Source organism: Rhodococcus sp. BH5 (assembly GCF_027583855.1).
Classification (GTDB): domain Bacteria; phylum Actinomycetota; class Actinomycetes; order Mycobacteriales; family Mycobacteriaceae; genus Rhodococcus_F; species Rhodococcus_F qingshengii.
In genome coordinates this window covers 458,559-514,970 of sequence record NZ_JAJHVW010000001.1, presented here as the reverse complement: position 1 = coordinate 514,970, position 56,412 = coordinate 458,559, and the positions used below count along the sequence as shown (strand labels likewise).

General features: G+C 63.4%; 55 protein-coding genes (2 of these 55 running past the window's edge). 26 read left to right on the top strand and 29 right to left on the bottom strand.

What is annotated here, in order from left to right; all coding sequences use genetic code 11:
* Positions 1–2,400, bottom strand: partial view of an ATP-dependent RNA helicase HrpA gene (hrpA, locus tag RhoBH5_RS02275; protein WP_050655801.1) — the 5' portion only. Its footprint begins 1,506 nt before the window's first position; only the first 2,400 of its 3,906 coding nucleotides appear in the window; it begins with the start codon at positions 2,398–2,400; its stop codon lies off the left edge, out of view.
* Positions 2,401–2,501: 101 nt separating this feature from the next.
* On the opposite strand from hrpA, the gene RhoBH5_RS02270 reads away from it, so the two are divergent.
* Positions 2,502–3,131: a Pr6Pr family membrane protein gene (locus RhoBH5_RS02270; RefSeq protein ID WP_054188523.1), complete on the top strand. Its 630-nt coding sequence runs from the start codon at positions 2,502–2,504 to the stop codon at positions 3,129–3,131.
* Here the strand turns inward: RhoBH5_RS02270 and RhoBH5_RS02265 are convergent.
* Entirely contained in the window at positions 3,102–3,419 is a 318-nt protein-coding gene (locus RhoBH5_RS02265) for a DUF2322 family protein (RefSeq protein WP_030535540.1), read from the bottom strand. The two genes, RhoBH5_RS02270 and RhoBH5_RS02265, sit on opposite strands and share 30 nt — an antisense overlap.
* 132 nt (positions 3,420–3,551) lie before the next feature.
* On the opposite strand from RhoBH5_RS02265, the gene RhoBH5_RS02260 reads away from it, so the two are divergent.
* Positions 3,552–4,775: an aminotransferase family protein gene (locus RhoBH5_RS02260; RefSeq protein WP_270007907.1), complete on the top strand. Its 1,224-nt coding sequence runs from the start codon at positions 3,552–3,554 to the stop codon at positions 4,773–4,775.
* A gap of 2 nt (positions 4,776–4,777) precedes the next feature.
* Here the strand turns inward: RhoBH5_RS02260 and RhoBH5_RS02255 are convergent, their stop codons facing one another.
* Positions 4,778–5,044, bottom strand: coding sequence for a hypothetical protein (locus RhoBH5_RS02255; protein ID WP_003942156.1), 267 nt, complete (start codon positions 5,042–5,044; stop codon positions 4,778–4,780).
* 17 nt (positions 5,045–5,061) lie between these two features.
* Between RhoBH5_RS02255 and RhoBH5_RS02250 the strand changes: the two genes are divergently transcribed.
* Entirely contained in the window at positions 5,062–5,760 is a 699-nt protein-coding gene (locus tag RhoBH5_RS02250; protein ID WP_003942163.1) for a hypothetical protein, read from the top strand.
* Here RhoBH5_RS02250 and RhoBH5_RS02245 read toward each other — a convergent pair.
* The 3 genes from RhoBH5_RS02245 to RhoBH5_RS02235 form a co-directional block, all read right to left on the bottom strand.
* Positions 5,746–6,426, bottom strand: a complete 681-nt coding sequence (locus RhoBH5_RS02245; protein ID WP_003942237.1) for a PhzF family phenazine biosynthesis protein — start codon at positions 6,424–6,426, stop codon at positions 5,746–5,748. The two genes, RhoBH5_RS02250 and RhoBH5_RS02245, sit on opposite strands and share 15 nt — an antisense overlap.
* A gap of 80 nt (positions 6,427–6,506) precedes the next feature.
* Entirely contained in the window at positions 6,507–7,046 is a 540-nt protein-coding gene (locus RhoBH5_RS02240; protein WP_003942122.1) for a carboxymuconolactone decarboxylase family protein, read from the bottom strand.
* 2 nt (positions 7,047–7,048) lie between these two features.
* Positions 7,049–7,636, bottom strand: coding sequence for a peroxiredoxin (locus tag RhoBH5_RS02235; RefSeq protein WP_003942119.1), 588 nt, complete (start codon positions 7,634–7,636; stop codon positions 7,049–7,051).
* 229 nt (positions 7,637–7,865) lie between these two features.
* Between RhoBH5_RS02235 and RhoBH5_RS02230 the strand changes: the two genes are divergently transcribed.
* Positions 7,866–8,786 (top strand): hydrogen peroxide-inducible genes activator, encoded by a 921-nt coding sequence (locus RhoBH5_RS02230; protein ID WP_020907545.1) that lies wholly within the window; start codon positions 7,866–7,868, stop codon positions 8,784–8,786.
* Between the two features lie 28 nt (positions 8,787–8,814).
* Here RhoBH5_RS02230 and RhoBH5_RS02225 read toward each other — a convergent pair whose 3' ends face one another.
* On the bottom strand, positions 8,815–10,215 hold the full coding sequence (locus RhoBH5_RS02225; RefSeq protein ID WP_064688807.1) for an FAD-binding oxidoreductase: 1,401 nt from the start codon (positions 10,213–10,215) through the stop codon (positions 8,815–8,817).
* Positions 10,216–10,337: 122 nt separating this feature from the next.
* The gene (locus RhoBH5_RS02220; RefSeq protein WP_003942255.1) at positions 10,338–11,186 is read right to left on the bottom strand and encodes a LysR substrate-binding domain-containing protein; all 849 of its coding nucleotides are present in this window, start codon (positions 11,184–11,186) and stop codon (positions 10,338–10,340) included.
* A gap of 56 nt (positions 11,187–11,242) precedes the next feature.
* On the opposite strand from RhoBH5_RS02220, the gene RhoBH5_RS02215 reads away from it, so the two are divergent.
* Entirely contained in the window at positions 11,243–11,650 is a 408-nt protein-coding gene (locus RhoBH5_RS02215; protein ID WP_007732807.1) for a DUF5997 family protein, read from the top strand.
* A gap of 53 nt (positions 11,651–11,703) precedes the next feature.
* Here RhoBH5_RS02215 and RhoBH5_RS02210 read toward each other — a convergent pair whose 3' ends face one another.
* The 3 genes from RhoBH5_RS02210 to RhoBH5_RS02200 form a co-directional block, all read right to left on the bottom strand.
* The gene (locus RhoBH5_RS02210) at positions 11,704–14,208 is read right to left on the bottom strand and encodes a DEAD/DEAH box helicase (RefSeq protein WP_003942173.1); all 2,505 of its coding nucleotides are present in this window, start codon (positions 14,206–14,208) and stop codon (positions 11,704–11,706) included.
* Positions 14,209–14,234: 26 nt separating this feature from the next.
* Positions 14,235–15,272, bottom strand: coding sequence for an alpha/beta fold hydrolase (locus RhoBH5_RS02205; RefSeq protein WP_007732813.1), 1,038 nt, complete (start codon positions 15,270–15,272; stop codon positions 14,235–14,237).
* Positions 15,273–15,453: 181 nt separating this feature from the next.
* Complete coding sequence (locus RhoBH5_RS02200) at positions 15,454–16,413, bottom strand: proteasome assembly chaperone family protein (RefSeq protein ID WP_003942198.1); 960 nt, start codon at positions 16,411–16,413, stop codon at positions 15,454–15,456.
* A 325-nt stretch (positions 16,414–16,738) separates the two neighbouring features.
* Here RhoBH5_RS02200 and RhoBH5_RS02195 point away from each other — a divergent pair, with 325 nt between their 5' ends.
* Together RhoBH5_RS02195 and RhoBH5_RS02190 are read left to right on the top strand one after the other, a co-directional pair.
* Complete coding sequence (locus tag RhoBH5_RS02195) at positions 16,739–17,524, top strand: sensor domain-containing protein (protein WP_256261726.1); 786 nt, start codon at positions 16,739–16,741, stop codon at positions 17,522–17,524.
* A 155-nt stretch (positions 17,525–17,679) separates the two neighbouring features.
* Positions 17,680–18,813 carry a DUF4192 domain-containing protein gene (locus tag RhoBH5_RS02190; RefSeq protein WP_037126687.1) on the top strand — a complete coding sequence of 378 codons (1,134 nt, stop codon included), beginning with the start codon at positions 17,680–17,682 and terminating at the stop codon, positions 18,811–18,813.
* On the opposite strand, the gene galE is transcribed toward RhoBH5_RS02190, so the two are convergent.
* Together galE and RhoBH5_RS02180 are read right to left on the bottom strand one after the other, a co-directional pair.
* Entirely contained in the window at positions 18,810–19,799 is a 990-nt protein-coding gene (galE, locus tag RhoBH5_RS02185; RefSeq protein ID WP_215515881.1) for a UDP-glucose 4-epimerase GalE, read from the bottom strand. The genes RhoBH5_RS02190 and galE overlap by 4 nt on opposite strands.
* 8 nt (positions 19,800–19,807) lie before the next feature.
* Positions 19,808–20,494 carry a metal-dependent transcriptional regulator gene (locus RhoBH5_RS02180; protein WP_003942150.1) on the bottom strand — a complete coding sequence of 229 codons (687 nt, stop codon included), beginning with the start codon at positions 20,492–20,494 and terminating at the stop codon, positions 19,808–19,810.
* 176 nt (positions 20,495–20,670) lie between these two features.
* On the opposite strand from RhoBH5_RS02180, the gene RhoBH5_RS02175 reads away from it, so the two are divergent.
* A complete protein-coding gene (locus tag RhoBH5_RS02175; protein ID WP_003942159.1) occupies positions 20,671–21,942 on the top strand; it encodes an acetoin utilization protein AcuC in 1,272 nt (423 codons plus the stop codon).
* Complete coding sequence (locus RhoBH5_RS02170) at positions 21,935–24,646, top strand: bifunctional acetate--CoA ligase family protein/GNAT family N-acetyltransferase (protein WP_030536893.1); 2,712 nt, start codon at positions 21,935–21,937, stop codon at positions 24,644–24,646. The genes RhoBH5_RS02175 and RhoBH5_RS02170 overlap by 8 nt, the downstream gene beginning before the upstream one ends.
* 124 nt (positions 24,647–24,770) lie before the next feature.
* Here RhoBH5_RS02170 and RhoBH5_RS02165 read toward each other — a convergent pair whose 3' ends face one another.
* The 3 genes from RhoBH5_RS02165 to RhoBH5_RS02155 all read right to left on the bottom strand — a co-directional run bounded on the left by RhoBH5_RS02165 (position 24,771) and on the right by RhoBH5_RS02155 (position 27,787).
* Complete coding sequence (locus tag RhoBH5_RS02165) at positions 24,771–25,742, bottom strand: sigma-70 family RNA polymerase sigma factor (RefSeq protein WP_003942639.1); 972 nt, start codon at positions 25,740–25,742, stop codon at positions 24,771–24,773.
* A gap of 159 nt (positions 25,743–25,901) precedes the next feature.
* Positions 25,902–27,401: a DUF7782 domain-containing protein gene (locus RhoBH5_RS02160; protein WP_270007906.1), complete on the bottom strand. Its 1,500-nt coding sequence runs from the start codon at positions 27,399–27,401 to the stop codon at positions 25,902–25,904.
* A 26-nt stretch (positions 27,402–27,427) separates the two neighbouring features.
* A complete protein-coding gene (locus tag RhoBH5_RS02155) occupies positions 27,428–27,787 on the bottom strand; it encodes a DUF3099 domain-containing protein (protein ID WP_003942638.1) in 360 nt (119 codons plus the stop codon).
* Positions 27,788–27,870: 83 nt separating this feature from the next.
* Here RhoBH5_RS02155 and RhoBH5_RS02150 point away from each other — a divergent pair, with 83 nt between their 5' ends.
* Positions 27,871–28,107 (top strand): DUF3039 domain-containing protein, encoded by a 237-nt coding sequence (locus RhoBH5_RS02150; protein ID WP_003942602.1) that lies wholly within the window; start codon positions 27,871–27,873, stop codon positions 28,105–28,107.
* Here RhoBH5_RS02150 and RhoBH5_RS02145 read toward each other — a convergent pair.
* The gene (locus RhoBH5_RS02145; RefSeq protein ID WP_270007905.1) at positions 28,080–29,342 is read right to left on the bottom strand and encodes a YihY/virulence factor BrkB family protein; all 1,263 of its coding nucleotides are present in this window, start codon (positions 29,340–29,342) and stop codon (positions 28,080–28,082) included. The two genes, RhoBH5_RS02150 and RhoBH5_RS02145, sit on opposite strands and share 28 nt — an antisense overlap.
* Positions 29,343–29,598: 256 nt before the next feature.
* Here RhoBH5_RS02145 and RhoBH5_RS02140 point away from each other — a divergent pair, with 256 nt between their 5' ends.
* On the top strand, positions 29,599–31,377 hold the full coding sequence (locus tag RhoBH5_RS02140) for a DEAD/DEAH box helicase (RefSeq protein ID WP_020907558.1): 1,779 nt from the start codon (positions 29,599–29,601) through the stop codon (positions 31,375–31,377).
* A 133-nt stretch (positions 31,378–31,510) separates the two neighbouring features.
* On the opposite strand, the gene RhoBH5_RS02135 is transcribed toward RhoBH5_RS02140, so the two are convergent.
* Positions 31,511–31,702 carry a DUF7455 domain-containing protein gene (locus RhoBH5_RS02135; RefSeq protein WP_003942643.1) on the bottom strand — a complete coding sequence of 64 codons (192 nt, stop codon included), beginning with the start codon at positions 31,700–31,702 and terminating at the stop codon, positions 31,511–31,513.
* Positions 31,703–31,936: 234 nt separating this feature from the next.
* Between RhoBH5_RS02135 and RhoBH5_RS02130 the strand changes: the two genes are divergently transcribed.
* From RhoBH5_RS02130 to RhoBH5_RS02115, 4 genes are all read left to right on the top strand, one after another.
* Positions 31,937–32,314 carry a DUF952 domain-containing protein gene (locus tag RhoBH5_RS02130; RefSeq protein WP_064112866.1) on the top strand — a complete coding sequence of 126 codons (378 nt, stop codon included), beginning with the start codon at positions 31,937–31,939 and terminating at the stop codon, positions 32,312–32,314.
* Positions 32,315–32,400: 86 nt separating this feature from the next.
* Complete coding sequence (locus tag RhoBH5_RS02125) at positions 32,401–32,883, top strand: cation:proton antiporter regulatory subunit (RefSeq protein WP_021344116.1); 483 nt, start codon at positions 32,401–32,403, stop codon at positions 32,881–32,883.
* A 7-nt stretch (positions 32,884–32,890) separates the two neighbouring features.
* The gene (locus tag RhoBH5_RS02120; protein ID WP_003942634.1) at positions 32,891–34,063 is read left to right on the top strand and encodes a cation:proton antiporter; all 1,173 of its coding nucleotides are present in this window, start codon (positions 32,891–32,893) and stop codon (positions 34,061–34,063) included.
* Positions 34,064–34,084: 21 nt separating this feature from the next.
* Positions 34,085–34,894 carry a tyrosine-protein phosphatase gene (locus RhoBH5_RS02115; RefSeq protein WP_270007904.1) on the top strand — a complete coding sequence of 270 codons (810 nt, stop codon included), beginning with the start codon at positions 34,085–34,087 and terminating at the stop codon, positions 34,892–34,894.
* A gap of 69 nt (positions 34,895–34,963) precedes the next feature.
* On the opposite strand, the gene RhoBH5_RS02110 is transcribed toward RhoBH5_RS02115, so the two are convergent.
* Both RhoBH5_RS02110 and ppgK read right to left on the bottom strand, forming a co-directional pair.
* On the bottom strand, positions 34,964–36,388 hold the full coding sequence (locus RhoBH5_RS02110) for an RNA polymerase sigma factor (protein WP_370333980.1): 1,425 nt from the start codon (positions 36,386–36,388) through the stop codon (positions 34,964–34,966).
* A gap of 112 nt (positions 36,389–36,500) precedes the next feature.
* On the bottom strand, positions 36,501–37,268 hold the full coding sequence (gene ppgK, locus RhoBH5_RS02105) for a polyphosphate--glucose phosphotransferase (RefSeq protein WP_007732834.1): 768 nt from the start codon (positions 37,266–37,268) through the stop codon (positions 36,501–36,503).
* A 169-nt stretch (positions 37,269–37,437) separates the two neighbouring features.
* Between ppgK and RhoBH5_RS02100 the strand changes: the two genes are divergently transcribed.
* Positions 37,438–38,316, top strand: a complete 879-nt coding sequence (locus RhoBH5_RS02100) for an inositol monophosphatase family protein (RefSeq protein ID WP_042920008.1) — start codon at positions 37,438–37,440, stop codon at positions 38,314–38,316.
* 6 nt (positions 38,317–38,322) lie between these two features.
* Here RhoBH5_RS02100 and cei read toward each other — a convergent pair whose 3' ends face one another.
* Positions 38,323–39,006 (bottom strand): envelope integrity protein Cei, encoded by a 684-nt coding sequence (gene cei / locus RhoBH5_RS02095; protein WP_003942618.1) that lies wholly within the window; start codon positions 39,004–39,006, stop codon positions 38,323–38,325.
* 533 nt (positions 39,007–39,539) lie between these two features.
* Between cei and RhoBH5_RS02090 the strand changes: the two genes are divergently transcribed.
* Positions 39,540–39,842, top strand: a complete 303-nt coding sequence (locus RhoBH5_RS02090; protein ID WP_003942593.1) for a DUF4193 domain-containing protein — start codon at positions 39,540–39,542, stop codon at positions 39,840–39,842.
* An 80-nt stretch (positions 39,843–39,922) separates the two neighbouring features.
* Here RhoBH5_RS02090 and RhoBH5_RS02085 read toward each other — a convergent pair whose 3' ends face one another.
* On the bottom strand, positions 39,923–40,420 hold the full coding sequence (locus tag RhoBH5_RS02085; protein WP_003942596.1) for a DUF3093 domain-containing protein: 498 nt from the start codon (positions 40,418–40,420) through the stop codon (positions 39,923–39,925).
* Between the two features lie 41 nt (positions 40,421–40,461).
* Here RhoBH5_RS02085 and dut point away from each other — a divergent pair, with 41 nt between their 5' ends.
* Together dut and RhoBH5_RS02075 are read left to right on the top strand one after the other, a co-directional pair.
* Complete coding sequence (dut, locus tag RhoBH5_RS02080; protein ID WP_003942635.1) at positions 40,462–40,956, top strand: dUTP diphosphatase; 495 nt, start codon at positions 40,462–40,464, stop codon at positions 40,954–40,956.
* A gap of 3 nt (positions 40,957–40,959) precedes the next feature.
* Positions 40,960–41,799, top strand: coding sequence for a DUF3710 domain-containing protein (locus RhoBH5_RS02075; protein ID WP_003942585.1), 840 nt, complete (start codon positions 40,960–40,962; stop codon positions 41,797–41,799).
* Positions 41,800–41,810: 11 nt separating this feature from the next.
* On the opposite strand, the gene RhoBH5_RS02070 is transcribed toward RhoBH5_RS02075, so the two are convergent.
* Complete coding sequence (locus RhoBH5_RS02070; RefSeq protein ID WP_030536884.1) at positions 41,811–42,536, bottom strand: alpha/beta fold hydrolase; 726 nt, start codon at positions 42,534–42,536, stop codon at positions 41,811–41,813.
* Between the two features lie 138 nt (positions 42,537–42,674).
* On the opposite strand from RhoBH5_RS02070, the gene RhoBH5_RS02065 reads away from it, so the two are divergent.
* Positions 42,675–43,049: an OB-fold nucleic acid binding domain-containing protein gene (locus tag RhoBH5_RS02065; RefSeq protein WP_003942613.1), complete on the top strand. Its 375-nt coding sequence runs from the start codon at positions 42,675–42,677 to the stop codon at positions 43,047–43,049.
* A 52-nt stretch (positions 43,050–43,101) separates the two neighbouring features.
* On the top strand, positions 43,102–43,815 hold the full coding sequence (locus RhoBH5_RS02060; RefSeq protein WP_050656626.1) for a DUF3159 domain-containing protein: 714 nt from the start codon (positions 43,102–43,104) through the stop codon (positions 43,813–43,815).
* Here the strand turns inward: RhoBH5_RS02060 and RhoBH5_RS02055 are convergent.
* From RhoBH5_RS02055 to RhoBH5_RS02045, 3 genes are all read right to left on the bottom strand, one after another.
* On the bottom strand, positions 43,808–44,101 hold the full coding sequence (locus RhoBH5_RS02055; RefSeq protein WP_003942641.1) for a GNAT family N-acetyltransferase: 294 nt from the start codon (positions 44,099–44,101) through the stop codon (positions 43,808–43,810). The genes RhoBH5_RS02060 and RhoBH5_RS02055 overlap by 8 nt on opposite strands.
* Before the next feature lie 33 nt (positions 44,102–44,134).
* A complete protein-coding gene (locus tag RhoBH5_RS02050; RefSeq protein WP_003942632.1) occupies positions 44,135–44,797 on the bottom strand; it encodes a potassium channel family protein in 663 nt (220 codons plus the stop codon).
* Between the two features lie 86 nt (positions 44,798–44,883).
* Entirely contained in the window at positions 44,884–45,549 is a 666-nt protein-coding gene (locus RhoBH5_RS02045) for a potassium channel family protein (protein WP_003942587.1), read from the bottom strand.
* A gap of 171 nt (positions 45,550–45,720) precedes the next feature.
* Here RhoBH5_RS02045 and RhoBH5_RS02040 point away from each other — a divergent pair, with 171 nt between their 5' ends.
* From RhoBH5_RS02040 to RhoBH5_RS02025, 4 genes are all read left to right on the top strand, one after another.
* Positions 45,721–47,715: an APC family permease gene (locus RhoBH5_RS02040; RefSeq protein ID WP_007732857.1), complete on the top strand. Its 1,995-nt coding sequence runs from the start codon at positions 45,721–45,723 to the stop codon at positions 47,713–47,715.
* A gap of 48 nt (positions 47,716–47,763) precedes the next feature.
* On the top strand, positions 47,764–49,032 hold the full coding sequence (locus RhoBH5_RS02035) for a class I SAM-dependent RNA methyltransferase (RefSeq protein ID WP_270007903.1): 1,269 nt from the start codon (positions 47,764–47,766) through the stop codon (positions 49,030–49,032).
* A gap of 154 nt (positions 49,033–49,186) precedes the next feature.
* Positions 49,187–49,675, top strand: coding sequence for a MarR family winged helix-turn-helix transcriptional regulator (locus RhoBH5_RS02030; protein ID WP_003942624.1), 489 nt, complete (start codon positions 49,187–49,189; stop codon positions 49,673–49,675).
* Positions 49,676–49,680: 5 nt separating this feature from the next.
* Entirely contained in the window at positions 49,681–51,327 is a 1,647-nt protein-coding gene (locus RhoBH5_RS02025) for an MDR family MFS transporter (protein WP_007732863.1), read from the top strand.
* 51 nt (positions 51,328–51,378) lie between these two features.
* On the opposite strand, the gene RhoBH5_RS02020 is transcribed toward RhoBH5_RS02025, so the two are convergent.
* Both RhoBH5_RS02020 and glsA read right to left on the bottom strand, forming a co-directional pair.
* Complete coding sequence (locus RhoBH5_RS02020; protein ID WP_003942616.1) at positions 51,379–52,044, bottom strand: SIMPL domain-containing protein; 666 nt, start codon at positions 52,042–52,044, stop codon at positions 51,379–51,381.
* A 9-nt stretch (positions 52,045–52,053) separates the two neighbouring features.
* Positions 52,054–53,880 (bottom strand): glutaminase A, encoded by a 1,827-nt coding sequence (glsA, locus tag RhoBH5_RS02015; RefSeq protein WP_047269337.1) that lies wholly within the window; start codon positions 53,878–53,880, stop codon positions 52,054–52,056.
* A 252-nt stretch (positions 53,881–54,132) separates the two neighbouring features.
* On the opposite strand from glsA, the gene dxs reads away from it, so the two are divergent.
* Entirely contained in the window at positions 54,133–56,079 is a 1,947-nt protein-coding gene (gene dxs / locus RhoBH5_RS02010; RefSeq protein ID WP_007732868.1) for a 1-deoxy-D-xylulose-5-phosphate synthase, read from the top strand.
* A 97-nt stretch (positions 56,080–56,176) separates the two neighbouring features.
* Here the strand turns inward: dxs and RhoBH5_RS02005 are convergent, their stop codons facing one another.
* On the bottom strand, positions 56,177–56,412 hold the end of the coding sequence (locus tag RhoBH5_RS02005; RefSeq protein WP_007732869.1) for a sugar porter family MFS transporter. 1,207 nt of this gene lie beyond the right edge of the window; 236 of the gene's 1,443 nt are visible here — the last part of the coding sequence; its start codon lies beyond the right edge, outside the window; the stop codon is at positions 56,177–56,179.

The window sequence follows — 56,412 nt, the reverse complement described above, 5'->3', positions numbered from 1 at the left end:
CTCGTAGAGAGTTTCGTCGTCGACGAGGATGTCGCGTCGGCGCGCGCGGTTCTCGAGTTCTTCGACGTTGTCGAGGAGTGCACGGTTTTCGTGGAAGAACTTGTGGTTCGTCTGCCATTCGCCCTGCACGAGCGCATGGCGGATGAAGAGATCGCGAGAGGCCTCGGGATCGATTCGTGAGTACGTCACTGCGCGGCCGGTTACCAGAGGAACTCCGTAGAGAGTGACCCGCTCGTATGCCATCGCCGAGCCGCGCTTGGAGGACCAGTGCGGTTCGGAATAGGTCCGTTTCACCAGGTGCGGGGCGAGCTTTTCAGCCCACTCGGGTTCGATACGCGCGGACATGCGCGCCCACAGCCTCGACGTTTCCACGAGTTCGGCGGCCATGACCCAGCGTGGTGGCTTCTTGAACAGTCCCGATCCGGGGAAGATCGCGAAGTGGCTGCCCCTGGCGCCGAGGTAGTCCCGCTTCTCGCCCTCGCGTAGCCCGATATGCGAGAGCAACCCGGCAAGGAGCGACTGATGGATCGCGTTCTCGCTTGCCGGTGTCTCTCCCACTGTCCAGCCGAGACCGCGGGTGATCTGCCGGAGTTGCCCGTGCAGATCCTGCCATTCGCGGATGCGGAGCCAGTGCAGGAACTCGTTCCGGCACATCTTGCGAAACTGGTTGGAGGACAGATCGTTACGTTGTTCGCGTAAGTAGTCCCACAGTTTCAGGTAGGCCAGGAAGTCGGAGTTCTCGACGTTGAAGCGGGCGTGCTTTTCGTCGGCGGCTTGCTGGAACTCGGCGGGCCGCTCGCGAACGTCCTGGATGGACAACGCCGCGACGATGACAAGGGTTTCGTGAAGGCAACCGTTGTTCTTGGCTTCCACCAGCATCCGTGCCATCCGCGGATCCACCGGAATCTGGGCCAGCTCGCGGCCGACCGGCGTCAGTTCGGGGTGGCTGGCCTCGGAACCTCGCGCGATGGCGCCGAGTTCCTCGAGGAGTCCGATTCCGTCCTTCACGGCGCGCTGGTCCGGCGGTTCGACGAAGGGGAATGCCGCGATGTCGCCCAGGCCAAGGGCCGTCATCTGCAAGATCACGGATGCGAGGTTGGTTCGCAGGATCTCCGGTTCGGTGAATGCCGGCCGTGACTCGAAGTCCTCCTCGGAATACAGGCGGATGCAGATTCCTTCGGCGACGCGGCCGCAACGCCCGGAACGCTGACGAGCTGACGCCTGCGAAATGGGCTCGATCGGCAACCGCTGAACCTTGGTGCGCACCGAATATCGCGAAATGCGCGCGGTTCCCGGATCGACGACGTACCGAATGCCGGGAACGGTCAGCGAGGTCTCGGCCACGTTGGTGGCAAGGACGACGCGTCGGCCGGTGTGCGGCGAGAACACTTTGTGTTGCTCGGCGGCAGACAGCCGCGCGTACAGCGGGACGATTTCGGTGTTGCGAAGACGCCGATCGCGTAGAGCATCTGCGGTGTCGCGAATTTCGCGTTCGCCGGAGAGGAAGACCAAGATGTCGCCTTCGCCCTCCGCGCTCAACTCGTCGACCGCCTCGCAGACCGCGTCGACGGGATCGCGGTCGAAGGTGATGTCGCCGGATTCGACGGTCAGTGGCCGGTAACGCATTTCGACAGGGAATGTTCGCCCGGAAACCTCGACGATCGGCGCGGGCTTACCGTCGACAGCGAAGTGCTTGGCGAAGCGCTCGGGATCGATGGTCGCCGACGTGATGATGACCTTGAGATCGGGTCGGCGGGGGAGCAGCTGAGCCAGGTAACCGAGGATGAAGTCGATGTTGAGGCTGCGTTCGTGCGCTTCGTCGATGATCAGCGTGTCGTAGCGTCGGAGCATACGGTCGCGCTGAATTTCGGCGAGGAGAATGCCGTCGGTCATGAGCTTGACGTAGGTGCGGTCCGAGACCTGGTCGGTGAACCGCACGGTGTATCCGACGGCGTCGCCGAGTTCGGTGTCGAGTTCTTCGGCGATACGTTCGGCAACGGTGCGTGCTGCCAACCGGCGCGGCTGTGTGTGTCCGATCAGACCGCGGACGCCACGTCCGAGTTCGAGACAGATCTTCGGGATCTGGGTTGTCTTACCCGAGCCGGTCTCGCCGGCGACGATGACAACCTGATTCTCCGAGATCGCGGTCGCGATGTCGTCCTTGCGCTGACTGACGGGCAGAGCTTCCGGATACGAGACTGCGGGAACATTGGCGGATCGTGCCGCCAACCGTGTGCGCGCCGTTTCGATTTCCTCGGCCAGCGCCACCAAAGCGTCTGGTGTGCGGGCACGGTCGAGTTTGCGACGGAGTCGACTCTCGTCGCGGAGTGAGACCTGCGCCAGCGCGCTCTTCAGGTCACTCCGCTTGGGGGAGAGCGGGGCCGGTGGTGTTGTAGACATGCTGATGACAGCCTATCGAACGCGTTCACAACTACCGCTCGCAGATCGTTTTGATGTGCAAATATCGACCGGTGACGACAAATACCGCAAATGAGTCATCGGTGCCTGTCTTGTCGACGCCGATCGCCGTGCGAGCCCTGAGACTGTTGTTTGCTGTGTTCGGACTTGCCGCTTTGCTGTGGATCCCGATCCGTGACGCGGCTGAGCTGTCTCTGTCGAACTATCTGAGCTACTTCACCATCGAGAGCAACATTCTTGCAGTGATCGTGTTGCTGATCGGTGCAATTCGAGATCCACAATCGCAGGCGTGGCAGTCGATCCGCGGGGCGGTGACGCTGTACATGGTGATCACCGGCATCATCTACGCCGTCCTCCTGGCAGATATCGACGTCAATTTGAACGATGCCTGGATCAACTCGGCACTGCATCGGATTCTTCCGTTGGTCATGCTGCTCGACTGGGTGTTCTTCGCCTCGAGGCACAGGATCTCCGAAGCACGTTCACTGCAGTGGTTGCTGTTCCCGGTCGTGTACGGCGTGTACACGTTGATCCGAGGCTCGATCGTCGACTGGTATCCCTACCCGTTCATGGATCCGCGCCACCAGGGCTATCTGGCCCTGTTCATCGGATTCGTCGTACTGGGCATCGCGATGGCCCTGATGGCGTTGGCAGTCAATGCCGTCGGACGGCTGGGAGCCGGGCTACGCGGACGGAACGCTGCGAAGTCCTAGGGGATTGCCGGAGGCGAGCACCTGCTCGAGGCGGTCCACGTTCGGATGCTTACCGGGGTTCGCCCGCGCGTCCTCGGTGTGCTCGGCGAAGATCGTCAGTCCTGCCGAGGCGGCTTCGGGTGTCAGCGCGCCGTAGACCTGAGCGAGGTGGTTGTACACCTTGACCGAGCCGGACTTTCCGGGCTTGTTCTCGACGGTGTCGAGGACGGTTCCGTCGGCGTCGAGTACCTCGATGGCGGCCAGATGATCGATGGCGGGCAGTGCTGCAAGATTGTCGGCAAAAGTCATGGTCGACAGATTACGGGTGCGCCCGTGAAAGCCGGTGCCGGGCGAGCGCCGTCGTGCGCGGATTTCCGGTGTCGATATAGTCGCAGCACATCGTTTGCACACCAGCATCGTTTGTATTCGAAGGGGACAATGATGGCTTCGGCATTGTGGCACGGGTTCGCGGACATGGGCGCTGTGGAGAAGAACGGCGCGTTTGTCGTCTCTCGCGGTGAGGGCGCGTACATCTGGGACCGCGAGGGCACTCGGTATCTGGATGCGACGGCGGGCCTGTGGTTCACCAATGTCGGGCACGGGCGCACCGAGATCGCGGATGCGGTGGCGGCTCAGTTGTCGAAGATCGCTCATTTCTCCAACTTCGGTGATTTTGTTCCCGAGACCACGCAGGTGTTGGCCGAGCGGTTGGCGGCCATCGCGCCGGTTGCCGGGAGCAAGATCTTCTTCACCTCGGGTGGTTCGGATTCGGTGGACACTGCGGCGAAGCTGGCTCGCCGGTACTGGCACGAGGTGGGGCAGCCGGAGAAGACGATCATCGTCGGACGCCAGAAGGCGTATCACGGAATGCACGTTGCCGGAACGGCTCTCGCTGGTATTCCGGTGAACCGTGAGGGGTACGGCGAGCTGATGGCGGATGCGGCGACCGTCGGCTGGGATGATGCGAAGAGTCTGCTCGAGTTGATCGAGAAGATCGGTGCGAACAAGATCGCGGCGTTCTTCGCGGAGCCGATCATCGGTGCGGGTGGGGTGTATCTGCCGCCGGAGGGGTATCTGGCCGAGGTGCGTGACATCTGCCGTGAGCACGACATCCTCTTTGTCGTCGACGAGGTCGTGACCGGTTTCGGCCGGATCGGTGGTGAGTGGTTCGCGTCCACTCGTTTCGATTTGCAGCCTGACATGATGACCACGGCAAAGGGTTTGACGTCGGGTTACGTGCCGATGGGTGCGGTGTTCATCGCGCCGCGGGTGGCGGAGCCGTTCTATGCCGGTTCGTGGTGGCGTCATGGTTACACGTACGGCGGGCATGCCGGTGCTGCTGCGGCGGCGATGGCGAACCTCGACATTCTCGAGCGTGAGAATCTGCTCGCGGAGTCGAAGCGTCTGGAGGCGTCGTTGCATACGCATCTGCAGCCGTTGGCGGAGCATCCGCGGGTGGCGGAGGTTCGTAGTGGGCTCGGTGCGGTCGCCGCGGTGCAGTTGGCTGATCCGGCGGAGGCGTTGCCGTTCGTGAAGACGCTTCGTGAGCACGGTATTTCGGGTCGCGCGGCGGGTCAGGGTGCGATGCAGATTTCGCCGACGTTCGTCATGACCGATGATCAGGTCGCGGAGATGGCAGCAGCAATCCTCGCAGCTCTCGGCTGAAGTCAGCTGCGGCGCCGAAAGAGTTTCTCGATTCGGCGCCGCACAGCGTTGGGTGCAGGTTCGAGTTCCAGAACCTCTTGTTCCGACTGCTTGGCGTAGGCCTGGGTGTACCGCTCGTGCAGTACCGAGCGAATTTCGTCCGGAGAGTAGGCCCGACGCTGGCGTTCGCCGCGCGCAACGAGAACCCCGGTGGCGGCAACGCCCATTGCACCGGCGAGGCCGACCAGTTTCCAAACGTGCGAGGCGCGTAGAGGAGTACGGAGTTTCATCCCTCTACGCTAGAGGCATGGACCGACGATTGCTTTCGCAGGTGAGTCTCGACGAGGCCGCCGCCGCCACCCGCACGGGCGACATCTGGATCTTTCGCGGAGAGTCGACGGCGGACCGGGCCATTCAGACACTGACCAACAGTCCCGTCAACCACGTCGGAATGTCGGTCGTGATCGACGACCTCCCGCCGCTGATGTGGCATGCGGAACTCGGTCACTCGCTGCAGGACATGTGGACCGGACGCTTCCAGCGTGGTGTCCAACTGCACGATCTGCGATCGGCCGTTCAGGTCTGGGGCGCCAAGTACGGGCAGCGTGGATGGTTGCGCCAGCTCGACCACGAAGTCACCCGGGAGCAGGAAGACGCTCTGCTCGAGACGATCGCGCGGCTGGACGGTACGCCTTTCCCGTCGACGGCCAAGCTTGCTTCGCGCTGGTTCGGCGGCCGAATCCCGAAGCTGCGCAAGAAGTCCGACGTATCGGCAGTAGCCGTCGAGAGCGCCTACTGCGCCGAAGTGGTTGCCAAGACCTATGAAGCGATGGGTCTGCTCGTCGGTAATCGTCGTGTCAACTGGTTCGACCCGGGCAAGTTCTGGAGTGGAGATCAGTTGCCCCTCGCGCCGGGAGTTGCGCTCGGTGACGAGATCTCGGTATCACTGAGTGCACGTGACCTCGAGGCCGGACGCAATCCCGCCGGGTACTCACAAGGTTCGTGACGGCTCGGCGACGACGCGGCCGCCGACTTCGAGCCAACCTTCCGGAGAGAAGGTCGTGTGAAGGACCGATCCGCGTCCCTGGGTGATGAGCAATGATTTCCTCAATCGGTCCGTGATGCGCAGCGCTGCAGATCCGGTCGCCTCGTCCTCGGCGATTCCCATCACCGGTGCGAACATGCGTGCGCGGATGGCAGCTTCGAGCTTGTCCTGCCATGCCCACAGATACGAATGATCCGCCTCGTAGTCGGACGGATCTGCGTCGATGACGTCGTCCACCGTGTCCATCGGATAGATCGCGAATTCCGGTGCCCATTCGGCACGCGCGCGTACCCACGTCAAAGCGCCGGATTGGCGGACGTCGACACTGCCGGCAGGAACGTCGAGGGCGCTCACGCGACGGCCCTGTTCGCCCAGCCACCACGTGGCACCGACGGTCGGGTGTCCGGCGAAGGGGAGTTCTGCTGCCGGAGTGAAGATCTGGACCCGCGCACGCGAGGCGCCGTCATCCGGAACGTCGATGAAGATGGTCTCGCTGTAGTCGAGTTCCTTCGCGACGGCTTGTCGATCCGATTCTGCAACCGTGGACGCGTCGACGATTCCCAGCGGATTCCCGTGCTTGCCGTTCTCGTCCGTGAAGACCCGGACCACACTCACCTCGATACCCATCGGTCCACCCTAGCGCGCGAAAAGCCCTCCCCACCTTCACGGTGGGGAGGGCTCGTCGAACTGCACTGAGGTCCGAGTGATCAGACCTGTGCGGCAGAGAGGATCTCGTTGGCTTCGACAGCCTGTGCGACGCCCGCGACGATGGAACCGGCGCGGATCGCTTCGAAGATGACCTCGCGGTCGACACCTTCCTGGCGGAGGGTGTTCTCGTGAGCTTCGAGGCAGTGGTTGCAGCCGTTGATCGCGGACACTGCAAGCGACCACAATTCGAAGTCGGCCTTGTCGACGCCCGGGTTGCCGATGATGTTCATCCGCAGGCCGGCACGAAGGTCGTCGTACTTACCGTCGAGGTAGCCCTTGGTGCGGTAGAAGACGTTGTTCATGCCCATGATCGACGCTGCGCCGAGAGCGGCGTTGTATGCCTCTGCCGACAGGTTGTCGGCAGCCTCGGAAGCAATCTCCTTGAGCGTGGACGCAGACTTGGTGGCTGCGGCCGTTGCGAGGAGCGTTCCCCACAACTGCTGCTCGTTCAGGACCGTCGTGCGCGCAATGGAACTCAGGTTGAGCTTGAGGTCCTTCGCGTACTCGGGAAGCGAGTTCTTGAGGTTCTCGACGCTCATACTCAGACGCTCGCAGTCAGGAGCTCGCCGGCGTTGATGGTCGGGTCGCCCTTCTTCCAGTTGCATGCGCACAGCTCGTCGCTCTGGAGAGCGTCGAGGACGCGGAGAACCTCGTCGACGTTACGGCCGACGGAACCGGCTGTGACGGAGACGAACTGGATCTCGTTGTTGGGGTCGACGATGAACGTCGCGCGGTCTGCAACGCCGTCGGCGTTGAGGACGCCGGTGGCCTCGGCAAGCTCGCGCTTGAGGTCCGAGAGCATCGGGAAGGGGAGGGTCTTGAGCTCTTCGTGCTGTGCACGCCACTGGAAGTGCACGAACTCGTTGTCGACGGAAGCGCCGAGAACCTGAGCGTCACGGTCTGCGAACTCTTCGTTGAGCTTGCCGAATGCAGCAATCTCGGTGGGGCAGACGAAGGTGAAGTCCTTGGGCCAGAAGAAGACGATGCGCCACTTGCCTGCGTAGTCGTCACTGGTGACGGTGGTGAAGTAGTCATCGGGCTGCTGGGCATCGACCTTGGACAGGTCGCCGCCGATGACAGCCGTGAGGTTGTAAGCGGGGAACTGGTCGCCGATTGTGAGCAGAGCCATGTGTCTCATTCTCCTACGTGTCTCGTGAACAGGAATTTCTTGCGCACACGATCCGGCTGTTCGGACTGTGACGGCCGAACGTGCTGGATCGAGAGGGTTTGTCACCGTCAGCGGGTCGGACGGTTTCGACTGGAGTGTCGAGGTTGTGACCGGCGCTTTTTGGTATGAGTCCATTCTGCATCAAACCGTTCAAAAGGTAAAGGTGATGGGTGGCACTACACTGATAGGCATGTCTGATCAGACTTATCAACCTTCCTTGTCACAGCTGCGTGCCTTCGTGTCGGTCGCCGAGTACCGGCACTTCGGTACTGCCGCAGCGCGTTCCGGTGTGAGCCAACCCACACTGTCGCAGGCGCTGGCAGCTCTCGAGGCGGGACTAGGGGTCAAACTGATCGAACGTAGTACGCGGCGCGTGCTCGTGACCGCGGACGGGCAGCGCTTGCTCGGTCAGGCCAAGCAAATCCTCGAGGCTGCCGACGGTTTCGTCGCGAGCGCGGCCGGCTCCGGCGACTCTCTGACCGGACCGCTACGCATCGGGTTGATCCCGACCGTTGCGCCCTACATTCTTCCGGGGTTGTTGCCGGAGCTGCGCGAGAAGCTGCCGTCGTTGGCGCCGCAAATAGTCGAGGATCAAACGGCGCGCTTGCTTGATGCCCTGCGATCGGGAGCGCTCGACGTCGCGGTGTTGGCGCTTCCTGCCGGAACACCTGGCCTGGTGGAAGTTCCTGTGTACGAAGAGGATTTTGTGATGGTCGTGCCGAACGATCATTCCTTGGCCGGACGTGTCGATCTCACGGCGGACGTGCTCGACGCGCTGCCGTTGCTCTTGCTCGACGACGGCCACTGCCTGCGCGACCAGACGTTGGATCTGTGCCGTTCGGTAGACGCCCATCCGCTTGCCGGCGACACGCGGGCTACCTCTCTCGCGACAGTCGTGCAATGTGTGGCCGGGGGACTCGGGGTGACTTTGGTCCCGGAATCGGCTGTTGCCGTGGAGGTTCGACGCGGGGACTTGTCGACGGCGCATTTCGCTTCGCCGGCTCCAGGTCGCACGATCGGCGTCGTGTTCCGCTCGTCGAGTGGCCGAGCAGAAGGATTCCGTCAGCTGGCCGAGCTGGTCCGTTCGGTCAGCCCGACGGTTCCTCGATGACGTGACTCGTTCGACGTCGACGTGAAAGCTAGTCGAGAGAGCCTTCTTTCGCGGCAATGACGGCTCCGGGATTGAGAATTCCCAGCGGGTCGAGCGCATCCTTGACCTTGCGATTGAGGGCCATGACGTCTTCACCCAACTGTGACGGCAGCCAGTCGCGCTTGAGTCGACCGACCCCGTGTTCGCCGGTGATCGTGCCGCCGAGCGCGATGGCGAGATCCATCACCCGTCCGAATGCGATCTGTGCGCGTTCGGACATGTCCGGGTCTGCGGGGTCGAAGACGATGAGCGGGTGGGTGTTTCCGTCTCCGGCGTGCGCCACCGTGCAGATCAGGACGTCGAGGTCGTCTGCGACGGCTTCGACCCCGGTTACCAGCTGGGGGAGTGCGCGCATGGGAACGCCCACGTCTTCGAGAAGCAGACTTCCCATCGCGAGCACGGCCGGGAACACCGCTCGCCGTGCCGCCGCAAAAGCGTCACCTTCGGCCTGGTCATCGGTGGCGAATACTTCGGTGGCTCCGTTGTTTTCGCACGCCTGAACAATCGTCTCGATTTCCAGCACGCCTGCCGCGCCGGGTGCGTCGGACTGCGCGAGCAGTAGTGCGTGAGCCTTGCGGTTCAGACCCATGCGTACCGAATCCTCGACAGCATTGATACTGGCGTGATCCATGAACTCGAGCATCGCCGGACGCATGTTGCTGGTGATCGCCAAGACCGCGTCGGCAGCTTCTTGTACCGAGTCGAACGACGCGACGACGGTTGATGCGGGCGGCTGCGCGGGAATCAAACGCAACGTGATTTCCGTGATGATGCCGAGAGTACCCTCGCTGCCCACGAACAGTTTGGTGAGTGAGAGTCCGGCGACGTCCTTGAGAAGGGGACCTCCGAGGCTGACAGCTGTACCGTCCGCCAGCACGACCCGGAGTCCGAGAACGTAGTCGGTGGTAACTCCGTACTTGACGCAGCAGAGTCCGCCGGCGTTGGTGGCTGCATTGCCGCCGATGGAACAGATCTCGAAGGACGACGGGTCAGGTGGGTACCAGAGTCCGTGCTCTGCGGCGGCTTTCTTGACCTCCGCATTCATCAAGCCGGGCTGAGTAACCGCCACCCGGGCGACCGGGTCGATCGTGATCTGTCGCATTCGCTCGGTGCTGACCACGATGCAACCGTCGACGGCGCTGGATCCACCGGACAGGCCCGAGCCGGCACCTCTGGGAACCACCGGTACGCGATTGGCGGTTGCCCATCGCATCACGGTTTGGATGTCTTCGGTGCACGTAGCGCGAACCACGGCAGCGGGGTGGCCGGCGGCCGGATCGGCGGCCCAGTCCTGGCGGTAGCCCGCGGTCACGTCCGGATCCAGCAGGACGGCTCCCTCGGGGAGTGCCGCTACCAATTCGTCGAGGGCTGAAGAACTCGCGGGAGTCATACTCTCATCATGCTCGACGGAGTTCGACGATGCGCCAATTCGCGAGACCACAGCCCGAGTCTGTCGCGCCTGATCAGTTCAGCATTGTCCGGCAGCGATCCTCCGAGTTGCCAGTTGAAGCCCTAGCGGCCCTTCTGCTTTCCGGAGAACCGGCCACCCGAACTCTTGGTCCCACCGGACTTGCCGCTGCCTGATTTGCCGCCCGCCTTGGCCTTACCGGAACCGGCGTTGCGTCCGGATATGTTCTTTGCGGTGCCGGCGCCCTTAGCTTTCTGCCCGTTCTTGGCAGCTTCTGCGCGACGCTCGCGGGCCGCGATCTTGGCCTTGACGGAGCCCTTGATCTTCTCCGCCGGCTCACCGTTTCGGCCGCGGGAACTCTGCGCCGTTCGGCCCCGCACGATGCCGATAAGTTCCTCGACCAGATCTGTGGTCTTGGACTCCATCCATGCCAAAGCCACAGGAGCCTCGGGCGCACCGTCCACCGGACGGAAGGTCAGGTCCTTGCGATGGTGGAACCGCGCCAGCGAATGGGGAACCACGACAACTCCGACACCGGCGGCCACCAACTCGATGGCGTCGGCGATGGTCGCGGGTCGCTCGGCGGCGGTCTTTCCGGGACGGGTCGGCCAGTCGAGTCTGTCGTCGAGAGGATCGAGCACTATCTCGTCGGCCAGATCGTCGACGGAAATCTGATCGACAGTAGTGAACACGTGATCTTTCGGTACCACCACCACCGGGGTTTCCGCGTACAGCGAGATGGCGCTGATGCCGGTCCGGTCGATCGGCAGTCGAACCAAACCTGCATCTGCTTCACCGGCGCGAAGTGCAGCTTCGAGTTCGAGAACCGGGAACTGAACAAGTTCCAGACGCACCTCGGGGAGCCGCTCGTGCCACACCCGGACCCACTTGGTGGGCGTCACCCCCGGGGCGTACGCGAGTCGAAAAATTGCCTGACTATCCGCGTCTGTCACCAGGCAAGGCTACCGCCTTGGTAAAAGCACCCGTATCGGCTGGTTACTCTTGTTGCATGACGTCGAACAAAACTCCCCAGACGATGAAGCCGACGACGGCTGCCAAGAAGCTGGGTGTGTACCTGGAAGCAACACCTGCGCAGTTCCAGGAAGGCGACGTGACTCGTGACGAGCTGACCGCTCTGCAGACCGATCCGCCGGAGTGGCTGCTGGAGCTGCGACGCACCGGACCGCACCCTCGCCCGGTCATCGCAGCCAAGCTGGGCGTATCGATCGCCGGCCTGGCCCGCGGCGGCGTCGAAGAAGCACTCACCACGGATCAGATCGCCGCACTCCTCGAAGAGAAGCCCGAATGGCTCGAAAAGGAACGCGCTGTTCAGGCCGAGGTGCGGGCCGAGAACGTTCGCATCAAGGAAAAGCGCGCTGCTCGCCGCAACCAGCCGCGGAAGGCTCGTAGGGGCTGACGCCCCCTGTGCGCCTTTTTGGTAGCGCCGACTACCAGAAAGGCGCACAGGCGCTAGCCTTCTACGACGCTCAGCTCGTCGAACACGATTTCACCCGCGGCATCCGATTCCGGGATGTCGACGACTGCAAGCAGTGCCCATCCGTGATCGCCCTCCGGATCCTCGAGCACCTGCCGCACCCGCCAGAACTCACCCTCTTCGGTGACCTGGAAGAGCGCCGGCCCGCGCGCCGATGGCCCGGTTCCGATTGTTGCGTACTCCTCGAAGTACGGGAGTAGTTGCTCCTCCCACTCGGCGGCGTCGATACCGTCCTCGAGGTTTTCCAGCTCATTCCACTGCCGACGCGACGCGAGGTCGATGCGTCGGAACATCGCATTGCGCACCATGACGCGGAATGCGCGCGGGTTCGCCGAGATGGGACGGGGAATGTCGGCGCCGAACGCAACCTCTTCCGTGTCTGCCTCGGCTCCGGGGTCGGTGAGTGACTCCCATTCGTCGAGCAGGCTCGAGTCGACCTGACGGATCAGCTCACCCAACCACTCGATGATGTCTTCGAGTTCCTCGGTGCGCGCTTCCGTCGGGACGGTCTGTCGCAGCGCGCGGTAGGCGTCGGCGAGGTAGCGCAGGACGAGGCCCTCGGACCGGGTGAGTCCGTAATGGCTGATCAACTCGGCAAACGTCATGGCGCGTTCGATCATGTCGCGCACCACGGACTTGGGGGAGAGGGCGAACTCGGTGATCCACGGGTGGCCACCCCGGTACATTTCGAAAGCCGGGAACAGCAAGTCCGACAACGGTTTCGGCCACGTAACCTCTTCGAGGAGTTCCATGCGCTCCTCGTACTCGATGCCGTCGGCCTTCATCTGTGCCACCGCTTCGCCACGAGCGAAGTGCTGCTGCGCCATCAGAACCTGACGCGGATCGTCGAGCGTCGACTCGATGATCGAGACGACATCGAGTGCGTAACTGTCGGATTCGACGTCGAGAAGTTCGAATGCCGCCAAGGCGAACGGTGAGAGTGGCTGGTTCAAGGCGAAGTCGCGTTGCAGGTCCATCGTCAACCGAGCCATGCGGCCGTACTCGTCGGGTTCGTCGAGGCGTTCCACGATGCCGGCGCTGAGCAATCCGCGATACAGCGAGATCGCTTTGAGGATGTGCTTGCGCTGCGCCGGACGCGATTCGTGGTTGTCCTCCAACAGGTGCCGCATCGCGTCGAAGCAGTTACCCGGGCGGGCAATGACATTGAGCAGCATCGAGTTGCTGACCGAGAATCGCGACACCAACGGCTCGGGCGAGGCGGCGACCAAGCGATCGAACGTCGCTTCGCTCCAGGACACAAACCCCTCGGGAGCCTTCTTGCGTTGAATCTTCTTGATCTTCTTCGGATCGTCGCCGGCCTTGGCGACTGCCCGCAGATTCTCTACTTCGTGTTCCGGTGCCTGGACGACGACGGTGCCCATCGTGTCGTAGCCTGCACGACCCGCGCGGCCGGCGATCTGATGGAACTCGCGGGCTTTCAGATGCCGAGTGCGGACGCCGTCGTACTTGGCCAGACCCGTGAGCAGCACCGTGCGGATCGGGACGTTGATGCCGACGCCGAGGGTGTCGGTACCGCAGATCACCTTGAGAAGCCCGTCCTGTGCGAGAACTTCGATGAGCCGTCGGTACTTGGGCAGCATGCCCGCATGGTGAACGCCGATGCCGTGCCGGACCAGGCGGGAGAGTGTTTTTCCGAACCCGGTGGTGAAGCGGAAACCACCCAGCGCCTCGGCGATCGCTTCCTTCTCTTCTTTGGAACAGAAGTTGACGCTCGTCAATGCCTGGGCGCGTTCGAGCGCGGCGGCCTGCGTGAAATGCACGATGTAGACGGGGGACTGGTTGGTGGTCACCAGATCTTCGATGGTTTCGCCGACCGGCGTGGTCGCGTAGGAGAACATCAAAGGCACGGGGCGTTCTGTGCCGGAGACGACGGTGGTGGGTTTCCCGGTACGCCGCGTCAGATCTTCGGAGAAGAAGTCGACCTCACCGAGAGTTGCCGACATCAACAGGAACTGGGCGTGCGGCAACTCGATGAGCGGAACCTGCCACGCCCAACCTCGATCGGGTTCGGAGTAGAAGTGGAACTCGTCCATCACGACCTGGCCGATATCGGAGTTCGGGCCCTCGCGCAGTGCAAGATTCGCGACGATTTCGGCCGTCGCACAAATGATCGGCGCCGACGAGTTCACGGCGGCGTCGCCAGTCATCATGCCGACGTTCTCGGCACCGAAGACCTCACACAGTGCAAAGAACTTCTCGCTCACCAAGGCCTTGATCGGCGCTGTGTAGTAAGTGCGCTTGCCGAGCGACATCGCATAGAAATGCGCGCCGATCGCCACCATCGATTTGCCTGACCCGGTCGGCGTCGCAAGGATCACGTTTGCACCCGAGACCAACTCCATGACGGCCTCTTCTTGGGCCGGGTAGAGCGTCAAACCTCGTTCGATGGTCCACGAAGAGAAGGCGTCGAAAACGGAATCAGGATCCGCGTTGTCGGGGAGAAGTTCCGTCAGCAGCACTCGTACAGGCTAGCCGCAACCGTGGATCAGGTTGCGCTTCGCTCGTCCGAGCCCATGGCGTCGAGCACCGCCATGCGGGTGGACGACGTTCCGGTGATGGTGTTCTCGCCGACCCCGGAGATCAGCATGTGGCGCCAGCGAGCCTCGTCGAAGACGAGTGGTGCGGTGCTGGAAAGAAAATCTTCGACGATCTGCAGGAAACGCATCGGATCGTCGCGGAACGGGAAGTGGCCCGAGCCGCGGAAGACTTCGAGGCGTGAGTTCGGCATCGCCGCGTGCGCGAGATGAGCGTGGGAGACGGGAATGACGGAGTCGTCGTCGCCCCAGATCAGTTGAACCGGCAGATTCTCGGTCAGATAACAGCGGTCGAGCATCGTGACGACCTGTCCGCGCCAGTCCACGACGGCCCGCAGCGTACGAAGGTAGGCCTCGTAGGCAGTGGGGTCGGGGAGATCAGCGAGCACGCGAATCAGGTCCGGTGTGTCATGCAACATGGTGCCGGGACGCAGATTTGAACCGTGAACTACGCCGGCAAGGTTCCCGGCCATCCGGACGAGCGGCATCGCACCAGGTATCCGGAGCAGCTTTACCACCTCGTTGACCACCGGAACGGACATGAGGCGCAGCAGCGGATGGACGTCCTTGGTGACGCCACCGGCCGAGACCAGCACGAGGCGATCCACCATGTGTGGGAATTGGTAGGAGAACTGCATCGCTACGCCGCCGCCGAGCGAGTGCCCGATGACGGTGACGTGCTCGATGCCGAGCGTCGACAGAAGATCCCGCATGCCGTTGGCGTACGCGGCTACCGAGTAATCCGCGCGTGGCTTGTCGGAACGGCCGTGACCCAACAGGTCAGGTGCGATGACCGTGTACTTCTTGGCGAGGTGGGGAATGATCTCGGTCCACGTCGACGAGTTGTCGCCGATTCCGTGCAGGAGCAGTACCGCCGGACCCTCGCCGGCTATCCGAAATGCGCGTCGGTAGCCGTGAATCGTCCGGAACATCATCCGCGGTTCCTCGTCGGGGACCGGTCGGAGCTGACGGTTCCGTGGTCTGCTCATGTCGCCTCCTGGCTCGGAGTGTGACCACGTTGACTGTCTGCTCCAGTTGTTGAGCCGTCAACGAAAATCACACAGAGTTTGAGGCTATCCGACGGATGTGTCCTGAACAACAGCCCAGGTAACGGAGGGGTTGCGGAATGCGCACAATGTCGAATTATGCGCCCCGCCCGTCACATTTTCGTCAGTTGTCGCCTCGATCGAGGTCTCCAGCTGAGCCGAAGTCGTCATTTCCTGCCTGTTCGGCCAGGAACTTTTCGAACTCTGCGCCGATCTCGTCACCGCTGGGAAGGTCGGCCTCGCCGGCCAGAAGGGACGACTGTTGTTCCTGAGCGGCGACAAAAGTGTCGTATTGACGCTCCAAAGCGTGGACTACAGTCTGAACTTCTTCGTTCCCGGCTATGTGCTCGTTAACCTGTTCCCGAACGCGCGCCGCGGCCTCACCCAGTGCAACCAAGGGCAACTCCAGATCCGAAACCTCGGAAACGTTTTCGAGCAAAGTTTCTGCGGCGCCGGGGTAGTCCGTTTGCGCGAGGTAGTGGGGGACATGCACCGAAAAGCCCATCGCCTCGTGCCCGTGCTGAGACATACGAAGCTCGAGCAGTGATGATGCGCTGCCGGGAACCTGCAGTTCACCTGACCAACGCTGATGGTCCTGGATCAGGTCCTTGTTGGTCGAATGTGCTGTCACACCCAGCGGTCGGGTGTGCGGGATTGCCATCGGAATCGCGTTGAGCCCGATGGTTCGACGCACTCCCAACTGTTCGGACAACAGTCGAACAGCTGTGGTGAACCGCTCCCACTTGAGGTCCGGTTCCATCCCTGCGAGCAGCAGGAACGGCGTGCCGGCCGTATCGCGCAGTGCGTACAGATTGAGCGCCGGAGCGTCGTAATCGGAGAAATGATCGGCCTTGAACGTCATCGTCGGTCGACGCGAGCGGTAGTCGATCAGCTCGTCGACAGCAAACGACGCGACAAGCTCGGTCTCGAGGCTTTCGCGCAGATGCGTCGTCGCCAACTTCACGGCGTGACCGGCGTCGGAGTAACCCTCGAGTCCGTGAATCAGGATCGGTCCCTGGCCGTCGGCAGCCGCCAACTGGGGCGCCGGAAATTCCAGCTCGTACATCCTCGACTGTTCGTCCATCGCAGTCCCCTTCGCTCTTCGGTCTTGATCTCAAGTGTCCACTATCGGCGCACGCTCGACAGCATCGGAGTCAGGTGCCCGACAGCACTGGATCAGACGTTCATCGGTAAGAACACCGAGTCGGTGACCGATCATTCCCGATCCGACGAGACGGGCGTTCGCCGAGAGCGAAGCTGAGCGGTATCTTTCGACACTTGGCCTGGGCGTTCGCTAGATGTCGGGTGCGCGGCTTCGGACATGGCAGAGTGGAACACAAGGTCGGCACGGCCGATTTGTCCGAAATGGATTGGTCGATTGTCGGTATCGGTCGAGTGCGGAGGCTTACATGCGGGTGTGTCCACGATCGTCCAGGCGAGTGGCCGCATGCTCACTTGCTGCGGTGGCCGCCGTTGCACTACTCGCGGGCTGCTCCGGGTCGGTCCAAGGAGCACCCGTTCCGGACTCCGCGCCGGCGACTGCCGGTGCGACCGACAGCGGCACGGCGGCGCCGAGTACGACGGCTGCACCCAAATCCTCGACGCCGAAATCCACCTCTCCGAAAACGGCGGCACCGCTGTCCGAACTGCTGCTCACTCCCGAGGAATTCCCCGAGCCCTTCGGCGCTGTTGTGCTGCCCCCGCAAGCCGTTCCGATGGCAGCACCGGATCTAGTAGGCGTCCCGCGCGGTGCCACCGTCGATCCGTCCGAATGTGAGCCACCGGAACAGGATTACGGTCCGAACGGGACCGTGATGGCGGTCGGGACCGACAACGCGACGAGGGCAACGATTTCGGTTGAACTCACGAAGGTCGATGCACCACTGGACGAGTTGGAAGCGCAAACTCGGCAGTGCCCGTCCATGACTGTCACTGCGAACGGCATCACTACGGCAGTGACGACGGAAATTCTTCCGCCGTCGCCGATCGATGCCGACAAGACGATGTCACTTCGCCGCACTGTCGTGTCCCCCAAGGCCACAGCCGGTGATCAGACGATGCTGACCTTGATCGCGCAGGTCGGCGACGTACGGGTGGCGACAACACTGATGACGTTCGGTTCTGCGACGCCCTCGACGGCACCGCTGGATCAAGCGTTCACCGCAGCCGTACAGAAGGTCAAAGCAGGCAAGTGATTTCGCAGCACACAGGTCCGACAAGTAGCGGAACTGCTCGGTGCGGCGCGGTACTTGGTCCCCAACAAATGCGGTAATCCACAGACGACTTGGACGCAGCTGTTTTCCCTGGTCGAGCAGACGGCCGGGTCAGGGTGATCAGCGACGGTGTGTGCATGACGACATCACCTCTTCCGGGAGAATTCGAATTCTCCGACGACGACCTTGCCGCCCTTCTCGGATGCGTCGAACGCGTCTCCGATCCAGGCGAATTGATCGCGGCAATACCCGCACTCCTGGGCTTCCATCCGTCCAACTCTGTGGTTGCGCTGTCTCTGATGGGCGCCTCCGCCTCGACGCTCGGACCAGTGATGCGGCACGACTACTTTCCCAGTGTCAGGGGGAAGCCCGCGAGGCAGATGAGCGCGGCGCTGCGCCAGTTCGCCGCCGTCTGTGACGGGGAAGGCGCGCGTGCGGTCGTTCTCGTGGTGATCACCGATTGCTCGGCAGCTGAAACTCTGATCGATGAAACCATCGAGCTGGCCGAGGTATTCGAAGACATGCTCGGCGGAACCTGCGTCGAGCTGGCCGACGTATTGTGCACGGCCGCAATAGAATCTGGCCAGCCGTGGACGAGCGTCATGCGTTCGATTCACCGCGGCACCCTGCCAGACCCGGCATCTTCGTCGGTTGCAGCAGCACAGGTGTTGGGCGGGAGGGTCATTCGCCGTTCGCGTGAGGAACTGGTCCGGTGGGTACACGGCGCCGCTCGCAATCACGACACGATTGCCCGACTGATCGCGAGCCGACGAGAGTCGAGCGCGCACAGAGGGGGACCGAGCGGTGAAACCGCAGTTCAGCGCCGGATCGATCTGGTGTTGGAACATGTCCGCCGTGTCGAGGCAGGCGCTCACCGCCCTGACCCGCAGGAATGCGCCGATCTGGTGGTCGCATTGACGGACGTACGCGTGCGCGACGTGGTGCTGGGATTGGCGATCACGTCCGTTGCGGCACATGCTGAGCAATTGTGGCTCGTGCTCACCCATGAAGTACCGTCGCCCGAACGAGCTTGGCCGGCAACACTTCTCGGCTTCTTTGCATACGTGCGTGGCGACGGCCCTCTGGCAGGCGTTGCGCTGTCGGCCGCACTGTCGGCCGATTCGGAACACACCTTGGCGGGATTGCTGGATCTATCGCTGCAATCCGGTGTGCGCCCCGACGGAATCCGTGACCTCGCGGCCGTCGGATTGTCCATCGGGGAATCGCTCGGAATCACCGGCTTGCCGCCGGCACTGCCGAGTGGAAGCTAGCGAGCAGCGTGTGAGCGGTCGCCCAGATCCTGGAGGAACTGCCATGCGTCGGCGACGATGACGTCGAGATCGGTACGCGTGGGCGTCCAACCCAGCTCGGCAATCGCCTTGTCGCTCGATGCGATCAGTACTGCCGGATCACCCAGCCGTCGTGACGCGTCCTCGACGTTGATCGGCAGGCCGGTGACCCGCGCACAGGCGGCGATCACCTCGCGCACGCTGAAGCCGGCACCGCTTCCGAGGTTGTAGATGCGGTGCTCGCCGGGAACCGAAGATTCGAGCGCCAGTAGATGTGCTTCGGCGAGGTCCAGCACGTGGATGTAGTCGCGTACCGCGGTTCCGTCCGGCGTGGGCCAGTCGGTTCCGAAGACCGAGATCTTGTCCCGCTGTTCGAGCGCGACCTGCAGGACGAGTGGAATCAGGTGGGTTTCGATCACCCGGTTCTCGCCGGCGGACTTGTACGCACCTGCGACGTTGAAGTAGCGCAAGCTCGTCGCACCGAGGCCGTGAGCGATCGAGTACGAGGTGATCGCATGATCGATCGCGAGCTTGGTCGCGCCGTACGGATTGGTGGGGCGGGTCGGAGCGGTCTCCACGATGGGGGACTGCTCCGGTTCGCCGTACGTTGCGGCGGTGGACGAGAACACGAGGCGCGGAGTACCGGAGACACGGATCGCCTCGAGCAACTCGATGGTCGTGACGACGTTTCCGCGCCAGTACTTTTCGGGGTGCAGCACCGATTCGCCGACTAGCGACTGCGCCGCGAAGTGAAGCACACCGTCGAAAATCGGTGAACCCGCACTGCCGAGGACGTCGGTGGCAAGCGCTCCCACGTCCCCTTCGATGAACTCGGCACCGGCAGGCACCGCGTCGGCATTTCCGGTGGAGAGGTCGTCGATGACGACAACCTCGTGTCCACGCTCGAGCAACACAGTGCTGCACACACTGCCGACGTAACCGGCGCCGCCGGTGACCAGGAGTTTCATCTACTTCCTCAGACCTGCTTGACCTGAACGGCGTGAGCCATTTCCTCGGACAGGTCGAACCCGCTGTGACCCGGCACGATGATCGTCACCGAGCCCGGACGGGTTTCGACCGTCACCCTGGCGTCGGGAACGACGCCGGCGTCACGCAGCTGCGCGATCACCTCGGGATCGGACTGCACGTGCTCGGCCAGTCGCCGAACGACCACAGCTGTCTGTGCGCCGTGCGGAATATCGGTCAGGCGCACCAATGTTTCGGTGGTGGCAACCGGGCCGTCGAGTCCCAACTGGTCCAAGCCCGGAATCGGGTTGCCGTAGGGCGACGTCGTGGGGTTGTTCAGAACGACGACGAGCCGACGCTCGACCTCCTCGCTCATCACGTGCTCCCAACGGCATGCCTCGGCATGTACGTCTTCCCATTTGAGACCGATGACGTCCACCAGCAGGCGCTCTGCCAACCGGTGCTTACGCATGACAGAGATCGCGAGATCGCGACCCTTGTCGGTGAGTTCCAGATGTCGATCGCCGGCGACCATCAGCAAGCCGTCACGCTCCATACGCGCAACAGTCTGGCTGACGGTGGGTCCGCTCTGTTCGAGCCGTTCGGCGATCCGCGCCCGGAGTGGGACTACGCCCTCTTCTTCCAAGTCGTAGATCGTCCGGAGATACATCTCCGTGGTGTCGACTAGATCCTTCACACTCAACCCCTTCGTCAGTTGATCATTCTACCGTTCAGTTCGTGGTTCCGGTGCCGCCTCCACCGCGGCGAGTCCAGCGCGTGTCCGAATTGGATTCGTGTCACTCGATCTCGGTCTCCGAAGCGGGCCACGAGTGTGGTGTGCAGCACGAAACGAGAAGGAAGTAGCGTGATCCCATGACCGCGTCGATCAGATCTGACGGGGACCCCGCGGCGTCTCGAGCGAATCGAGTCGTGGTGTGGAGTCCGGAGTACCTGAGCTATCGGTGGAGCGCCGATCACCCGATGAATCCCACTCGCCTCGATCTCACGATGGCACTCTCGCGAAGCCTCGGACTTCTCGAGGGCATCGAATTTCTCGAACCGAGTGCCGCGTCCGATGCCGACCTCCTCAGAATCCACACACCGGCATATCTTGCAGCGGTCAAAGACGCGGGTAACTCTGCGAACAACGGTGTGAGCGGCCAGGATGTTCCCCACGGGCTCGGTACCGAGGACAACCCGGTCTTCCCGCACATGCACGAAGCCAGTGCGATCCTCGCCGGCGGCTCGCTGGCCGCAGCGCAGGAAATCGCTTCGGGACGTACGAGGCGCGCGGTCAGCATCGGCGGCGGCATGCACCACGCGATGGCGGATTGGGCCTCTGGATTCTGCGTCTACAACGATGCGGCGGTTGCGATTTCGTGGCTGCTCGACAACGGCTACGACCGCATCGCCTACATCGACGTCGACGCTCACCACGGCGACGGAGTGCAACATGCGTTCCTCGGGGACCCGCGGGTGCTCACGGTCTCGCTGCATCAGCACCCGGCAACCTTGTGGCCGAACACCGGATGGTCGAGCGAGGTCGGCGACGGGGCCGCCGAAGGTACGGCGGTGAACATCCCGGTGCTGCCCGGAACCGTCGACGCGTTGTGGCTGCGTGCATTTCACGCCGTCGTCCCGGGAGCCATTGCAGCCTTCCGCCCGCAGATCATCATCAGCCAGTGCGGAGTCGACTCGCACCGCGAGGACCCGCTCGCGGATCTCGCCCTCACCGTCGACGGTCAGCGCGCCGCGTTTTTGGCGATGCGTGACCTCGCCGACCGCTACTCCGAGGGGCGGTGGCTGGCAGTCGGAGGCGGGGGATACGGACTGGTGCGCGTCGTGCCGAGGGCATGGACTCACTTGATCGCTGCAGCGCTCGATCGCGAGATCGACGTCGACACCGCTGTCCCGGAAGACTGGAAGGAATCGACGAAGCTGCGAGCGCCGAGCGTCGACCTCCCGCCGACCATGGGGGACGGCGGCGATGTCGCCTACACGCCGTGGGACGGCCCGGGTGGTACACCGGAGACAGGTGTCGCCTCGGTGGACCGTGCACTCACCCGTATCGACTCGGCGATCATCGCGACACGTCGCGCTTCGTTCCCGCTACTCGGACTCGACCCGGAGGATCCCCGTGACTGAACAGTCCGATACCGAAGCTGCCGGCGGCGAGGCGAGCGGCCAGGCGCCGAAGACCGACCCCGCTCACACCTATCCCCATTCCTGGGTAGTCGATGTTCTCGCCTCCGACGGCGGAGCGGTGGCGTTGCGACCCATCGTTCCTGAAGACGCGGACAAGCTCGTCGAATTCCACGGCAAACTCTCCGAGCGCACCCGGTATCTGCGCTACTTCGGCCCGTACCCCACGATGTCGGCGCGCGACGTCAAGAACTTCACGACGGTCGACCACCACAACCGTGTGGCGTTCGTGATGATGCTCGGCGACGAGATCATCGCGGTGGGTCGATACGAGCGACTGCTCGACGTCGGTGACGGAAAGTCTGCCGAGGTCGCCTTCGTCGTCGCCGACGCACACCAGGGGCGCGGCCTCGGCCCGATCCTGCTCGAGTACCTGGCAGCGGCAGCGGCCGAGAACGGTCTGACGATGTTCGTCGCCGAGGTCCTCTCCGAGAACCGCAACATGGTGACGGTGTTCCGTGAGGCGGGGTATCAGGTGAGTCGCTCTTTCGACGGTGGCGTGCTGAGACTCGAATTCGCGATCGACCCGACGGAAGCGCTTGTTTCAGTGCGTAATTCGCGTGAGCGGGCAGCTGAGGCCCGCAGCATGGGGAACGTGCTGAGTCCGCGATCGGTGGCGGTGATCGGCGCATCAGCGGACCCCGCAAAGGTGGGTAACGCGGTGTTGACCAACCTGCTGCGCGGCGGATTCACCGGACCGGTCTATCCCGTCAACGCGGAGCATCGTTCGGTACACGGCGTTCGGGCATATCCGACGGTTCGTGACATCCCCGACGACGTCGATCTCGCCGTCGTGGCTGTACCTGCAGAATCGATCAATTCGGTACTCGACGACTGCCTCGACAAGGGCGTCAAAGCGCTGGTGGTTGTCTCGTCGGGCTTCAGTGAGAGTGGTCCGGACGGGCGCTCGTCCGAACGCAAACTGGTCCATGCAGCGCGCGCTCACGGTATGCGCCTCATCGGCCCGAATGCGCTGGGTGTCGCGAACAACGACCCGGCGATTTCGTTGAATGCGACGCTCGCGCCGGTCTTGCCGGTGGCAGGCAACGTCGGCTTCTTCTGTCAGTCCGGCGCGCTCGGTATCGCCATTCTCGACGAAGCCGCGCGCAGCCGAATCGGATTGTCCGCCTTCGTTTCCGCCGGTAACCGTGCGGACGTCTCGGGTAACGACCTTCTGCAGTACTGGGATTCCGACCAGTCCACCGAAGTGGTCCTTCTCTACCTGGAGAGCTTCGGCAACCCACGGAAGTTCTCTCGCATCGCCCGTCGAGTTGCGCGGAAGAAGCCGATCGTCGCAGTGAAGAGCGGTCGGCACGCGGTTCCGCCGGTGCTCGCCGCCACCGGAGTCGAGATCGACGATTCGATCGTCCGCGCCCTCTTCGAACAGGCGGGCGTCATTCAGGTCGGGTCCATTTCACAATTGTTCGACTGCGCCTTGCTCTTCGGATACCAACCGTTGCCCGCCGGCCCCCGGCTTGCGGTCATCGGCAACTCGACCGCGCTCGGTGTCCTTGCTGCGGACGCGGCCCGCAGTGAAGGTCTGCAGGTCAGCGACCCGGTCGACCTCGGCGCCCAGGCGAGTCCGGAACTGTTCGCCACTGCCGTGCGCGACGCTTTGGCGTCGTTCGACGTCGATGCCGTCATCGCCGTCTTCGTTCCTCCGGTAGCCATTCCGGTCGAGCCGTTCGCGAAAGCACTCAAGGACGCCGTCGCAGGCTCGGACAAGCCGATTCTCACCACGTTCCTCGCAGCTGAGGGTGTGCCGGACGTCCTGGCAGTTCGTGACGAAGTCGGTAACCCGACCCGCGGTTCGGTGCCGTCCTACCCGGGGCCGGAGCGTGCTGCCCTGGCGTTGGCGAGGGCTTGGCGATACGCGGAGTGGCGCAGCAAGCCTGCGTCGAAGGTGGTTCGCCCCGTGGGTATCGACTCCGAGCGAGCCCAGAAGATGGTGGCTGATTGGCTTGAAAACTCTCCTGGCCGTTGGCTTTCAGATGTGGAAGCGGCGGCGCTGCTCGAGTGTTACGGGGTCGCCGTCGTCGAATTCCGTTCGGTCCTGAGCGAAGACGAAGCAGTAGAGGCAGCGGATGCTGTCGGCTACCCGGTCGCGGTCAAGGCAACCGGCGAAATGTGGCGACACCGACCGGATCTGGGCGGCGTCAGGCTGGATCTGAGTGGACCGGAATCGGTGCGCCTCGCTTACCGAGATCTTGCGGCCGCGTCGGGTGAACCGCTGCTGCACGTGCAGAAAATGGCAACCAAGGGCATCGGATGTGTGGTTGGTGTCCAAGACGACCCGTCGTTCGGTTCGCTGATCTCGTTCGGGCTTGCCGGTGTGATCTCCGATCTCCTCGGTGACCGTGCCTATCGCGTACTGCCTCTCACCGAGGACGCTGCTACGGAATTGATCGACGCGCCCAAGGCCGCGCCGCTTCTCTCCGGATACCGCAACGCCGTTCCGGTCAACAAGGGTGCGTTGGTTGATCTGGTCCAGCGCATCTCGGCGCTGGCCGACGACATTCCCGAAGTCCGCGAACTGGCCTGTGAGCCGGTACTCGCTTCGGCTACCGGCGCGGAGATCACCGATTCACGTGTCCGAATCGGACCTGAGCCGAGCGCAATCGACCTGGGGCCCAGGCGGCTGCGGTAGACACAGCGAACAACACCGGCCACCGCACATTCCCGAGGGGGAGGGAAGTAGCGGTGGCCGGTGCTTTGTGCGGTGCGTCAGCGCGCGTGGTGTGGCGCGCTGACGCACGTGCTGTGTTGTTTGATCAGCTCGCGTAGGACCGCAGTTTCTCGGCGCGATCGCCGACGCGGAGCTTGCCCATGACCTCACGCTCGATCTGACGAACCCGCTCACGCGAGAGGCCGAAGAGCTTGCCGATCTGATCGAGGGTGCGGGGCTGGCCGTCGTCGAGACCGTAGCGAAGTCGGATGACCTGCTGCTCCCGCTCGTCGAGCGTCCCGAGCACGCTGCGCACATCGCTGTGCAGCAGACCGGCGATGACGGCGTTCTCGGCCGAGGTCGCCTCGGAATCTTCGATGAAATCGCCCAAGGGCGCTTCTTCGTCGTTGCCCACAGGCATGTCCAGGCTTACCGGGTCGCGGCTGTGGTCGAGCAGGTCGGCAATCTTGTGCGCCGGGATGCCCGACTCTTCGGCCAACTCGTCGTCCGTGGCTTCTCGCCCGAGCTGCTGGTGCAGTTCGCGCTTGATGCGGGCGAGCTTGTTGACCTGCTCCACGAGGTGGACTGGGAGCCGGATGGTGCGGCTCTGATCAGCCATTCCGCGGGTGATTGCCTGACGGATCCACCAGGTGGCGTACGTCGAGAACTTGAAGCCCTTGGCGTAGTCGAACTTCTCCATTGCACGGATGAGTCCGAGGTTGCCTTCTTGAATCAGATCGAGGAGCGGCATGCCGCGGCCGGTGTAGCGCTTGGCCAGCGACACGACGAGTCGCAGGTTCGCTTCCAGGAGGTGGCTACGTGCCGACTGTCCCTCGCGAACGATCGTTGCGAGATCCCTCTTCTTGGCGACTGTCAGGCGCTTTCCCGTGGCAAGGACGTGGCTGGCGTACAGCCCCGCTTCGATTCGCTTCGCCAGTTCGACCTCGTCTGCTGCTGTCAGCAGTGCGGTACGACCGATCCCGTTCAGGTAGACGCGGACCAGGTCTGCGGCCGGGCTCTGGGCGTCCAGATCTGCGGCGCTCGGACGAATGCGAGTAGTGGTGCTGGGGCTTGTCATGACTTGCCTCCCTATCGGCGGTCTCTCACACAGTTCAACGTGTGAGAGTTCCGGGAAAGTTCCCGTGCCGATTTCCGCTAAATCGCCGTGACCTGCAGTTATTTCCCAGTCGTCCTGAGAAGTTGCTGAGAACACAAAGATCTGCAACTCACCGGGAACTCAGTTCGTGACGGGAAGCACCAACCCGTGTCGAACCAGCGAGACCATCATTGTGACGACGGCCTCACGTAGCTGGTCCGGGTCTTCGCCGTTCGCCGCGGCAAGAAGTTCGATCAATTCGTCGACCACCAGTCCATCCGCTCGGAGTCCGGCCAACAGCGCAGCACCGAGCTCGTCGATCTCGTGCTGCCAGTGCGGTCCGTTGCCGCGGTGCACGCGCGTGACCACTTGTTGCCATCCCTCGTCACCGGGGAGGTAGACGCGTTCGAGAGCCGTGTCCGGATCGAGGACGAAGCGTTCCTCGAGGACGTCGTGTTCACGCAACCAGGCAAGACGGTCGAAGTATGCGAGCGCCTCGGCCCCGAGCGGGTCCGAGAAGCCGTGCATGAGGTCCTCGGCCATCAGGTCGGTGGGGGAGTCGGTGCGGCGAAGAAACACGAAACCGAAGCCGACGCCCTCGACATCGGCTTCTTCGAGGTGATCCAGCCAGGCGTTTGCTCTCGATGCCGTTTCCGGATCTCGAGGATCCTGCCCGCCGTCCTTGAGCCACGTGCCGACGTACAGAGCCGGATCCGCGACATCGCGCTGGACCACCCAGGCATCAACGCCGTGGGCCGGCAGCCACGACGCGATCCGCGACCGCCAGTCCTGCCCTTCGACGTGCACCCAGGACGCCAGCAGAGCTGCCGTGCCGCCGGGGTTCAGGTAGTCGATCGATTGCGAGATCATCAATTCGCTCGCACCGTCGAGATCGAGGCCGGAATCGCGGTACGTGTGATGGACGCGTGCCTCGCCGACGACAAACGGCGGATTGGCGACCACCTGGTCGAAGGTTCGACCCTCGACGGGTTCGAACCAGGACCCTTGAAGGAGTTCGACGTCCAGTCCGTTGAGGGCCATGGTTGCTGCCGTGAGGTCGACAGCGCGTTGATTGATGTCGGTTGCGGTGACCGAATCGGCGTACGTGTTCGCGTGCAGGGCTTGGATGCCGCATCCCGTACCGAGGTCGAGCACGCTGCCGACCCTCGCGGTGGGCGTGGCCTGCAGCAAGGACAGTGACGCATGCCCGACGCCCAGCACATGATCGGCCGTGGCCTTCTTGGGACGGATTCCGCCGTCGAGATCCGAGATCACCCAACGATCGCCTTCGCCGACGTCGATGGGGCGAAGATCCACCGCGGCCCGCACGAGCGGATTCTCACTGTCGAAGTTCTCACCTTCGAGCAGACCGGCGTCGACGCACTGCGCGATTGTCAGCGGAGCCAGCGCCGCGGCGACGTCGCCCGCCGGGCAGTCATCGGCGAGAAGGAACAGTCTGATGAGAACGCCCAGGTCCCCGAGTTCTCGGGTGGCGCGGCGCACGGGCACCGGCTCACTTCGACCGAGAGCAGCGTGAACTTCGGGACCCAACGCCTCGAGCATGGTTCCGGTGTCGAATCGATTGCGAAGCAGAGCCTCACGCAGCGCAGGGGTGATGGACAGGAGCGTTTCGCTTCTCACCCTGTCATTCTCGCAGGCGGAACTTGTCAGCCTTCGATGGTGTGGTGCGTCGCGGATTCGATCTCGCCTGCGGTCTTCTTTCGTCCGTCGTATCGACTCGGTTCGTCCTTGGTGCGCGGTGGTCGGTCGTTGGCGATCAGGACGGCGATCCAGGGAAGCGGAATGGATGCACCGATGATGAGCATCGAGATCCAGGCGTTGGCCCAGATGCCGTACGCGATCGCCGCGAGGATCAACGCCGGGAACCGGAAGGACATGATGATCATGTACTTGCGCACTCGGGCTTTGTGCTGTTCTTCGACGGACTGCTGCGCTTCGGTGATCAGTACGGGATTGTCGGGAGTCCCGGCCTCGTCGGACCTGCCGAACGCGCCATTTCGTGCCATGACTCCACTGTTCCACTCTCGGCCGACAATTGCACACGACCCGTGGGTCGCACCGCTGTGACGGAGACGGCATTATTGGAGGGGTGAGCACTCAAACCAAGGAACGTCCCGACGTCTCCACCGACGAAACGACCGACGACGACACCCCGAAGTTCTTCCACTACGTGAAGAAGAACAAGATCGCCGAGAGCGCCGTCATGGGAACCCATGTCGTCGCGCTGTGCGGTGAGGTGTTTCCCGTGACGAAGTCCGCCAAGCCGGGATCACCGGTGTGCCCGGACTGCAAGAAGATTTACGAAGGACTCCGCAAGGGCGACTGACCTCGGGTCACGCGAGCGGCAGTACTTCCGGAGCTCGGCGGATCGACAGCCTCGACGCAGTCGGCCGCCGGGCCCTTCGCGTCTGCCTGCGGTTCGTCGTAGGGTTCTTGGTCTACGCACGAGTTCTGGTGCGACTTCGATTGTCTGCTCTCGGTTTGTCTGCTGCGGGGCCGCCCGTACGAGGGGACCGTGGCCGGGTCCGCTTTGTCGCCCGAGATGCGGATCGGGCTGGTGGCCAGGTGCCAGGTCAGGTTGGTGACCGGACCGGTCTTTTCGTCGGTGTTCTGAGCCGCAAGCCACTCTCGCATCTGCTCCATCCGAGTGGCACGAGCGGGCCAGAACTCCTGAACCGTCGCGTTGAACTCGGCGCCGAGGACGACGGCAAAACCGAGGAAGAATGTGAAGAGCAGAAACGCGATCGGCGTTGCCAGTGCGCCGTACGTGTAGCCGGTGCTGGTGACGAATCCCAGGTACCAGCGCAATCCGGTGCTGGCGGCCATGAAGAACACACCGGCGACCAGGGCGCCCGCGAGCAGCCGATGCCACGGCAGCGACTTCGGCAGAGCGACCTTGTAGAGCGTCGTGAGGCCGATGATCACCAGCAGACCGACAGCGGGGTAGTAGAACGTGTCGACCAGATTCGATCCGACCACGTACCAGGAGGCCGGCAGTGCTCGCCCGACGAGCGTCGGCCCCAGAGCTACCAGCGGCAGGATGAACACCGCCATCACCAGGAACATCACGTAGAGCAGCAGGGCGAAGATGCGCTGCCAGATGGGATTGCGGGCATCCTGCTGCCCGTGTGCTTCCACGATCGAGTCGACGAACGTACTGATCGCCGATGATCCCGCCCACAGGGACAGCAGGAAGCCCACCGAGATGATCTCCGGGCGTCCGCGCTGAAGGACGTCCGTCACCGTCGGGCGGATGATCTGGTCGACGACGCTTTCGCTGAAGATCGTTCCGCTGAACGTGACGATCTTGGATTCGATGATCTCGACGGTGTTGGGTCCGAACCACCCACCGATGTAGCCGATCATTCCCAGAAGGCCGAGCAGCAGGGGAGCAAGCGACAGCGTTTGCCAGAACGCGGCCGTAGCCGCCTTTCCGAAGATGGAATCGTCCCAGGCCTTGCTCAGGGTTCGACCGATCAACTGCCCGGTGCGGCGTAGCGGATGCCATCTGCGGTGGTGCAGATCACTTCCGCTCGACTTCTCGCCTCGCGCTTCACTCATGATGTCTCCAGCATCCCTGACGACACACCCGGTTGCCCAACCATGGCGCCGACGTGTCGCACATTTCTGAGACAATTCGCGTGCAGGTCGGCAGGATGCGAGAGAAGCGAAACCTCGCCGGCCGGAGTGAGAACGGCCATGAGTACGCGCTTCGAGTGCGGCTTTCGTCGGTGGCGGCGGCTAGGCTCGTCGCCGGACATTGATGAAAATTCGAGGAGCGCGAGACAACAGTGCGATTCCAGTGGAGGCGCGGCCTATGACGTCTGAGACCGTGGCAGCCGAGTTCGGCAATTCGCCCGAACCCGCCGGAGCTCAATCCGCGGGAACCCAACCTGGCGCCCCTACCGGTTCCCTTCGTGCATGGCAGCGCCGTGCACTGACCAAATACCTTTCCAGCAGTCCGCGTGACTTTCTGGCGGTCGCAACGCCGGGAGCAGGTAAGACCACCTTCGCTCTGCGGGTAGCTTCGGAATTGCTCCGTGACCGGACGGTCGACCAGATAACCGTCGTGGCGCCGACCGAGCACCTCAAACACCAGTGGGCGGAGTCCGCACAGCGCTCCGGCCTCGCATTGGACTCGCGGTTCTCCAACTCGACCGGCCAGACCTCGAGTGACTATCACGGCGTCGTGCTGACCTACGCCCAGGTTGCCTCGCACCCGTCGAAGCATCGTGTGCGGACCGAGGGCCGCAAGACGCTGGTCATCCTCGACGAGATCCACCACGGCGGCGACGCCAAGAGCTGGGGCGACGCCATTCGTGAAGCGTTTGGTGACGCGACCAGGCGTCTCGCACTGACCGGAACCCCGTTCCGCAGTGACGACAGTGCCATTCCTTTTGTCGAGTACGAGCCGGACAAGGAAGGTCTGCTCCGCTCGAAAGCCGACCACTCCTACGGATATTCGGATGCCCTCAAGGACGGCGTGGTTCGCCCCGTCGTGTTTCTCGCCTACTCGGGCGAGGCACGGTGGCGAAACAACGCCGGCGAGGAATTCACCGCTCGACTCGGCGAGCCGCTGAGCGCCGAGCAGACGACTCGGGCCTGGCGTACGGCCTTGGACCCTGCCGGCGACTGGATTCCTGCCGTGCTGCAAGCAGCAGACACCCGTTTGGCGCAGCTGCGCAGTACCGGTATGCCCGATGCCGGCGGACTTGTCATCGCGACGGACCAGACAGTGGCCCGCGAGTACGCGAAGGCCCTGACCGCGATCACCGGCGAACAGCCGGCCGTCGTGCTGTCCGACGACCCCACCGCGTCCAAGCGAATCGCCGAATTTGGTGCGAGCGACCAGAAATGGATGGTCGCGGTCCGCATGGTGTCCGAGGGCGTCGACGTTCCCCGTCTGGCGGTCGGTGTGTACGCGACCAGCGCGTCGACTCCGCTGTACTTCGCTCAGGCGATCGGGCGCTTCGTACGTTCGCGTCGTAAGGGCGAAACTGCCAGCGTCTTCCTGCCGTCGGTGCCGGTGCTTCTCGACCTTGCCGCACAGCTCGAGGCCCAGCGTGATCACGTACTCGGCAAGCCGCATCGTGAGAAGGACGGCCTCGAAGACGACCTGCTCGCCGATGCGAACAAGCAGAAGGACGAGCTGGGCGAGGAGGAGAAGGCGTTCACGTCCCTGGGCGCCGATGCCGAACTCGACCAGGTGATCTACGACGGATCATCCTTCGGTACCGCGACATTCGCCGGAAGTGACGAGGAAGCCGACTACCTCGGTCTGCCAGGCCTACTCGACGCCGATCAGATGCGGGCATTGCTGCGTCAACGCCAGCAGACGCAGGTCGAGGCCAACTCGGCCAAGGCCGCCGCCCCGCAACCCACGGCGGCAGTGGTATCCGATCGAGCGGCCACGGCAGATCAGCTCGGTGCGCTCCGCAAGGAGCTCAACGGGTTGGTGGCGATGAACGTTCACCGCACTGGTAAGCCGCACGGCATCATTCACGCGGAACTGCGCCGGGTGTGCGGCGGTCCGCCGACGGCCATCGCTACTGTCGATCAGCTGACCGAACGCATCGCGATTCTCCGCAGCTGGTAGCAGCCGATACCGGTCCCGCACGCTTCGCGTGCTTGCGGCCCCGGAACGGCAGAACGGGCGATCACAGTGACTGTGATCGCCCGTTCTGGCGTTCATGGCGCGCCTCGTGAAGAGGCCACCCCCGGCTGACAGGTCAGATTGCGGGTTCGCTTTCGGAGACGACGGCATTCATCTCGCGAAGTCGATCCGCGTGTTCGGTTGCGTGGTGTCCGCAGAAGAGAAGCTCGCCGCCGGTGGGAAGCACGGCGCGTACGCGTGCTCCGGCACCGCACCGGTCGCACCGGTCGGCAGCGGTCAACTGTGGGCTGGTCAGTGTTCCGGGCATGACTCCTCCGTACTGGCTTTGCGGCATTCGGGCCGCGTGCCTGGGGCCTGGTCCGCCGCGTCGGAATGGCGCGGTAGATCCACTCTTACAGACGTTTGGGGTTTACGGGTTGTTCCCGAAGGCGTTTCTTAGTGTTGTGTCTCACTGGAAATGCGCTGGGCAGGCATTCTCGGGTGAGGATTGTTCGCTGACAGCTGATTCGGATCGCCGACCTCAGCCCGATATTCTGGGCGGATGAACCCGGGACGCGAACCACTTGTCGACGAGAGCGTCGAGTTGCTCCACATGTGCACGCGCGAGGAGTGGGCGCGGGCACAACAGCTCGGTGAACGTATCCCCGACGGATTCGAGGCGGAGGGATTTGTCCACATGTCGACTCCGGCGCAAGTTCATCTCCCGGCCAATCGGATCTTTGCCGGCCGTGACGACATAGTCCTTCTGGCTATCGATCCGGCCTTGCTCGTCGGTCAGGTCAAGTACGAACCGGGTGTCCCCTCGGACCCGGAATCGATGCGATTCCCGCATCTGTACGCCCCGATTCCCGTCGCAGCCGTCACCGCTGTCGTCGAGTATTTTCCGGGCGAGAACGGCGTGTTTTCGCCGGTTCGGTAGGTCGCCGGTTCGCTCGCCGCGAAGTGCTCCCCGCGGATAACGGCCCTCCCGCGATGCAGGTCACCGATCGGCGCTACCGTTGGTGTATGAACGTAGAAGTCACCCCACTACCGGGGATCGGGACGCGCAAGGATTTTGTTCTGTCTTCCGGTCGTCGCGTGGGTGTCGTCACCCATCGGGACGGTCATACCGACCTCATCGTTTCCAAGGCAGACGACCCTGACGCGTGTGCTGCCTCGCTGCCTCTGACCACCGAGGAAGCGGCAGCGCTCAGCAATCTCCTGGGTGCCCCACAGCTCGTTGCTCAGCTCGAGGAAGAGCACCGTGACCTTCCGGGCATTCGAACCAAACAGCTCTACATCAAGGACGGTTCTCGCTACGACGGACAGACCCTCGGGGACACCGGCATGCGCACGCGCACCGGAGTGTCCATCGTCGCCGTCATGCGCGCAGGACAGGTGAGCCCGTCTCCGAACCCCGACTTCACGTTCACCGGGGGAGACCTTCTCGTGGCAGTCGGAACGCCGGACGGTTTGGCTGCAGCGGCAAAAATCTTGGCCAACGGCTGACTGGCGCGTGGACACAACCACCCTCGCACTGATCGAACTCGGCGCGGTCTTCTTCGCGCTCGGACTGCTCGGACGGCTCGCTGCTCGCGTCGGCATGTCGCCGATCCCGTTCTACCTGATCGGCGGCCTGTGCTTCGGACAGGGCGGTTTCATCCAGCTCGGCGACATCGGCGAGTTCTCCCATCTGGCAAGTGAGATCGGGATCGTCCTGCTCTTGCTGCTGTTGGGGCTCGAATACACTGCGGCCGAGCTCGTCACCGGTCTCAAACGCTCGCGGGTAGCCGGCATCGTCGACATCGTCCTCAACGCCACCCCTGGCGCGGTTGTCGGCTTGATGCTCGGTTGGGGCGTCGTGGGGGCGACGGTCATGGCCGGCGTCACCTACATCTCGTCTTCGGGAATCATCGCCAAGGTGCTCAGCGACCTGGGGCGCCTCGGTAACCGCGAGACACCGGTCGTGCTGTCGATTCTGGTGTTCGAAGACCTGGCGATGGCGCTGTACCTGCCGATTCTGACCGCGATGCTCGCGGGCGTGAGCTTCATGGGCGGGCTCGAAGCGGTCGGCATCTCGTTGTTGGTCATCACCGTGGTACTTGTTGTGGCCCTCCGATACGGACGGTACGTCTCCGCCCTCCTCGACAGTCCCGACAGTGAGACGCTCCTGCTCAAGCTGCTCGGTGCCGCACTGTTGGTCGCCGGCATCAGTTCGGCGATGCAGGTGTCGGCGGCTGTGGGCGCATTCCTCCTCGGAATCGCGATCTCGGGGTCGACGGCGCACAATGCCAGTCGCGTGCTCGAGCCCCTTCGAGATCTGTTCGCCGCAATGTTCTTCGTGGTCTTCGGTCTCAACACCGATCCCAGTTCCATTCCGCCAGTCCTCGGATGGGCCGCGATCCTGGCAGTGGTCACGGCGATCACGAAGCTGGTAACCGGCGCCTGGGCGGCCAGACGTCAGGGTGTCGCGCGAATGGGTCAGGCGCGCGCCGGTGCCGCTCTGATCGCCCGCGGTGAGTTCTCCATCATCATCGCAGGCCTCGCGGTGTCCGCAGGCGCCGTCGACGCCGAACTTGCCGCATTGGCAACTGCTTACGTGCTCCTGATGGCGGTCATCGGCCCGGTGGCGGCAAGAGTTATCGAACCGGTCGCCTCGTTGTACATCAAGGTTCGTACGAAGTCCTGATTGCGGTCCTATTCTGTCCGGATGTCGAACAGAATCGCCCGTCCCGCCGCGACCGCTCTGTGTGCGCTGATCATCTCGTGTGCACCGGTCCCGGCGCTCGCCGGTGGAATTCCCGCTCTCGACCACGCCGGACCCACAGCTGCGCAGGTTGCCGCGGATCGATCGCTACACCTCGAGGGTGCGTCGAACGCGCGTGACATCGGTGGCTACGACGCCGCGGACGGGCAGACCGTTCGGTGGGGGAAGGTATTTCGCTCGAATGCCCTCGACAAGCTGACACCGTCGGATCTCGCGTCGTTGAGCGAACACGGAGTGGAATCGGTCGACGACTTCCGTACGGTCGTCGAACGAACGCTCTCGCAGGATCGCCTTCCGAACGGGGCGCGAAGCAACTGGTTCGACGTCATCGGAACCAACCCCGCCAACCTCCCGGCGCTGGTGGACATGCCGACGATGTACGCGTTGATGGTGACCGATCCGGGGGCGAGCCGCGCATTCCACGACGCGCTGGTGAACGTCGCGAACACCGACGGTGCAGTCCTCTACCACTGCTCGGCGGGCAAGGACCGTACCGGTTGGATGACCGCAGTTCTCCTGACCGTCCTCGGCGTGAGTCGCACCGACGTGAACGCCGATTACATGCTCAGCAATCAGTACCTCACCGGACCCCGCACGGGGAGCGCGTTCATCGACGGCGTCGAACAGTCTTGGCTGGACACGTCTTTCGCCACGGTGGATCGGGTGTACGGCAACTTCGACAACTACGTCCGGGACGGCCTTCAGTTGAGCGAGGACGATGTCGCACAACTCCGGGACACACTCTTGGTCTGAGGCGGCAAACGCACAAGAGCCGCTCTCCGGCGATCCGGGGAGCGGCTCTTGTGTGCATAGCTGGTGTGACTAGTCGAGGTAGTCGCGCAGAACCTGCGAACGCGACGGGTGGCGCAGCTTCGACATCGTCTTCGATTCGATCTGGCGGATACGCTCACGCGTGACGCCGTAGACCTGTCCGATTTCGTCTAAAGTCCTCGGCTGACCGTCGGTGAGACCGAAGCGGAGGCGAACCACGCCGGCTTCGCGCTCGGACAGCGTCTCGAGTACCGACTGCAGCTGATCCTGCAGCAAAGTGAACGAGACGGCATCGACTGCGACAACAGCTTCGGAGTCCTCGATGAAGTCACCGAGCTGGCTGTCGCCCTCGTCGCCGATGGTCTGGTCGAGAGAGATCGGCTCACGCGCGTACTGCTGGATTTCCAGCACCTTCTCCGGCGTGATGTCCATTTCCTTGGCGAGCTCTTCCGGCGTGGGCTCACGGCCCAGGTCCTGGAGCAGCTCACGCTGGATACGGCCGAGCTTGTTGATGACCTCGACCATGTGCACCGGGATACGGATGGTGCGAGCCTGGTCGGCCATTGCGCGGGTGATGGCCTGACGGATCCACCACGTGGCGTAGGTCGAGAACTTGTAACCCTTGGTGTAGTCGAACTTCTCGACTGCACGGATCAGACCGAGGTTGCCTTCCTGGATGAGGTCCAGGAACGCCATACCGCGGCCCGTGTAGCGCTTGGCCAGCGAGACGACCAGGCGGAGGTTGGCCTCGAGGAGGTGGTTCTTGGCGCGGTTGCCGTCGCGGCAGATCCAGCTCATGTCGCGTCGCTGAGCCGCAGGCAACTTCTCGCCCTTGTCAGCGAGGTCCTGCATGATCTGCACGGCGTAGAGGCCGGCCTCGATGCGCTTGGCCAGTTCGACTTCCTCTTCGGCGTTGAGGAGTGCGACCTTGCCGATCTGCTTGAGGTAAGCGCGAACCGAGTCGGCGGACGCCGTCAGTTCGGCATCCTTGCGTGCCTGACGGAGAGCCTCGGACTCTTCCTCGTCCCAGACGAAGTCGCCGGAAGCCTTGTCCTTCTCGGACGGCTCTGCAGCGGTCTCTTCGTCTTCGCCGACTGCTACGACCTCGACGACATCGGACTCGACCTCGGCAAGGTCGCCGTCCGTGATGTCGATGTCTTCCAACTCGACATCGCCGTCTTCGGCGTCAGGATCGCCGGCCTTCTTGGGGCTGGCCTTCTTAGCTGCTGCCTTCTTGGCCGGAGCTTTCTTGGCCGGAGCCTTCTTTGCTGCTGCCTTCTTGGCGGGGGCCTTTTTCGCCGGAGCCTTCTTGGCTGCCGGAGCGGTGACGGTGGCCGCCTCCACGGCTGGAGATTGTGGCTCTGACTCTGATGGAGAATCAGCAGTCTGACGTGTATCGGTGGCTGCCACGTACGCCCTTTCGTGACGGTGTCGTGCGGCGTCACGCCAGAGTGGTGATCCGGCGGAGAGGTCAATGGTTGTTGGCCGGCGCGCAGCCGGACTTCACCATTGTAACGACTCTCAGGAAACTCTTACGTCACGGCGGGCCGTAACAGGTAGATTTTCCGCTTTTCACGTGCAGGTTTTCTCATCCGGCGACGGGGGCCGGCCTGGTCAGTCCGACCGATGCGAGCGCAGCTCCGGCGATTCCCGCGGTGTTGAGGAGGGTGGCGGGGACGACCTTCGTGCGGTTGGTCAGGTGCGGAATCCACTTCTCGTGCTTGCGGCTGATTCCGCCTCCGGCGATGAAGAGATCTGGCCAGAGCAGGTTCTCGAAGGTGGTCAGAACTCGCGAGACCTCGACCGCCCACTCCTTGTAGCTCCAGTCCTTCTTCTCCTTCACCGACGACGCCGCCCGGTGCTCGGCTTCCTTGCCGTCGACCTCGAGGTGGCCGAACTCGGTGTTGGGCAACAGAACTCCGTTGTGCAGCACGGCAGATCCGATTCCGGTGCCGAAGGTCAACAAGATCACGACGCCGGAGGTGTCTTTGCCCGCTCCGAACGAGTCCTCGGCGATTCCGGCAGCGTCGGCGTCGTTGAGGACGGTGACCTCGCGCCCGCCCAGCGCCTTGCCGAACAGGGCGGCGGCGTCGGTGTCGATCCAGGACTTGTCGATGTTCGCGGCGCTTCGCGCGACGCCGCCGGTCACGACAGCGGGCAAGGTGATGCCGACCGGACCGGTCCACTTGGCCTGCTCGACGATCTCGGCGACAGTGCCCGCGATCGCATCGGGTGTGGACGGCTGCGGGGTCAGGATCTTGATGCGGTCACCGATCATTTCCCCGGTGCTCAGGTCGATCGTGCCGCCCTTGACGCCGCTGCCGCCGACGTCGATCCCGAAACCTGTGGTTGTCATCGTCCTGCGCTCCTGAGTGTCGAATTCGAGGTCACGATCTACCGTTGCAAACACTAACCCGAACGAGGACCCGGGCGCGTCCTCTCGAACCGCCCGCCTCGAGACGTTCGAGTGGTGCCCCTCGGTAGAGATGTGTTGCGATGGTCCGGTGCGCCCTTCAGAAAGAACGTTGCCCGACTTTTCCGCCGATTCTCTGGACCCCGCACAGTTGCGGGAAGTAGCCGTAGCCGTCGCCGAACGCGCAGCCGAACACGTCCGCTTGCGTCGGCCCGAGGTATTCGGCCTGGTGGGTTCCGGTGCCGCCGAGGGTGGTTCGGTTGCGGCGAAGAGCACGCCCACCGATCCCGTCACGGTTGTCGATACCGAAACCGAACAGGTGATTCGCGACCTTCTGGCGCAATGGCGGCCTGCAGATTCGATCCTGGGTGAGGAAGGTGGCGGAGACACCGACGATTCCGCGGGAGTTCGGTGGGTTGTCGATCCCATCGACGGCACGGTGAATTTTCTCTACGGAATCCCCGCGTTCGCCATCTCGGTGGCCGTACAGATCGACGGGGTCTCGGTAGCCGGGGCTGTCGTCGACGTGTCGTTGGAAACCACGTACGCCGCGCATCGGGGCGGCGGTGCAACCATGACCACGGCCGACGGCGTCGTCAGCGACCTGCAAGCCAATGAGGTGACCGAGCTGTCAATGGCGCTGTTGGCCACCGGCTTCGGTTACGGAGCGGATCGCCGGAAGGTGCAGGGCACGTTGATCGGGCAGATCCTGCCGCAGGTTCGCGACATCCGACGCATCGGTTCGGCGGCTTTGGATCTGTGCATGGTTGCCACCGGCCGGGTCGACGCTCACTTCGAACACGGACTGAGTCCATGGGACTGGGCAGCCGGCTCCTTGATCGCTTCCGAAGCGGGCGCCGTCATCAACGTCCCGGCGCCCAATTCCACGTCGGCCGACGGCGATGTCGTTTACGCAGTCGCTCCGGCGATCGCCGAGCAGTTCGCGCACATGCTCAGTTCGATCGGCGCAGATCAGCCGATTCCGAGCTGAGGCCTGTCAGCATCGCGCCGTGCGCGCTGCTTTGAGCAGTGCGATGTCCATCGGAGCGACTTCGGCGTTTGCGGGCTGCTCGGCCAGAGCATGCAGGATCGCGGTAGCGTCGGTGTTGGGGGTCAGGGCGCCCTTGTTGTAGGTGCCGAGAGCCAGGTCGACGGTGTCGTCGCCGCGGCCGTCCTGGACCAGTTCGGCGCAGGGGGCGACCAGCCAGACGGAACTGGCGGCGGCGAGGCCGTTCGCTCCGAATCGGATCTGACCCTGGCACTCCATGTTCTGGTCGACGTAGACGGGGTCGTTTCCGACCTGGACGTCCGGCGCGCTGGAGAAGCCGAACTCGCTCAGTTGCGCTGCCACCTGGGCCGCCTGACCGTGTTCACCGTTGGCGTTGAACACACGAACCTTGGTGGCGGCGAGGGGAGCGGGATCCACGTCGAGCAGCTTCGAGCGGTCGACGACGGTTCCCAGCGGTAGTGGCGCCGCTGCCGAAGGATCGGACGAAGGTTGCGGCAGGTTGCAGGCGACGGTGTCACTGACTTCCGCCTCGGCGCTCAGGATGCGGACCCACAAGACACTGCCGATCAATGCGAGTACCGCGAACACGGCGATCACCGGCCACGCGCGCCGACGGCGGAACGGACGTCCCTGGTCATCGGTAGAGCTGCCTTCGGTGATCAGAGAAACCACGGTATCCCTCGACTTTCTTGACGAAACTTCTACTTCGCCATCGGGCCGAGCGGCGCCGGCATGACGTTCGGTGCCTACCTTAGAGGGCCTGTGTGACGAGACAGCCGAAGCGAGGCTCGACGCGTCGAGTCCTTGTCGATTGCGAAACGGCAGTTGGCCGATTACCGGCCTGTTTCTACCCGGATTCGGCCCGAAAACATCGTGGAAAGGTCACAGCTTGCTCTTGCCTTGGTGACAATTCGCAGTCATTTTTCGGAAATTTCCGATTCGGTTACTACTTTCGTGCTCACGTCGGCTACTGTCTGGCGGCCCAGGTCGTTCAACTGGGCATCGGCCGGACGCCGAAATGACAACCAAATGAGGCGCAGATCACGTTCTCGGAAGGAACTTCCGGGCACTAATTCCAGTCCTGCAGCGTTATGCAGCGACAGGGAATGATCTGGATGCCACGGCGGTTTCCATGCGCATCAAGGATCTACCGGATTCTCGGCGCACACGGGACCGGGATACACGAAGAGGATGGGGTAGACGAGATGGCAACTGACTACGACGCACCGAGGCGTACAGAGTCCGACGAGGTTTCGGAGGACTCGCTCGAGGAGCTGAAGGCGCGACGCAACGAAGCGCAGTCAGCCGTCGTCGACATCGACGAGACGGACACCGCGGAGTCCTTCGAGCTGCCGGGTGCCGACCTTTCCGGCGAGGAACTCTCGGTTCGAGTTGTTCCGAAGCAGGCAGACGAGTTCACGTGTTCGAGCTGCTTCCTGGTTCATCACCGCAGCCGCCTGGCCAGTGATGCCAACGGACAGCTCGTATGCATGGACTGCGCTGCCTGATCTCCCTTCCCGGTGGTCGACCCGTCAGCGCGAGGGTCGACCAAGGGTCGGGAAGTACTGCTTTGCTGTGACCGCGCTGGTCAGAGATCCAGCGCAGCCAGCAGATCAGCGGGACGACGTGTGCTCACCAACCAGTACGGCGTGGGATCCTCCGGGTCGTCGAGCACGATCAACACCATTGTCTTGACCCATGGGCGATGCTGGACGAACGCCGACGGATCGAGTTGGCGCCCCATTGCAGCACTCTTCGCGGAAGCCGGCACTGCTGCCGCCCGTGAAATCAATTCGACCGGCAGGTGGGCTCTACCCACGTGCAGTTCCTTCACCCCTGCTGTCTCCACCACCTCGACGCGCATCCGGCTGAGCCAGAATGCCGCCCAGATCGGGATCGGGAGTAGTACGACGTACGCCAGGTACGAGAGAAGCCCCGGGCGGCCCATGTGGACCTCGGCCGCGAGGAGTCCGGCTACGGCCAACCCGGCGATCCACCACCAGATCGGCACCCACAGGCGCTCGGAGTACAGCGTCGTGGACGGGGGCGTTGTGGTGGCGACGTCAGGTCGAGATGTTTCGGGCACCTGTCAAGGATAGTCCGTCGCTACGAGTAGTCTTGGCCCACGTGAGCGACCATCTCTCCATCGCCTTGAAGCGACTGGATCCAGACCTGCCCGTTCCACAGCGTGCGCATCCCGGAGATGCGGGTGTGGATCTGTGCTCCACCAGCGACGTCACCATCGAACCCGGACACCGAACACTGGTCGGAACGGGGATCGCGATCGCTTTGCCGGTGGGCACCGTCGGGTTGATCCATCCGCGTTCCGGACTCGCCGCCAAATCGGGACTGTCGATCGTGAATGCGCCCGGAACCGTGGACGCGGGATACCGGGGCGAACTCAAGGTCTGCTTGATCAATCTCGATCCGGCCACAGCCATCGACATCCGCCGCGGTGACCGAATCGCTCAGCTCGTGGTTCAACGAGTCGAACTTCCGGTTTTCGAGGAAGTCGAATCGCTGGACGACACGACCAGAGGAACCGGAGGCTACGGTTCCAGCGGCGGGCACGCGATACTCGATACCGATGCGCCTGGCGCGGTAGTCGGAGAGGGAGTCTGAATCATGTTCGGACGCAAGAAGAAGACAGATGTCGACGAGGAAACCACCAGCTTCTTCGGTGACGAGAACGACGAGTCGGTGGAGATCGACGAGGTCGAAGACGATCTCGAAGTCACCGGCGACGAGTTCGGTGACGAATCGGAAGGCCCTTACGACATCTCGGAGATCGATTCCGACGATCCGACGGCAGGCCGTGACGGTCAGCGTCTTGATCTCGGTTCCGTTCTGGTGCCGATGCCGACCGGCGGGCAGTTGCAGGTCGAGATGGCGCCCAACGGTTCGCCGCAGGCCGTGCACCTGGTCACCGAGCACGGCCGCATCACGGTTGCTGCCTACGCCGCCCCGAAATCGCCCGGTCAGTGGCGTGAGGTCGTTGCCGAGCTCGCGCAGTCGCTTCGCGACGACAATTCCGCGGTGAGCGTCGAGAACGGCCCGTGGGGCCGTGAACTGGCTGCTGTGACGGCCAACATGGACCTGCGGTTCATCGGCGTCGACGGTCCCCGGTGGATGGTGCGCTGCGTGGTCGCGGGTCCGAGTGGATCCACCGCCGCGAACGCTCCTCTGGTGGCAATCGCACGGGACATCTTGCGTGACACCGTCGTCAACCGAGGATCAGAGCCGCATCCGGTGCGGACACCGCTGCCCGTGGTGCTCCCGCAGGTGCTCGCCGAGCAGTTGGCGGCCGCACACGAGCAGCAGTTGGCGGCAGCGCAGCAGCAACAGGTCGCCGCCCAGCAGCAACAGCAGTCAGCACCGCCCGCTCCGCCGGCACCTCCAGCACGGCCGACCCCGCCGCCTCGTAGCGGCGAATCCGGTTCTGCCATGCAGCAATTGGGTCAGTAACAGAATTTTCTTCAGGCGCTCGCGGTGGTATCGGATTCGATCGCCGCGAGCGCTTTGATGCAGGTGGACCCGAGAACCGCGGGGTCGCGCCCGATCATGTCGAGCGTCGTCGTGGCGACTGCGCCGCGGGGGAGTGAAGCCGCCCAGGCCTGCGCCACTGACGCGGGATGAACCGGATCGTCCACCGCCGACGCAATGCCGACCGGAACGCCCACCGCCCGTAGCGCGCTCTCGCCGAGTGAGTGGTACGACGCCGCCTCGTCGAGCGCAGCCGGGAGATCGGGCCACTGAGAGCGCCAGGAGCGCTCGAGTTCGGCTCCGAGCCACGCCGGACTCGACGCGAGCATCGCAGCGATCACCGACTCCAAGCCTTCGGAGCGCAGTTGCCCGGCGGTGAACCGCGCGCTCGCTGCTGCGGGGGCGTCGTCGGCCGAGCCCGTCCAGGCCGGAAGCGCTGCCAACACACTCACGGTTCGATCGGGATTGTCGGCGGCCCACTGGAGTGCAACGGCCGCTCCGATCGAGACCCCTCCGACGATGATTCGGCCGTGCGTGTCCGCGGCTCTGTCCATCGCGTCCAGATAGCCGTCCACGACACGCCGAGGGTCCGGTTCAATTGCGACGATGCGCACACCCAGAGCCTCCAGCGGCGCCCGGAATGCGCGGTCCGCGAAGTGGGCGTCAGAGCCTGTACCTGGGAGAACGACGGCAACGGTCGCCAATTCCGAGTTCTGCATCTCTTGATCTTGCCCGGTGCCCCCGAGACGCGGACTGACCGGTGTGGTTACACGCTCGTAATGGGTCTACAGTGGCGATCACACAGCCCTTCACGTGACGCGAAACCCTTGCGTCACACATGTTCGCAGGAGCGCGCAATGGCACCCGCCGCCGCAGGATATTTTCGTCGACTGACCCAGCGTCTGACCGAGGACGTCGACCAGTTGGACGCCCAGGAGATGGCCGAGTCCAACAAGGCTTCCGGAGGTCAGAAGGCATGCGATTGTCGTCGCGGTGAAGAAGTCACGATGGTGGGCCGACTCCGCAGCGTCGACGCGTGTCCCAAGTCGGGAAATGCCAGCATCGAGGCCGAGTTCTTCGATGGCACCGAGGTGATCAATCTCGTCTGGATCGGGCGTCGCCGGATCCCGGGAATCGAGACCGGTAAGACCCTGCTGATCCGCGGTCGTGTGGGCGAGCGTGACGGTCGCAAGGCGATCTTCAACCCTTACTACGAACTGCGCGGCGAATAGGCGCGTTTCCCGCATTTACCGTGCAACTCGGTGACTGTGGCACCCTCGACAGGTGACTGAAACACAACAGCGATCGGTAATCGACCAACTCGGCGGGCTGAGTGGTCTGATCTATTCGTCTTTGCCGATTCTGATTTTTGTCCCGGTCAACAGCATCTGGAATCTCACCGCGGCAATCTGGGCCGCATTAGGCGTCGCTGTCGCTATCGCGGCCTGGCGCCTCTTCCGTAAGGATTCCCTCCAACCCGCTATTTCCGGTTTTCTCGGAGTCGGAGTTTCCGCATTCATCGCCTACCGCACCGGCGACGCCAAAGGATATTTCCTCTTCGGTATCTACACGAGCCTCGCCTACGGTGCGGTCTTCCTGATTTCCATCCTCGTGCGCTGGCCCCTCGTCGGAATCATCTGGGGCTATCTCAACGGGCACGGCAATCTCTGGCGCAAGCACAGCTCCGCCGTCCGGCTCTACGACGTCGCGACGGCAGCGTGGGCGTTGGTCTTCGGTGCGCGGTATCTCGTTCAGTCACAGCTCTACGACACCGACCACACCGGATGGCTCGCAGTCGCGCGTATCGGCATGGGTTGGCCGTTGACCGGTTTGGTGCTGCTCGTGACGGTCTGGGCTGTGCGTAAGGCCGATCGCATCGTCGAGCCTGAACCGGTTGTGGAGCCCGAAAGCAGCGAGCCCACCGCCACGGACGCAGAGTCCGAAGAGGTGGGCTCGGTGAATCTGACGAAGCCGCGCGAAGACCGAGATCTCAGCTGATCAGGTCCTGGTACTCGGGGTGCTTGTCGAGGAACTTCACGACGTACGGGCACACCGGGTGAACCTTGAGGCCGCGTGCTCGTAGGTCGTCCAGAGCCTGGCGGACGAGAACCCCGGCCAATCCGAAACCTTCGAAGGCGGGGTAGATCTCGGTGTGGTTGAACGAGACGACGTCACCGGAGGTGGTGTAGTCCTCGATCCCGGCGAGGTCGCCGTCGGCATGGATCTCGTACCGGCTCTGGGCTGGATTGTCGGTGACTACGGTGTTTTCGGGCGCTTGTGCCATGTGATTCCCTTTCGTCGTCAGTGTGTTCGTCGGTCAATTCTCCAGGCGGAGTGCAACGCGCAGCTGATCCTCGGCGTCGACGGCCGCAACGAAGAGCAGTTCGTCCCCGCCTTCGATGGGATCGTCCATCTGCGGGACGATCACGCGTCCGCCACGCAGGATGGTGACCAGTGCGCAGTCTCGCGGAAGTTCGAGTTTCTTGACGGCTTTTCCGGCAAGAGGTGTGTTGTCGGGCAACGTGATCTCGACGAGGTTGGCCTGTCCCTGCCGCAGTGTCATCAGTTTGACCAGGTCACCGACCGAGACGGCCTCTTCGACGAGCGAAGCGAGCATCCGCGGTGTCGAGACGGCGACGTCCACGCCCCAGGACTCGTCGAAGAGCCACTCGTTGCGGGGATCGTTGACGCGGGCGACAACTCGGCGAACACCGAACTCGGTTTTCGCGAGCAGACTGAGGACCAGGTTTGCCTTGTCGTCTCCGGTCGCGGCAATCACGACCTCGTACGACTCCATCGACGCGTCCTCGAGTCTGCTGAGTTCGCAGGCGTCCGCGTGCACCCACTTCGCCTCGGGCACCGACTCCGGTTCGATGTGATCGAGTTTGCGTTCGATCAGCATGACGTCATGTGAGCTTCGAATCAGCTCTCGCGCAATGGAACGGCCTACGGCGCCGGCTCCGGCGATGGCGACCTTCATCGAGAACTTCCAATCACGTTGTAGTGCAACACAGTCGCAGTCTTGTTGTGGGGGGCGGCGTACGGATCAGTCATCTGCGGCCTCCCTCAGTCGTCGCTCGGCGGCGGGTTGCCGGCCAGTGCGACAGCTTCGGCGACGGTTCCCGACACGGCGGCGATGTAGACCTGATCGTCGGCCTGGATGACAGTCTTGCGGTCGGGGAGAATGCCGGTCCCGAAGCGGATGATGAAGGCGACTCTCGAACTGGTCGCGCCCTCGAGGAGTGCGATCGGCTTGCCCGCCCAATCCTCGTGCAGGGCAAGTTCGGTGATGGCGACAGTGCCCGAAGGATCGCGCCACTTCGCAGTCTGACTTTCCTTGGTCAACGTGTGCAGGAAACGATCCGTCGACCACGGCACGGTGGCGACCGTGGGAATGCCGAGTCGCTCGTAAACAGCGGCACGCTTGGCGTCGTAAATACGTGCGACGACGCGTTCGACGCCGAAAGTCTCGCGTGCGACTCGCGCTGCGATGATGTTGGAATTGTCTCCCGAGGACACCGCGGCAAAGGCGTCGGCCCGCTCGATTCCCGCCCGGACCAGCACGTCACGGTCGAACCCCATTCCCAGAACCTTGGTTCCCGGGAAGTCGAGATCGAGACGCAGAAACGCACTCTGATCGCGGTCGATGACGGCGACCTCATGTCCGATCCTGGTCAGAGAAGCGGCGAGGGAAGAACCCACTCGACCGCACCCCATGATGACGACATACACGCCCTACTCCGTTCATGGACCCTCATGGCGCGATTGCACGCCGAATCGAACGGTACAGCCCCTCACGGGAAGAGCAAGTACAACGGTCGCCCGCGTGCCGGTTGTCACGACAAAAGGTGAAGTTGGGGCTCTGATGACTCCGAATCGGGCGAGACGGCTTACGCTTTGCACGTGTCTAAGCTCTCGACCGCTACCAAGCGGCTCCTGCTCGGTCGGCCGTTCCGAAGCGACAAACTCGGGCACACGCTGCTACCCAAGCGAATTGCACTACCGGTCTTCGCGTCCGACGCGATGTCGTCCGTCGCGTATGCCCCCGAAGAAATCTTCCTGGTTCTCTCCGTCGCGGGTATTTCCGCGTATGCGTACACCCCCTGGATCGGATTGTCCGTCGCCATCGTCATGGCTGTGGTGGTGGCGAGCTACCGCCAGAACGTCCACGCATACCCCTCCGGTGGCGGCGACTACGAGGTCGCGACGGTCAACCTCGGCCCGACCGCCGGTCTGACCGTCGGTAGTGCGCTGATGGTCGACTACGTGCTGACGGTCGCCGTGTCGATCTCGTCGGCGGCGTCGAACATCGGCTCGGCTCTGCCGTTCGTCGCGCAGCACAAGGTGTTGTTCGCGGTTGCGGCGATCGTGTTGCTGACCGCGGTCAACCTTCGCGGTATCCGTGAATCGGGGACCGCGTTCGCAATTCCGACCTACGCATTCATCGTCGGCATGTTCCTGATGCTCGGGTGGGGATTCTTCCGGATCTACGTCCTCGGTGAGGATGTGCACGCGGAATCGTCGTCGTTCACGCTCAACGCCGAGGATTCGCATCTGTACGGAATTGCCTTCGCGTTCCTGATCGCCCGCGCATTCTCCTCGGGCTGTGCCGCACTGACCGGCGTCGAGGCCATCAGCAACGGCGTACCGGCGTTCCAGAAGCCGAAGTCGCGCAACGCTGCCACGACCTTGCTGCTGCTCGGGTCGATCGCCATCGTCCTGCTGATGGGCATCATCATCCTGGCTCAGAAAATCGGCATCGTCTACGCACACAATCCGCAGGAACAGCTGGTCGGAGCGCCGGAGGGCTACCATCAGAAGACCTTGATCGCGCAGATCGCCGAAGCCGTGTTCAGTGGTTTCCCGATCGGTTTCTTCTTCATGGCGATCGTCACGGCACTGATCCTGGTTCTGGCCGCGAACACCGCGTTCAACGGCTTTCCGGTACTCGGATCGATCCTGGCGCAGGATCGGTACCTACCGCGTCAGCTGCACACGCGCGGCGACCGACTGGCATTCAGCAACGGAATCCTCTTCCTCTCCGGTGCTGCCATCGCATTCGTCGTGGTGTTCGGCGCCGAGGTCACCAAGCTCATCCAGTTGTACATCGTCGGCGTCTTCGTCTCGTTCGTGCTCAGCCAAACGGGCATGATCAAGCACTGGACTCGGCATCTGAAGTCCGAGACCGACAAGGCGCAACGGGCCCGTATGCAGCGCTCGCGAGTGATCAATTCGATCGGTCTGGCAATGACCGCCACCGTCTTGATCATCGTTCTGATCACCAAGTTCGCTGCCGGCGCATGGATCGCCATCGTCGCGATGGTCGCGATCTTCATCGTGATGAAGATGATCCGCAAGCACTACGACAGCGTCGCAGCCGAGCTCGAGGAGCAGGAGTGGGACGGCGTACTGCCCAGCCGCACGCACTCGATCGTGCTCGTCTCGAAGTTGCACATGCCGACGATGCGAGCTCTCGCCTACGCGCGAGCAACGCGACCGGACACCCTCGAAGCCATCACGGTCAACGTCGACGAGCCGGACACCCGCGCACTCGTGCGGGAGTGGGAGAAGAGTGACGTGACGGTTCCGCTCAAGGTGATCGAGTCGCCGTACCGCGAAATCACCAAGCCGGTTCTCGACTACGTCAAGCGTGTACGACGCGATGCCCCACGTGACGTCGTCACCGTCTTCATTCCCGAGTACGTCGTCGGACACTGGTGGGAGCAGATCCTGCACAACCAGAGTGCGCTCCGCCTCAAGAGCCGCCTGCTCTTCCAGCCCGGCGTGATGGTGACGAGCGTTCCGTGGCAGCTGAGTTCGTCGGCAAAGGCGAAGCCGCTCGACATCGAGAAGACCGCCGGCGCCACGCGTCGTGGTTACGACACCGGCGAGAAATGATCACCGGCGAAAAATGATCGGCAACATCGAAATGGCAGGCGTAGTTCGTTGAGTGAGAATTGGACCGGACAGACCTTCGAGGTCGATCTGGGCAACCCCGGTCACGGCGGGTTCGTCGTCGCCCGGCACGAGGGGCGGGTCGTGTTCGTCCGTCACGGTTTGCCGGGGGAGCGGGCGCTGGTCCGGGTGACCGAGGACAAGGGCGGATCGTTCTGCCGCGCCGACGCGATCACCGTTCTCGACGCTTCTCCGCATCGGATCGATCCGACATGCCCGATCTCCGGCCCGGGCGGGGCGGGCTGCTGCGACTACTCGCATGCGGATCTGAGCGTCCAACGTGAGATGAAGACCTCGGTCGTGCGGGAGCAGCTTCTGCGACTCGCTCGTGTCGAATCGGACGTCGAGGTAGAGGAACTGCCCGGAACCGGAGGCGGAACGGGTTGGCGCACGCGAGTCCGGTTGGCGGTGGACGGGCACGGTGTCGCCGGATACCACGCGTACCGCAGCAACCGGATCGTCACAGACCTGCGGTGCACCCAGATCGATCAGAGCGCGTACGACGGTCTCGGCGGTGCGCAGTGGGCGCCAGGTAGCGAGCTGCAGGTCGTTCTCGACGCTGCGGGCGAGCGGCACGTCGTGGAAATCGCGGCACCCGCAGTGTCCAAGACGGGACGGCGGACGCCCGGGCGACGCGGCGCGATGGCACGCCGAGCGGCAAGCGGCGGCCCACGAAAGACCCGAGTTGCCATCGGATCGGACACAGTGATCGAGCGCGTCGGCAATCGAGAATGGGCGCTTGCCGCGACCGGTTTCTGGCAGGCCCATCGCGGCGCGGCGGCCACTTACTCACGAGTGGTCGGTGATTGGGCCGGAGCCGCTACCGCGGACACGGCCTGGGATCTCTACGGCGGTGTCGGCGTGTTCGCAGCTGTGCTCGCCGAGCTTGTCGGGCCGTCCGGCGTGGTGGAGTCCGTCGAATCTTCGGCGCGTGCAGTCGCGGACGGGCAGGCAGCGCTGTCCGATCTCGGTCAGGTGCGCTTCCACAGCGCCCGCGTCGAGAACATCATCGCGGATCTGGAGCGTTCGCCTGCTGTCGTCGTGCTCGACCCGCCACGTGCGGGGGCCGGCCGTCAGGTCGTGGAAGCTCTCGCCGCAACGGGCGCTGAGCGGATAGTCCACATCGGGTGCGACCCGGCGTCGTTCGGTCGCGATATCGGCCTCTACCTGGAGCAGGGCTTCGGAATCGGTGGCCTCCGGGCGTTCGACGCGTTCCCCCAGACTCACCACATGGAGTGCATCGCGCTCCTCGAACGCTGAGACGTCCCGAAATCTTTCCCTGAAACGGTGTGACGCTTCTCGCGTTCACAACAGTTGCTTGCATTACGCAACTAATCGTATAGTTTCGTTCTGCAAGTAGTTTTCCGTTTTCAAGTCACGGCTCGTTCGGGCCACTCGAATTCAGGGGTAGGCAATGTCGGTACAGCCGGAGACGGCCCAAGCGCTCGTCGACACGATCTTCATGTTCGGCAGATCGCTGCGAGCCGCGGTCACCACCGGTGCAGACAGCCTGCTGCCGCCTGCGCTGGTCAGTGTGTTGTTCATGCTGGCAGCGCGTGGGGAGTGCCGACAGAACGAATTGGCCGTCGATCTGTGTGTCAGTCAGTCGTCGCTCAGCCGACAAATGTCGGATCTGGTCGACGCTGGGTATGTCGAGAGAAATCCCGATCCGGCTGACAAGCGGGCGTTCCGCATCCGAGTATCGGAAGAGGGACACGACGTTTTACGGAGAACCACGCAGCGGCGTGCGGCGCGTTTGCGCAACATGCTCGAAGACTGGAGCCAGGAAGAGGCCATGGCCGCAGTGACATCGCTGCAACGTCTCAACGAGACGTTCGGCGCATCGAATCGGCAGGCCTCACCGGCAGTTCCGCACACGGGCGTAGAAAGTATTGGGAGATAAGGCACATGGCAGCAACAGTAGGAGAAACCCGGGCAAGTACCGGAGGTGACGGATCGGCTCGCGAAGCGGGCGCGATGACTCACCGCGAAATTCTCGAAGCACTCACCGGACTCATCGCAGCGCTGTTCACCGCGCTGCTCAGCAGCACCATCGTTTCCACAGCGCTTCCCACGATCATCGGTGAACTGCACGGAACTCAGACGCAGTACGCCTGGATCATCACGACAGCGTTGCTCGCCACCGCGGCGTCGACGCCGATCTGGGGCAAGCTTGCCGACCTTTACAACAAGAAGGTCCTGGTCCAGACCGCGATCGTCATCTTCGTGATCGGCTCGGTCATCGCCGGCGCGGCGCACAACGTTCCGTTGCTGCTCGGTGCGCGTGTCATCCAGGGCATCGGTATGGGCGGTCTGACCGCTCTCGTCGTAGCCATCATCGGCACGATCATCCCGCCGCGAGATCGCGGTCGCTACTCCGGATACATGGGTGCGGCCATGGCCGTCTCGATGTCCGGTGGACCGATCCTCGGCGGCGTCCTCGTGGACACTGCCGGCTGGCGCTGGTGCTTCTACGTATGTGTTCCGCTGGCAGTCATCGCATTGTTCCTGCTTCAGCGCACACTGCACGTCGAGACCGTGAAGAAGGACAACGTCTCCATCGACTGGATGGGCGCCACCTTGCTCACCGCCGGTGTCAGCGTCCTACTGATCTGGGTTTCGTTTGCCGGTCAGGACGACTACTACGCCTGGTTCTCGAAGGAGTCGGCCTTCTTCGTCATCGGTGGTCTGGCCCTGCTCGGCCTGACGATGTTCGTCGAATCCAAGGTCAAGGATCCGATCCTGCCGATCAAGATCATCACCGAGCGCACCACGGCTCTCGCGATCATCGCCTCGATCGCAGTTGGTGTCGGCCTCTTCGGCGCGACGACGTTCCTGACGCAGTACTTCCAGACCGCACGCGGATTCGATCCCACCGAAGCCGGATTGCTCACCATTCCGATGGTCGCAGGCATGCTCGTCGCCTCGGTCGGCTCGGGCCAGCTGATCACCAAGTTCGGTCAGTGGAAGCCCTTCATCGTCGCCGGCGCAGTTCTGCTGCTGGTCGGTTTCGGGCTGCTGTCGACGATCGACCACGCAACCAGCCTCTGGACCATCGGAATCTTCATCGCCATCGTGGGTCTCGGTACCGGCATGCTGATGCAGAACATCGTGCTCGCCGTGCAGAACACGGTCAGCGTCGAGAACATCGGCGCGGCCAGCAGTATCGTGGCGTTCTTCCGCACCTTCGGCGGCGCGATCGGCGTGTCGGTGCTCGGTTCGATTCTTGCGACCCGCGTCAAGACACTGACAGTCGATTCGGTCTCCACCTTGCCGCCCGAGCAGCAGGCAGTAGCTGGCAAGAGCCTCCAGGACGGCCTCGACCTGAGCAATATGCCTGACTTCGTCTCGCAGATCGTTCGGTTCGCCTACGGCGACGCAACAGGACGGATCTTCCTGGTCGCAGCGGTCGTCGCCGTGGTCACGCTCGTGTCGGTCATCTTCATCCCGAACCGTCCGTTGCGCACCACCATCGACATGGCAACCCCCGACGCCGAGCAGAAGTTCGAAGAAGAACGCGAAGAGAAGAACGAGGAGAAGAACCTCACTCGCTGATCCGCAAGCCCGGCTGGTCTACTGCCGGCCGCGTCTTCTGAATTACTGTTGTCACGCCATAGCCCATCGAACGCGGACCGAGATCGATTCTTCGATCTCTCCGCGTTCGACGGCTATCGGGGCCGAATCCGCTTTCATCGCCGCGACACGTCCGCGCATCGGCACGATCTGGTCGAAGTCCTCGAGCACCTCGAGGACTTCGACCAGATCTTTGTCTGCCAGGTCTGCGAACTGTCTGGCCTTCGATTCGGCTGCCGTCCAGGCCAATTCGCGTGCTCTTGTCGCCAGATCGCTGCGGTCGTCGAGATCGAACTCCAGTCCGTCGAGCCGAATCGCGTCGCCACCCACCGATACACATGCCGCGATGACGGCAGCGGGGGAGTTCGCCGCTTCCGGCTCCAGCTCTCGCAGTACGACTCGGAAAGTTGTCGATGCCGTGAATCCTGTTGTCTCCTGGCGGCCTCCGTCGCTCCACTGAGTCTGCGGATGGACGCTCAGCCCGGCGGTGGTGAGGTCCGCTCCGCGCACACCGCGCGCGTGCAGGGTCTCGGTCAGCGCAGTGGACAGACGCGCGACGGCGTCGAATGCGTCGGAAACGGCCGTCTGTGTCACCGATACTCCGATCGTCAATCGCACGATGTCGGGAACAGCTGTTGCAGTGGCAGTTCCGGTCACCGTGACAGTGGACGGCTCCGAGGTGAAGGCGGTGGTGGGCACGTGTGGTTCCTATCCGATTCGTCCGGCGGATATGACACTCCGCAACATCAGGTCCAATTGCTCGTAGGCGCCCGCAGCCAGTCGTTCGAGAAGCGCAAGTTTCAACTCGGGTGCCTGTGCGGTCAGTTCTGCATATCGCTCCGGAGTCAGCACGGCCACGGTGACCGTGGAATCGGCGCGGATGTCGTTGAGGAACGGAGTGTCGAGGAACATCGTCATCTCGCCGAACGTCATTCCGGCGGAGAGCGTCGTGATGCGGTGCTCGACCCCGTGCGCGTCGGTGAACATGGTGCTGACCTGGCCACTGAGAATCAGGTAGAAGCCAGACGCCGATTCACCTCGGCGGGCGATCTTCTCGCCGCGGGCATAGGTTCGCGTCTCCAACTCTGCCGAGAATCCCTCGATCTGTGCCGCGGACAGAGCATCGAGAACTGGGTGGTCCTCGATCGAGATCGTCGACGCCTGCCGATCGGCCTCACAATGCACCGCAAGCAGCGTGTCTTCGCACCACTGCATGGCGGAATCGAGATCGGCAAAAACCCGACCACTTCTTCTGGCGGGGTCGATGCTCGAACTTCGTTGTCCCAGCAGTCCTTGCGGATCGACGACGGCCACCGCACAAGCCTGCTCGGCCAGTTGAACCTGCAGCGCGGTGATCATGCGTACTGCGACGTCGCTGGCGTCGTCGACGCGGCGGACGTCGATGACGACAACTTCGAGGCCCTCGTCCACCGAGCCGATTTCGCGGACCGCCGATTCGGCACCGGTGAAGAGGAGATCGCCGTGCAGTTCGTAGACCCGGCTGCGCTTGCCGACGTCGTCGAGCACGGCTTGTTCGGTCGGGGTGCGTCGTACTCGCGACGGTGCTTCGATGACGCTGTATCTGGCCCGGATCGACGAGCGTGACGCCCGCGTCACGTGGAGGAAGTGCAGTTCGAGTTCCTTCGACAGCGCGCGGGCAGACGCAACTCCGCGAACACTGTTGCCGTGAACGTCGAGCCTGGGGGAGTACACGGCGATGCCGATCTGGCCCGGCAGAACCGCCAGCACTCCGCCGCCGACGCCGCTCTTGGCCGGCAATCCGACCTCCACCAGCCACTTGCCGGCGCCGTCGTACATCCCGCAGGTTGCCATGACACTGAGGACCTGTTCGACGCCTGCGGGTGCCAGCGCACGCTCGTGGGTGAGCGGATTGACGCCGTTGTTCGCCATCGTCGCAGCCATCAGACTCAGATCACGGCAGGTCACGTCGATCGAACACTGACGGAAGTACAGGTCGACGGCCTCGTCGGGATTGCCGGTGATGACGTCGAAGGATCGCAGCATGTGGCCGATCGCACGGTTGCGGTGACCGGTGCGGGCCTCGGAGGTGTAGACGGCTTCGTTGAAGGTCAGCTCGCGGCCTGCGTATCGCGAGTACGCCGAGCGGATGCGCTCGAAGCGGGCCTCGGGATTCGGTCCGGCAACCAGTGATGCAGCGGTGATCGCCCCGGCATTGATCATGGGGTTTCGTGGCCGTTCGGTGAGCGGGTCGAGGCTGATTTCGTTGAACGGCTCGCCGGATGGTTCGACGTCGATTTTCGCGGCAACCGCCTCGCTTCCTCGATCGGCGAGAGCCAAGGCGTAGGTGAAGGGCTTCGAGATCGACTGAATGGTGAACGGGATTCGCGAGTCACCGATCTCGTAGACGTAACCGTCTACGGTGGCGATGCAGATTCCGAACGAATCGGGGGCGACCGCCGCGAGTTCGGGGATGTAGTCGGCCAACTCGCCTTCGTCGAGTGATCGGACTTCGTCGAACACTCGCGTTATCAGGTCGTCGACCACAGTTCCCATACGTCGACCTTAAGCTGACATGGCGGTCGTTTTGTGGAAGAAGAGTTGCCGAGTCGATCGCGACGGATCCCATTTGTCTGTGATTGCGATCACGAGCGATCCGCGGGATTTCGCTGTTACGCGAAGTCACACCGGAATCGGGCCGAGTCCGCGTGTCGGTTCGCCGGAACGCTCCGTAGACTGGCAGCACTGTCGCGAAGACAGCCGCGGCGCGCACCGGTGCAGCTGTGAAGCACGGAGGGAGCGATCTCGTTGGGTGTTCTTGCCCGCATTCAGGGTCCTGACGATCTACGTCAGTTGAGCCACGCCGAGATGACGGAGTTGGCCGACGAGATTCGTGAGTTCCTCGTGCTGAAGGTCGCTGCGACCGGTGGTCACCTCGGGCCCAACTTGGGCGTCGTGGAGTTGACCCTCGCACTGCACCGAATTTTCGACTCGCCGCAGGACGCGATCATCTTCGACACGGGCCATCAGGCCTATGTACACAAGATCCTCACCGGTCGTCAGGATCAGTTCGACACTCTGCGTAAGCAGGGTGGACTGTCCGGGTATCCGTGCCGCGCCGAGAGCGAACACGACTGGGTCGAGTCCTCTCACGCTTCCGCCGCGTTGTCCTATGCCGACGGCCTCGCGAAGGCCTTCGCGCTGACGGGTCAGAATCGCCACGTAGTTGCCGTCGTCGGTGACGGCGCGCTGACCGGCGGAATGTGTTGGGAAGCTCTCAACAACATCGCGGCAGGCAAGGACCGTTCGGTGGTGATCGTCGTCAACGACAACGGTCGCTCGTACGCACCGACCATCGGCGGACTCGCCGACCATCTCTCGGCACTGCGCACTGCGCCGAGTTACGAGCGCGCCCTCGACAGTGGCCGACGCATGGTCAAGAGACTGCCCTGGGTGGGGCGCACCGCGTACTCCGTCCTGCACGGAATGAAGGCGGGTCTCAAAGACGCGGTCAGCCCTCAGGTCATGTTCACCGATCTGGGTATCAAGTATCTCGGACCGGTGGACGGACACGACGAAGCCGCCATGGAATCGGCATTGCGCCGGGCAAAGGCCTACGGCGGACCGGTCATCGTGCATGCCGTCACGCGTAAGGGCAACGGTTACGCACACGCCGAGAACGACGTGGCCGACCAGATGCATGCCACCGGTGTCATCGATCCCGTCACCGGTCGCGGCACCAAGTCGTCCGCGCCGGACTGGACGTCGGTCTTCTCGGCCGCGTTGATCGAGCAGGCTTCGCGTCGTGAGGACATCGTCGCCATCACCGCGGCGATGGCCGGGCCCACCGGCCTCGCGGCCTTCGGTGAGAAGTTCCCCGATCGGATCTTCGACGTCGGTATCGCCGAGCAGCATGCGATGACCTCGGCCGCCGGTCTTGCACTGGGCGGACTTCACCCCGTCGTAGCTATCTACTCGACCTTCCTCAATCGGGCTTTCGACCAGTTGTTGATGGACGTCGCACTGCTCAAACAACCGGTGACAGTCGTGCTCGACCGCGCCGGGGTCACCGGAGTCGACGGCGCCAGCCACAACGGCGTCTGGGATCTTTCGCTGCTCGGGATCATCCCGGGGATCCGCGTCGCGGCACCGCGTGACGCAGACACACTGCGGGAAGAGCTGGACGAGGCGCTTCTCGTCGACGACGGCCCAACCGTCGTTCGTTTCCCGAAGGGCGCTGTACCCGAAGCGATTCCGGCCGTGAAGCGACTCGACGGAATGGTCGACGTTCTCAAGTCCAGCGAGGGTGAGCGCGGCGACGTGCTCCTCGTCGCGGTGGGCCCGTTTGCATCCCTGGCACTCGAGATTGCCGAGCGGCTCGACAAGCAGGGCATCTCGGTTGCCGTCGTCGATCCGCGGTGGGTTCTGCCGGTCGCGGATTCGCTGGTGAAGATGGCGGACAAGTACGCCCTCGTGGTCACCATCGAAGACGGTGGTCTGCACGGCGGCATCGGTTCGACGGTCTCGGCCGCGATGCGGGCAGCCGGAGTGCACACGTCGTGCCGCGACATGGGCGTTCCCCAGCAGTTCCTCGATCACGCCAGCCGCGAAGCCATCCACAAGGAACTCGGACTCACGGCTCAGGACCTCTCCCGCAAGATCACCGGCTGGGTGGCGGGGATGGGTAGCGTCGGCGTCCACGTCCAGGAAGACGCGTCCTCGGCGTCGGCTCAAGGTGAAGTCGCGCAAGGCTGACAGCTCGTCTCACGATAATCTTCACTACGATCTCGAAAAGCGGTGGCCCACGGATCAATCCGAGGGCCACCGCTTTCGGTGAAATCGTGAGAGTTCGCTACTGGACGGATTCGAGTGTGCTGCCTCGCGTTTCCTTCACGAACCTCAGGACGACGAACAGCGACAACACTGCCATGACGGCGTAGCCGGCGTAGGTGTACGACAGATTCCAATCGGCCAGTGCCGGGAACGTCCAGGACACCAGGAAGTTCGCGACCCAGTTGGTGGCGGTCGCAATTCCGACTGCTGCAGCACGCACGCGGTTGGGGAACATTTCGGAGATCAACACCCAGA

Excerpts from the sequence above, each read along its gene's own strand:
- RhoBH5_RS02265 (WP_030535540.1), bottom strand. The coding sequence starts at position 3,419 with ATGACTTTTGCCGACAATCTTGCAGCACTGCCCGCCATCGATCATCTG.
- RhoBH5_RS02260 (WP_270007907.1), top strand. The coding sequence starts at position 3,552 with ATGGCTTCGGCATTGTGGCACGGGTTCGCGGACATGGGCGCTGTGGAG.
- RhoBH5_RS02255 (WP_003942156.1), bottom strand. The coding sequence starts at position 5,044 with ATGAAACTCCGTACTCCTCTACGCGCCTCGCACGTTTGGAAACTGGTC.
- RhoBH5_RS02250 (WP_003942163.1), top strand. The coding sequence starts at position 5,062 with ATGGACCGACGATTGCTTTCGCAGGTGAGTCTCGACGAGGCCGCCGCC.
- RhoBH5_RS02245 (WP_003942237.1), bottom strand. The coding sequence starts at position 6,426 with ATGGGTATCGAGGTGAGTGTGGTCCGGGTCTTCACGGACGAGAACGGC.
- RhoBH5_RS02240 (WP_003942122.1), bottom strand. The coding sequence starts at position 7,046 with ATGAGCGTCGAGAACCTCAAGAACTCGCTTCCCGAGTACGCGAAGGAC.
- RhoBH5_RS02235 (WP_003942119.1), bottom strand. The coding sequence starts at position 7,636 with ATGGCTCTGCTCACAATCGGCGACCAGTTCCCCGCTTACAACCTCACG.
- RhoBH5_RS02230 (WP_020907545.1), top strand. The coding sequence starts at position 7,866 with ATGTCTGATCAGACTTATCAACCTTCCTTGTCACAGCTGCGTGCCTTC.
- RhoBH5_RS02225 (WP_064688807.1), bottom strand. The coding sequence starts at position 10,215 with ATGACTCCCGCGAGTTCTTCAGCCCTCGACGAATTGGTAGCGGCACTC.
- RhoBH5_RS02215 (WP_007732807.1), top strand. The coding sequence starts at position 11,243 with ATGACGTCGAACAAAACTCCCCAGACGATGAAGCCGACGACGGCTGCC.
- RhoBH5_RS02205 (WP_007732813.1), bottom strand. The coding sequence starts at position 15,272 with ATGAGCAGACCACGGAACCGTCAGCTCCGACCGGTCCCCGACGAGGAA.
- RhoBH5_RS02200 (WP_003942198.1), bottom strand. The coding sequence starts at position 16,413 with ATGGACGAACAGTCGAGGATGTACGAGCTGGAATTTCCGGCGCCCCAG.
- RhoBH5_RS02195 (WP_256261726.1), top strand. The coding sequence starts at position 16,739 with ATGCGGGTGTGTCCACGATCGTCCAGGCGAGTGGCCGCATGCTCACTT.
- RhoBH5_RS02190 (WP_037126687.1), top strand. The coding sequence starts at position 17,680 with ATGACGACATCACCTCTTCCGGGAGAATTCGAATTCTCCGACGACGAC.
- galE (WP_215515881.1), bottom strand. The coding sequence starts at position 19,799 with ATGAAACTCCTGGTCACCGGCGGCGCCGGTTACGTCGGCAGTGTGTGC.
- RhoBH5_RS02175 (WP_003942159.1), top strand. The coding sequence starts at position 20,671 with ATGACCGCGTCGATCAGATCTGACGGGGACCCCGCGGCGTCTCGAGCG.
- RhoBH5_RS02165 (WP_003942639.1), bottom strand. The coding sequence starts at position 25,742 with ATGACAAGCCCCAGCACCACTACTCGCATTCGTCCGAGCGCCGCAGAT.
- RhoBH5_RS02155 (WP_003942638.1), bottom strand. The coding sequence starts at position 27,787 with ATGGCACGAAATGGCGCGTTCGGCAGGTCCGACGAGGCCGGGACTCCC.
- RhoBH5_RS02145 (WP_270007905.1), bottom strand. The coding sequence starts at position 29,342 with ATGAGTGAAGCGCGAGGCGAGAAGTCGAGCGGAAGTGATCTGCACCAC.
- RhoBH5_RS02140 (WP_020907558.1), top strand. The coding sequence starts at position 29,599 with ATGACGTCTGAGACCGTGGCAGCCGAGTTCGGCAATTCGCCCGAACCC.
- RhoBH5_RS02135 (WP_003942643.1), bottom strand. The coding sequence starts at position 31,702 with ATGCCCGGAACACTGACCAGCCCACAGTTGACCGCTGCCGACCGGTGC.
- RhoBH5_RS02130 (WP_064112866.1), top strand. The coding sequence starts at position 31,937 with ATGAACCCGGGACGCGAACCACTTGTCGACGAGAGCGTCGAGTTGCTC.
- RhoBH5_RS02125 (WP_021344116.1), top strand. The coding sequence starts at position 32,401 with ATGAACGTAGAAGTCACCCCACTACCGGGGATCGGGACGCGCAAGGAT.
- RhoBH5_RS02115 (WP_270007904.1), top strand. The coding sequence starts at position 34,085 with ATGTCGAACAGAATCGCCCGTCCCGCCGCGACCGCTCTGTGTGCGCTG.
- ppgK (WP_007732834.1), bottom strand. The coding sequence starts at position 37,268 with ATGACAACCACAGGTTTCGGGATCGACGTCGGCGGCAGCGGCGTCAAG.
- RhoBH5_RS02090 (WP_003942593.1), top strand. The coding sequence starts at position 39,540 with ATGGCAACTGACTACGACGCACCGAGGCGTACAGAGTCCGACGAGGTT.
- RhoBH5_RS02075 (WP_003942585.1), top strand. The coding sequence starts at position 40,960 with ATGTTCGGACGCAAGAAGAAGACAGATGTCGACGAGGAAACCACCAGC.
- RhoBH5_RS02070 (WP_030536884.1), bottom strand. The coding sequence starts at position 42,536 with ATGCAGAACTCGGAATTGGCGACCGTTGCCGTCGTTCTCCCAGGTACA.
- RhoBH5_RS02065 (WP_003942613.1), top strand. The coding sequence starts at position 42,675 with ATGGCACCCGCCGCCGCAGGATATTTTCGTCGACTGACCCAGCGTCTG.
- RhoBH5_RS02055 (WP_003942641.1), bottom strand. The coding sequence starts at position 44,101 with ATGGCACAAGCGCCCGAAAACACCGTAGTCACCGACAATCCAGCCCAG.
- RhoBH5_RS02050 (WP_003942632.1), bottom strand. The coding sequence starts at position 44,797 with ATGAAGGTCGCCATCGCCGGAGCCGGCGCCGTAGGCCGTTCCATTGCG.
- RhoBH5_RS02030 (WP_003942624.1), top strand. The coding sequence starts at position 49,187 with ATGTCGGTACAGCCGGAGACGGCCCAAGCGCTCGTCGACACGATCTTC.
- RhoBH5_RS02025 (WP_007732863.1), top strand. The coding sequence starts at position 49,681 with ATGGCAGCAACAGTAGGAGAAACCCGGGCAAGTACCGGAGGTGACGGA.
- glsA (WP_047269337.1), bottom strand. The coding sequence starts at position 53,880 with ATGGGAACTGTGGTCGACGACCTGATAACGCGAGTGTTCGACGAAGTC.